42 protein-coding genes, 2 tRNA genes and 1 pseudogene (1 of these 45 cut by a window edge) are annotated in these 47,861 nt (G+C 61.1%); 15 read left to right on the top strand and 30 right to left on the bottom strand.

What is annotated here, in order from left to right; translation table 11 throughout:
- Positions 1–222: 222 nt before the first annotated feature.
- Both ACIPZC_RS23260 and cbpA read right to left on the bottom strand, forming a co-directional pair.
- On the bottom strand, positions 223–528 hold the full coding sequence (locus tag ACIPZC_RS23260) for a chaperone modulator CbpM (RefSeq protein WP_012316438.1): 306 nt from the start codon (positions 526–528) through the stop codon (positions 223–225).
- Between the two features lie 2 nt (positions 529–530).
- A complete protein-coding gene (cbpA, locus tag ACIPZC_RS23255; RefSeq protein WP_241806211.1) occupies positions 531–1,484 on the bottom strand; it encodes a curved DNA-binding protein in 954 nt (317 codons plus the stop codon).
- A gap of 164 nt (positions 1,485–1,648) precedes the next feature.
- Here cbpA and ACIPZC_RS23250 point away from each other — a divergent pair, with 164 nt between their 5' ends.
- Positions 1,649–2,914, top strand: a complete 1,266-nt coding sequence (locus ACIPZC_RS23250) for an Hsp70 family protein (RefSeq protein ID WP_267819052.1) — start codon at positions 1,649–1,651, stop codon at positions 2,912–2,914.
- A gap of 118 nt (positions 2,915–3,032) precedes the next feature.
- Here ACIPZC_RS23250 and ACIPZC_RS23245 read toward each other — a convergent pair whose 3' ends face one another.
- The 3 genes from ACIPZC_RS23245 to ACIPZC_RS23235 form a co-directional block, all read right to left on the bottom strand.
- Positions 3,033–4,040 (bottom strand): AI-2E family transporter, encoded by a 1,008-nt coding sequence (locus ACIPZC_RS23245; RefSeq protein ID WP_400629783.1) that lies wholly within the window; start codon positions 4,038–4,040, stop codon positions 3,033–3,035.
- A 71-nt stretch (positions 4,041–4,111) separates the two neighbouring features.
- Positions 4,112–4,396, bottom strand: a complete 285-nt coding sequence (locus ACIPZC_RS23240; protein ID WP_267819054.1) for a PsiF family protein — start codon at positions 4,394–4,396, stop codon at positions 4,112–4,114.
- Positions 4,397–4,460: 64 nt separating this feature from the next.
- On the bottom strand, positions 4,461–5,249 hold the full coding sequence (locus ACIPZC_RS23235; protein ID WP_400629781.1) for an AraC family transcriptional regulator: 789 nt from the start codon (positions 5,247–5,249) through the stop codon (positions 4,461–4,463).
- A gap of 143 nt (positions 5,250–5,392) precedes the next feature.
- Between ACIPZC_RS23235 and ACIPZC_RS23230 the strand changes: the two genes are divergently transcribed.
- Positions 5,393–6,286 (top strand): DMT family transporter, encoded by an 894-nt coding sequence (locus ACIPZC_RS23230; RefSeq protein ID WP_400629779.1) that lies wholly within the window; start codon positions 5,393–5,395, stop codon positions 6,284–6,286.
- Here the strand turns inward: ACIPZC_RS23230 and ACIPZC_RS23225 are convergent.
- Positions 6,267–7,157 (bottom strand): alpha/beta fold hydrolase, encoded by an 891-nt coding sequence (locus tag ACIPZC_RS23225; RefSeq protein ID WP_400629777.1) that lies wholly within the window; start codon positions 7,155–7,157, stop codon positions 6,267–6,269. The genes ACIPZC_RS23230 and ACIPZC_RS23225 overlap by 20 nt on opposite strands.
- Before the next feature lie 125 nt (positions 7,158–7,282).
- On the opposite strand from ACIPZC_RS23225, the gene osmE reads away from it, so the two are divergent.
- Together osmE and ACIPZC_RS23215 are read left to right on the top strand one after the other, a co-directional pair.
- A complete protein-coding gene (gene osmE / locus ACIPZC_RS23220) occupies positions 7,283–7,624 on the top strand; it encodes an osmotically-inducible lipoprotein OsmE (RefSeq protein ID WP_241806218.1) in 342 nt (113 codons plus the stop codon).
- 48 nt (positions 7,625–7,672) lie between these two features.
- Complete coding sequence (locus ACIPZC_RS23215) at positions 7,673–8,203, top strand: bacterioferritin (protein ID WP_241806219.1); 531 nt, start codon at positions 7,673–7,675, stop codon at positions 8,201–8,203.
- Between the two features lie 32 nt (positions 8,204–8,235).
- Here ACIPZC_RS23215 and ACIPZC_RS23210 read toward each other — a convergent pair whose 3' ends face one another.
- A complete protein-coding gene (locus ACIPZC_RS23210; protein ID WP_400629774.1) occupies positions 8,236–10,302 on the bottom strand; it encodes an AsmA family protein in 2,067 nt (688 codons plus the stop codon).
- 341 nt (positions 10,303–10,643) lie between these two features.
- Between ACIPZC_RS23210 and ACIPZC_RS23205 the strand changes: the two genes are divergently transcribed.
- From ACIPZC_RS23205 to ACIPZC_RS23190, 4 genes are all read left to right on the top strand, one after another.
- Complete coding sequence (locus ACIPZC_RS23205; RefSeq protein WP_400629772.1) at positions 10,644–11,186, top strand: phage infection protein; 543 nt, start codon at positions 10,644–10,646, stop codon at positions 11,184–11,186.
- Between the two features lie 187 nt (positions 11,187–11,373).
- Positions 11,374–13,068: a hypothetical protein gene (locus ACIPZC_RS23200; RefSeq protein ID WP_400629770.1), complete on the top strand. Its 1,695-nt coding sequence runs from the start codon at positions 11,374–11,376 to the stop codon at positions 13,066–13,068.
- Between the two features lie 70 nt (positions 13,069–13,138).
- A complete protein-coding gene (locus tag ACIPZC_RS23195; protein ID WP_241806223.1) occupies positions 13,139–13,771 on the top strand; it encodes a TetR family transcriptional regulator in 633 nt (210 codons plus the stop codon).
- A gap of 50 nt (positions 13,772–13,821) precedes the next feature.
- Positions 13,822–14,919: an AGE family epimerase/isomerase gene (locus tag ACIPZC_RS23190; protein ID WP_400629767.1), complete on the top strand. Its 1,098-nt coding sequence runs from the start codon at positions 13,822–13,824 to the stop codon at positions 14,917–14,919.
- A gap of 100 nt (positions 14,920–15,019) precedes the next feature.
- Here the strand turns inward: ACIPZC_RS23190 and ACIPZC_RS23185 are convergent, their stop codons facing one another.
- The 6 genes from ACIPZC_RS23185 to ACIPZC_RS23160 form a co-directional block, all read right to left on the bottom strand.
- A complete protein-coding gene (locus tag ACIPZC_RS23185; RefSeq protein WP_267819074.1) occupies positions 15,020–15,787 on the bottom strand; it encodes an SDR family oxidoreductase in 768 nt (255 codons plus the stop codon).
- A gap of 608 nt (positions 15,788–16,395) precedes the next feature.
- Positions 16,396–17,112: an ABC transporter ATP-binding protein gene (locus tag ACIPZC_RS23180; protein ID WP_400629765.1), complete on the bottom strand. Its 717-nt coding sequence runs from the start codon at positions 17,110–17,112 to the stop codon at positions 16,396–16,398.
- Positions 17,109–17,984 (bottom strand): ABC transporter ATP-binding protein, encoded by an 876-nt coding sequence (locus ACIPZC_RS23175; protein ID WP_400629763.1) that lies wholly within the window; start codon positions 17,982–17,984, stop codon positions 17,109–17,111. The genes ACIPZC_RS23180 and ACIPZC_RS23175 overlap by 4 nt, the downstream gene beginning before the upstream one ends.
- Positions 17,981–19,282: a high-affinity branched-chain amino acid ABC transporter permease LivM gene (gene livM, locus ACIPZC_RS23170; protein WP_241806228.1), complete on the bottom strand. Its 1,302-nt coding sequence runs from the start codon at positions 19,280–19,282 to the stop codon at positions 17,981–17,983. Before livM ends, ACIPZC_RS23175 begins: the two co-directional genes overlap by 4 nt.
- A 2-nt stretch (positions 19,283–19,284) precedes the next feature.
- Positions 19,285–20,199 (bottom strand): ABC transporter permease subunit, encoded by a 915-nt coding sequence (locus ACIPZC_RS23165; RefSeq protein ID WP_012316457.1) that lies wholly within the window; start codon positions 20,197–20,199, stop codon positions 19,285–19,287.
- 154 nt (positions 20,200–20,353) lie between these two features.
- Positions 20,354–21,490 (bottom strand): branched-chain amino acid ABC transporter substrate-binding protein, encoded by a 1,137-nt coding sequence (locus ACIPZC_RS23160; protein WP_400629760.1) that lies wholly within the window; start codon positions 21,488–21,490, stop codon positions 20,354–20,356.
- A gap of 492 nt (positions 21,491–21,982) precedes the next feature.
- Here ACIPZC_RS23160 and pncB point away from each other — a divergent pair, with 492 nt between their 5' ends.
- Positions 21,983–23,188, top strand: coding sequence for a nicotinate phosphoribosyltransferase (gene pncB, locus ACIPZC_RS23155; protein WP_400629758.1), 1,206 nt, complete (start codon positions 21,983–21,985; stop codon positions 23,186–23,188).
- A 3-nt stretch (positions 23,189–23,191) separates the two neighbouring features.
- Positions 23,192–24,019 (top strand): ammonia-dependent NAD(+) synthetase, encoded by an 828-nt coding sequence (nadE, locus tag ACIPZC_RS23150; RefSeq protein WP_400629756.1) that lies wholly within the window; start codon positions 23,192–23,194, stop codon positions 24,017–24,019.
- A gap of 108 nt (positions 24,020–24,127) precedes the next feature.
- On the opposite strand, the gene azu is transcribed toward nadE, so the two are convergent.
- The gene (azu, locus tag ACIPZC_RS23145; protein WP_267824107.1) at positions 24,128–24,577 is read right to left on the bottom strand and encodes an azurin; all 450 of its coding nucleotides are present in this window, start codon (positions 24,575–24,577) and stop codon (positions 24,128–24,130) included.
- A gap of 348 nt (positions 24,578–24,925) precedes the next feature.
- On the opposite strand from azu, the gene ACIPZC_RS23140 reads away from it, so the two are divergent.
- Positions 24,926–25,513 carry a TIGR00730 family Rossman fold protein gene (locus tag ACIPZC_RS23140; protein ID WP_400629753.1) on the top strand — a complete coding sequence of 196 codons (588 nt, stop codon included), beginning with the start codon at positions 24,926–24,928 and terminating at the stop codon, positions 25,511–25,513.
- Positions 25,514–25,671: 158 nt separating this feature from the next.
- On the opposite strand, the gene ACIPZC_RS23135 is transcribed toward ACIPZC_RS23140, so the two are convergent.
- The 9 genes from ACIPZC_RS23135 to ACIPZC_RS23095 form a co-directional block, all read right to left on the bottom strand.
- A complete protein-coding gene (locus ACIPZC_RS23135; protein WP_400629751.1) occupies positions 25,672–27,975 on the bottom strand; it encodes a YgiQ family radical SAM protein in 2,304 nt (767 codons plus the stop codon).
- Between the two features lie 122 nt (positions 27,976–28,097).
- Entirely contained in the window at positions 28,098–29,495 is a 1,398-nt protein-coding gene (gene dnaB / locus ACIPZC_RS23130) for a replicative DNA helicase (protein ID WP_241806235.1), read from the bottom strand.
- 113 nt (positions 29,496–29,608) lie between these two features.
- Positions 29,609–30,055, bottom strand: a complete 447-nt coding sequence (rplI, locus tag ACIPZC_RS23125) for a 50S ribosomal protein L9 (protein ID WP_012316464.1) — start codon at positions 30,053–30,055, stop codon at positions 29,609–29,611.
- 20 nt (positions 30,056–30,075) lie between these two features.
- Positions 30,076–30,939: a hypothetical protein gene (locus ACIPZC_RS23120; RefSeq protein ID WP_241806236.1), complete on the bottom strand. Its 864-nt coding sequence runs from the start codon at positions 30,937–30,939 to the stop codon at positions 30,076–30,078.
- Between the two features lie 33 nt (positions 30,940–30,972).
- Positions 30,973–31,203: a 30S ribosomal protein S18 gene (gene rpsR, locus ACIPZC_RS23115; RefSeq protein ID WP_003249563.1), complete on the bottom strand. Its 231-nt coding sequence runs from the start codon at positions 31,201–31,203 to the stop codon at positions 30,973–30,975.
- A gap of 28 nt (positions 31,204–31,231) precedes the next feature.
- Positions 31,232–31,657 carry a 30S ribosomal protein S6 gene (gene rpsF, locus ACIPZC_RS23110; protein WP_003249557.1) on the bottom strand — a complete coding sequence of 142 codons (426 nt, stop codon included), beginning with the start codon at positions 31,655–31,657 and terminating at the stop codon, positions 31,232–31,234.
- Positions 31,658–32,011: 354 nt separating this feature from the next.
- Positions 32,012–32,758 (bottom strand): 23S rRNA (guanosine(2251)-2'-O)-methyltransferase RlmB, encoded by a 747-nt coding sequence (gene rlmB / locus ACIPZC_RS23105; protein WP_012316466.1) that lies wholly within the window; start codon positions 32,756–32,758, stop codon positions 32,012–32,014.
- Positions 32,755–35,343, bottom strand: coding sequence for a ribonuclease R (rnr, locus tag ACIPZC_RS23100; protein ID WP_241806237.1), 2,589 nt, complete (start codon positions 35,341–35,343; stop codon positions 32,755–32,757). The genes rlmB and rnr overlap by 4 nt, the downstream gene beginning before the upstream one ends.
- The gene (locus tag ACIPZC_RS23095; protein WP_400629747.1) at positions 35,343–35,594 is read right to left on the bottom strand and encodes a hypothetical protein; all 252 of its coding nucleotides are present in this window, start codon (positions 35,592–35,594) and stop codon (positions 35,343–35,345) included. The genes rnr and ACIPZC_RS23095 overlap by 1 nt, the downstream gene beginning before the upstream one ends.
- A gap of 20 nt (positions 35,595–35,614) precedes the next feature.
- On the opposite strand from ACIPZC_RS23095, the gene ACIPZC_RS23090 reads away from it, so the two are divergent.
- The 4 genes from ACIPZC_RS23090 (at position 35,615) to ACIPZC_RS23075 (ending at position 38,636) form a co-directional block, all read left to right on the top strand.
- Positions 35,615–35,701, top strand: a tRNA-Leu gene (locus tag ACIPZC_RS23090).
- A gap of 86 nt (positions 35,702–35,787) precedes the next feature.
- A tRNA-Leu gene (locus tag ACIPZC_RS23085) sits at positions 35,788–35,874 on the top strand.
- A gap of 183 nt (positions 35,875–36,057) precedes the next feature.
- Positions 36,058–37,071 (top strand): extracellular solute-binding protein, encoded by a 1,014-nt coding sequence (locus tag ACIPZC_RS23080; RefSeq protein WP_241806238.1) that lies wholly within the window; start codon positions 36,058–36,060, stop codon positions 37,069–37,071.
- Positions 37,071–38,636 carry an ABC transporter permease gene (locus tag ACIPZC_RS23075; protein ID WP_400629744.1) on the top strand — a complete coding sequence of 522 codons (1,566 nt, stop codon included), beginning with the start codon at positions 37,071–37,073 and terminating at the stop codon, positions 38,634–38,636. The genes ACIPZC_RS23080 and ACIPZC_RS23075 overlap by 1 nt, the downstream gene beginning before the upstream one ends.
- A 1,634-nt stretch (positions 38,637–40,270) precedes the next feature.
- Here ACIPZC_RS23075 and ACIPZC_RS23070 read toward each other — a convergent pair.
- The 7 genes and pseudogenes from ACIPZC_RS23070 to hflX all read right to left on the bottom strand — a co-directional run.
- Complete coding sequence (locus tag ACIPZC_RS23070) at positions 40,271–40,975, bottom strand: methyl-accepting chemotaxis protein (protein WP_400629786.1); 705 nt, start codon at positions 40,973–40,975, stop codon at positions 40,271–40,273.
- Between the two features lie 201 nt (positions 40,976–41,176).
- Positions 41,177–41,305 (bottom strand): annotated as a pseudogene (locus ACIPZC_RS23065) (hypothetical protein); the annotation flags it as partial.
- Between the two features lie 1,088 nt (positions 41,306–42,393).
- Positions 42,394–43,686: an adenylosuccinate synthase gene (locus ACIPZC_RS23060; protein ID WP_241806242.1), complete on the bottom strand. Its 1,293-nt coding sequence runs from the start codon at positions 43,684–43,686 to the stop codon at positions 42,394–42,396.
- 56 nt (positions 43,687–43,742) lie between these two features.
- Positions 43,743–44,930, bottom strand: a complete 1,188-nt coding sequence (locus ACIPZC_RS23055; protein WP_400629742.1) for an ATP phosphoribosyltransferase regulatory subunit — start codon at positions 44,928–44,930, stop codon at positions 43,743–43,745.
- 290 nt (positions 44,931–45,220) lie between these two features.
- Positions 45,221–46,090, bottom strand: coding sequence for a protease modulator HflC (gene hflC, locus ACIPZC_RS23050; protein ID WP_241806244.1), 870 nt, complete (start codon positions 46,088–46,090; stop codon positions 45,221–45,223).
- On the bottom strand, positions 46,090–47,271 hold the full coding sequence (gene hflK / locus ACIPZC_RS23045) for an FtsH protease activity modulator HflK (RefSeq protein WP_267819101.1): 1,182 nt from the start codon (positions 47,269–47,271) through the stop codon (positions 46,090–46,092). Before hflK ends, hflC begins: the two co-directional genes overlap by 1 nt.
- Positions 47,272–47,367: 96 nt before the next feature.
- Positions 47,368–47,861 carry the final stretch of a ribosome rescue GTPase HflX gene (gene hflX / locus ACIPZC_RS23040; protein ID WP_267819103.1) on the bottom strand. Its footprint extends 808 nt past the window's final position, so only the last 494 of its 1,302 coding nucleotides appear in the window; the start codon falls outside the window, past its right edge — the gene reads right to left on this strand; the stop codon is at positions 47,368–47,370.

The raw sequence follows: 47,861 nt of genomic DNA, 5'->3' as shown, positions 1-47,861 counted from the left end.
AAGCTGTAATCGCTGTGAGCTTGAATTGCTCGGTGTACTTACCCATAGATCCCCCAAGGGTTGGATTGGTGTCCAACTTCTTGGGGGCAGTCCACCGATCGCGCCGGCTTTAGAAATTGAGCAAGGCAGTTCTTCCCCCAGCTGGGGCCTCAGTTGTGGAGCCGCCCTGCGCCATCCCTTGTGGGAGCCGGCTTGCCGGCGATGGGGCCGGTGCAGTCGACATCACATTTGGGTAAACCTGCCCAGCCGCTGCTTGAGCATGCTGTTCTCACTGCGCAACTGCTGCACCTCTTGCAACAGTTCCAGCGCCAGTGCCACCCCTTCCCACTCCAGCTCCAGCTCCTGGTGCAGCTTCGCCGCACGCCTGGCCAGCAGCGGCGCCTGATCATCGAACAACCACTCCTCCGGCGTTCGCCCCGAAGGTTCAACGATGCCGTGCTCGACGATCTCGACCACGTAGTCGGCCGTGATATCGGCCTCCTGGCAAAGCGTGCGCATGTCCAGTTGAACGATCAGGGTGCTGCTCATGATCACTTACTCCACTGTGTCCTCGGGTTGAACGCCGCTTTCTCGGAAAGCTGGGTCCACAATTGGCGGGCAGAGGCGTCGGATGCCGGCGGCATGACCACCTTGAGCTGGGCGTAGAGGTTGCCGCGCTCGCCCTGCTTGTTCGCCAGGCCTTTGCCAGGCACACGCAGGCGCTGGCCGCTCTGGCTGTCGGGACGGATGGTCAGGTTGATCTTGCCGTCCAGGGTCGGCACCGCCACCTTGGTGCCCAAAGCGGCCTCCCACGGTGCCAATGGCACGGTGATGATCAGGTCCTGGCCTTCGACATCGAACAGGGGGTGCGGTGCCATGCGGATGGTCAGGAACAGGTCGCCGTTGGCGCCGCCACCGCTGCCAGGTGCCCCCTGGCCTTTGAGGCGGATGCGCTCGCCGTCGCTCACGCCAGCCGGGATCTTCACGTTCAAGGTCTTGGTGGTGAACCCGGTTCGCTGGCCGGCAGCGTTGGTCTGCGGCACCTGGAAGCTGATCTGCTTGGATTCCTTGCTCAGGGTTTCCTCAAGGAAGATCGCCAGTTCCAGTTCCACGTCCTGCCCTCGCCTGCCGGCACTGCGTTGTTGCCGAGCGCCGCCAAACGGGTTGCCGCCCCGCGCACCGAAGATCGAGCTGAAGAAGTCGGAGAAATCACCGCCCTCGAAACCACCACCCGCACCGCCACGGTTCTCCCAGCCCGGCGGGGCCTGGAATGGCCGGCCGTGCTGGCCGCCGTACTTGCGGATCTCGTCGAACTCGGCGCGTTTCTGGGCGTCGCCAAGCACCTCGTAGGCCTCGTTGGCCTCTTTGAATTTCTCCTCGGCGTCGCGCTCCTTGCTGACGTCAGGGTGATACTTGCGCGCCAGCTTGCGGTACGCGGCCTTGATCGCCTTCTCGTCCGCCGTGGGCTCTACGCCGAGTATCTTGTAGTAGTCTTTGAAGTCCATCTATGGATCACCAATGTGAATTTTCATGTTGCATCTGAAGATAAGGGTCAAGCATAGCCTTTCAAGGTTCGCTTGGCTTTGCTTCAAGGCAGACGACCGGTCTTGATTCTCTGGCCAAGTGGCATAAACTGCGCGGCCGTTTTGCCTCCGGAAGCCCTTTTCCCATGTCTGACGTATCCCCGGCCCGTGCCCTGGGCATCGACTTCGGCACCTCCAACTCTACCGTCGGCTGGCACCGCCCCGGGGTCGAATCGCTGATAGCCCTGGAAGACGGCAAGATCACCCTGCCCTCGGTGGTTTTCTTCAATATCGAAGAGCGCCGCCCGGTGTATGGCCGGCTGGCACTGCACGAGTACCTCGAAGGCTACGAAGGCCGCCTGATGCGCTCGCTCAAGAGCCTGCTGGGCTCCAAGCTGATCAAGCACGACACCAGCGTGCTGGGCAGCGCCTTGCCGTTCAAGGACCTGCTGGGCATGTTCATCGGCGAGCTGAAAACCCGCGCCGAAACCGCTGCCGGCCGCAGCTTCGATCAGGTGGTACTGGGCCGTCCGGTGTTCTTCGTAGACGAAGATCAGGCCGCCGATCAGGAGGCCGAAGACACCCTGGCCGACGTGGCCCGCAAGATTGGCTTCAAGGACGTGTCGTTCCAGTATGAACCGATTGCCGCCGCGTTCGACTACGAGTCAGGTATCAGCCGTGAAGAGCTGGTATTGATCGTGGATATCGGCGGGGGCACCTCGGACTTTACCCTGATCCGCCTGTCACCTGAACGTCACCAGGTAGCCGAGCGTCAAAGCGACATCCTCGCCACCGGCGGCGTGCACATCGGGGGTACCGACTTCGACAAGCAGTTGAGCCTGCAGGGCGTGATGCCGCTGTTCGGTTACGGCAGCCGGATGAAGAGCGGTGCGCTGATGCCGACCAGCTATCACCTCAACCTGGCCACCTGGCACACCATCAACGCCCTGTACTCGCAAAAGTCGCAACTGGCACTGGGCAGCATGCGCTATGACATCGAGGACACGCTGGGCATTGACCGTCTGTTCAAGCTGATCGAGCAGCGGGCCGGGCACTGGCTGGCGATGGAGGTGGAGGCCAGCAAGATTGAGCTGACCGACCACGAAAGCCGCCGTATCGACCTCGGCCGCGTCGAGCGCGAATTGGGCGTGGACCTGACCCGTACGGTGTTCGAAGGCGCGATCGAAGGGCTGCTGGAGCGGGTGCGTGGCAGCGTCACGGAGTTGCTGACCAAAGCCGGTGTAAGCGAAGGCCAGGTGGACACGGTGTTCTTCACCGGTGGTTCCAGCGGCATTCCGGCGCTGCGCAACAGCGTGGCGGCAATGCTGCCCAATGCGCGGCATGTGGAGGGCAACATCTTCGGCAGCATCGGCAGCGGCCTGGCGATCGAAGCACGCAAACGTTACGGCTGAGCTGCAAGCCGCAAGCTACAAGCTACAAGCTACAAGCTACAAGCCGATTGGCGATGGAACGCCCACCGCGGTCGGCTTTAGCTTGCAGCTTGCAGCTTGCAGCTTGAAGCTTGCCGCTTCAAACCAGCTCCGCCCGCTTCAGCTCACTCTTGAGGTACGCATAGTAGACCGGCCCCGCTACCACGCCCGGCAGGCCGAACGCCGCCTCGAACACCAGCATCGCCAGCAACAGCTCCCAGGCCTTGGCACTGATCTGCCCGCCCACGATCCGCGCGTTGAGGAAGTACTCGACCTTGTGGATAACGATCAGATACCCCAGCGCGGCCGCCGCCACCCAGATCGACAGCGACATGCCAACGATGGTGATCAGCGTGTTGGACATCAGGTTGCCGATTACCGGCAACAGCCCAAGCAGGAAGGTCAGCACGATCAGCGTCTTGGTCAGCGGCAGGTGCACACCGAACAGCGGCAGCACCACAGCGAGGAAAATGCCGGTGAACACGGTGTTGAGCAGCGAGATCTTGATCTGCGCGAAGACAATGTTGCGAAACGCCTGCACCAACAGGCTCAGGCGCTCGAACAAGGCGGCAGCCAGCGGCTTGCGCCGGGAAATGTCGGGGATGCGCTGCAACGCAATGATCGCGCCGAGAATCATGCCGATCAGCAGCGTCACGAACATGTGCGCCATGCCCTTGCCTACCAGCTGCAGGTCGCTGAGGTGGCTCTTGATCCAGTCACCGATGGCCACCTTGAATTCCGCGGCGCTGGCCGGCAGGTAGCCCTCGATGAACGGCGGCAACTGGCCACGGGCACGCTCGAACAGGGCCATGAACTTGTCCAGCGAGGCGCCGGGGTTTTCTGCCTCGTGCAGCAGGAAGCTGAACGCGCCGGCGATCAGCAAGGTCAGGGTGCTGACCACCAGGGTACCCAGCAGCGCCACCGCCAGCCAGCGCGCGCGTTGCCCGGCAATGATCGGCTGCAGGCGTGGTGTGAGCATGTTCACCAGCTCGAATACCAGCAACCCGGCCAGCAAGCTAGGTAACAATTTCAGAGGGAGCGCCAGCAGCAGGCCGGCAAATACGATGAACCAGCTGGCCAGGGTGACCTGGCGGGGGGTGAAGGTCATACAGCCTCAACGGCAGACAACGGAAAAGAACCGCAGTCTGCCAGCCTTCGTCCTACAGGCATAGGCGCAGGTCATTTCTTCTTCAGGCAGTCGCTCATGTAGGCCTTGCGCTCATCGCCCTTCAAGGCCTGGGCGCTGGCGTCAGCGTTGCAGAGCTTCATCTTTTCCTGCTGGGTGGGCGGTACGCTTTTCTTCAGGCAGTTGCTCATGAAGGCTTTGCGCTCATCGCCCTTGAGCGCCTTGGCAGAAGCATCGGCATTGCACGAGGTCATCTTTTCCTGTTGAGCGGTGGCGGCGAATCCCTGCGCACTGAACATAACGGCCAACGCCAGCAATGGCATGTGCAGCATCTTCATGGAGTGGTCTCCTTCTCTCCCGCGCCCGATGCACGGTGTCGCAGATGAGTGTAGACAACAAATTTTACACACCCGTGCGCGCTTGCCGCCGGTACTGCTCTGGCGTGCAATGGGCCTGGCGCTGGAACATGGCGATGAATGCTGAGGCGCTGCTGTAGCCGAGGTCGAAGGCGATGGCCTGTATCGGCAAACCGGCCTCCAGCGCCTCGATGGCCCGCAAAAACCTCAGGCGCAGGCGCCACTCACCAAAGCTGATGCCCAGCTCGCGCAGAAATTGCCGCGCCAGGGTGCGTTCGCTGACATGCACCTGCGCCGCCCAGTCCGCCAGCGGGCGGTTGTCACCAGGTTCGGCGACGAGGGCATCGAGCACCTGGCGCATGCCCTCGCTATGAGCGAAGGGCAGGTAGCAGGTCTGGGTGGGTGCCTGCAGCAACTGGTCGACCAGCACCTGCACCAGGCGCTGGTCGCGTTCGTCCTGCGCCACCTTGACATCACGGCGGGCGAAGTCGCCGAGGATGGCCTTGAGGATATCGCTGATCACCAGGCTGCACGGCTGCTGCGGTAGCCCGGCGCACAGGCTGCGGTCCAGATAGACCGAGCGGTACACGATGGCCTGCGGGTTGTAGCAACCATGCTCGGTATCCGGCGGCACCCACACAGCGTAATGCGGGGGTGACAGAAAACGCTGGCCGTCGACGTCCAGGTGCATCACGCCATGGGCGGTGTAGTTGAGCTGGCCCCAGGTGTGGCGGTGCGGCGCGCTGTGCGTATCGGCGCCGAATTCGTCGTGGCGCAGGTACACCGGCGCAGGAAGCAGGTCGAACTGGGGGATGTCGAGGTATTTGCGGCGCATGCTGTCTGCTTCAAGGGGCAGGTTGTCTGGATAAGAGTATAGGCTTGCTGACAGACATCCGATAATACCGGGCCACCCTACAACCTCTGTGCAAGCGGGCACGCTGCCACAGGGGCTAGTGAGCATCCGAGAGCCGCTGCGTCATGAATTACCTGTACCCCCTTACCGCCATCCTCATCTGGGCCGGCAACACCGTGGTCACCAAGCTGTCCGCAGGTGCCATTCACCCTGCCGAGATCGGCTTCTACCGCTGGCTGCTCGCAGGGCTGCTGTTCACCCCATTCCTGCTACCGGCCGTGTGGCGCAACCGCGCCGCCATCCGTCCGCACCTGGCCAGAATCTTCGTCCTTGGCGTACTCGGCATGGCCCTTTACCAAAGCCTGGCCTATTTCGCGGCCAGCATCACCAGCGCCACCAACATGGGCATCATTCTCTCGCTGATGCCCTTGATGTCGCTGGCCCTGTCCATCGCGTGGCTCGGCCAGCGGCTGAGCTACGGTGCGCTGACCGGCGCTGTGGTGTCGTTCATCGGCGTGCTGGAAGTGGTCTCCGCCGGCCAGCCCGGCATCTTGCTGGAGCAAGGCCTGAACCGTGGCGACCTGCTGATGCTGGTGGCCACCCTGGCCTACGCGCTATACAGCTTCCTGCTGAAGAAATGGCAGCTGCGCCTGCCACCCTTGCAGTTGCTGTATCTGCAGGTGCTGGTAGCAATCATGGTCTTGCTGCCGTTGTTCCTGGTTTCTGAAAAGACCGGCCTGAACGTGCATAACGTGGGCTTGGTGCTGTACGCCTGTGTGTTGGCCTCTATGATCGCGCCGCTGGTGTGGATGCAGGCCGTGCAACGCCTGGGGCCAAGCCGCACCACGTTGTTCTTCAACCTGCTGCCACTGGTGACCGCGCTGATCGCAGCCGCAGTGCTCGACGAGCAACTGGCCAGCTACCACCTGATCGGCGGCCTGCTGACCCTGGCCGGGGTGATCCTCGCCGAACGCTGGAGCACCCCCGTGCGCCGCCGGGCTACAGCCCCGCAGCCTTGAGGCGAGCGGCGTGCTCGGTGAACAGGCGCACCGGCTCGGCGCCTTTGCCCACGGCGCCGAGCGACTGGTTGACGATGTCCAGGTGGTCCAGCGGGTAGTCATCACCGATCACCTGCCCCAGGTGCGAACTGAAGCGCCCGACCATGCCGTCACACTGGCCCTTTTCCTTGACGAAGCTGCGGGCGAACAGGCGGCAGAAGCGGTTGCTGCCGTCAAAGCGGTTACGCCCTTGGTCGGTGAAACCTGGTTGCAATGTGCCTGACCACGAATAGTAACGGACGCCGTTGACCTCTGCCGCCCCCTCGCCGCCCCAGGTGTCGGGCAGGCCCTGTGGATAAGCCTGGTTGAACAGCGCTACGCCGGCACTGGTCAACGACTGGTGCGAGGCATGCACGTCGATTGGCAATGGGGCGCGCCGCCATCCGGTTTCCAGCCACCCCAGCAGCACCGCCAGGCCGTGCAGAACCGACCTGAGGATGCGCCCTCGAGCAGAATCGCCCGGCGCTGTACGCGCCAGGTGGTCGGCCAGTTCCGAGCCATGGTTGGGCCCGGCCACCGAGGTCACCGATGCCACACGTTCTGGCCGCTTGGCAGCGGCATATCGCGCGCTCAGGGCGCCTTGGCTATGGCCGATGAGGTTGACCTTGTCAGCGCCGGTGCGCTGGCAGATGTCTTCGATGATCGCCAGCAACTGCTCACCGCGCACTTCGCTGGAGTGCAAGGGCGATACCTGCACGGGAAACACCTGCGCCCCGCCCTTGCGCAAGGCCGGCACGATGCCGAACCAATAGGGATACAGCAACGCCCTGACAAAGCCGAGCATGCCCGGCACCAGCACCAACGGGTATCGCGTAGCCAATTCCTGCTGCATGGGCCCAGCCCCTTTGCGTGGACGACCCGCCAACACTACAGCGGCCTGAATGAGCATCGCAATCGAACTCCTGACGCGCCGCGCGGTTCCAAACCAGAACAGACCCTGGAGCAAGGAGCGGGACCATGTACAAACAGACCCTGGCAATCCTTCTGGCAAGCGCGACCCTGGCCGCCTGTGGCAGCCGCCCGGAAAACCCTGTGGACTACGTCACCTTCCGCGACGAGCCACTGGTCAAGCAAGTTGAAAACGGCATGACCATGCAGAAAGTCATCGCCATCGGTGGCAGCCCATCAAATGCCATCGACCTGCCGCATGGAGGCACCTGCAACGACTACATCCTCAACCGCGATGGCCATCAGCAGCCTTACTACGTGCGTTTCGATGCCACCGGCCATGTCGATGCCAAGGGCTTCAAGACCTGCAAACAACGAGAAGAGGACAGCGAAGCCGTACACGGCGCCTGAGCCTGCGTAATACCTTGACCACTCTTCCTGATTTGTCTGGAGATAACCATGAGCAACGTTGAACTGACCGATGTGCAAACCCTGCGCAAGCGTGCCCGTGAGCACGTCGAGCAAGGTGCGGTGACCGAGGGTTACCACGCCGACCGCCAGGAAATCCTGCGCCTGCTCAATGAGTCGCTGGCCACCGAGCTTGTCTGCGTATTGCGCTACAAGCGCCATTACTTCATGGCCAGCGGGATCAAGGCGAGCGTGGCTGCCGAGGAGTTTCTCGAGCATGCCAACCAAGAGGCCGAGCACGCCGACAAACTGGCCGAGCGCATCGTGCAGCTAGGTGGCGAGCCGGACTTCAACCCGGACAACCTGACCAAGAACTCCCATGCTCAATACGTAGCGGGCAACACCTTGAAGGAGATGGTGCTGGAGGACCTGGTGGCCGAACGCATCGCGATCGACAGCTACCGCGAGATCATTCAGTACATTGGTGACAAGGACCCGACCACGCGTCGGATCTTCGAGGACATCCTGGCTCAGGAAGAAGAACACGCCGACGACATGTCGGATATTCTCGAAGGCTTGTAATCACCAGGGGCCGCTTTGCGGCCCCTGTTCACTCACCTCTTGCCCTTCACCTCAGCCGGCGCCTTGCCGGCTTTCATCTGCTGCAACAACGGCGTGCACTGGTTGGGCTCATCGCCACTGCTCGGTGCTACCAGCGCCAACAACCCCGCCGCCGGCCCTGCCACCACACCCAACGCCACCATGCCTGCCCCGCGCAAGGCCAGCGGCACCGCCTGCACGCCAGCACCGGGCTTGGCAAACGGCCCGCGAACATACAGCGGCGAGCGCAGGGAGAACAGCCGCAAGCCTTTCGACTCCGGAGTAATCTTCAAATCCAGCTGCTCGCTGGCGAAGTTGGCGGTGCCATTGACATAGATGATCGCGTTCTCGGTATCGAATATGAACAGGCGCGTACTCGCCAGCCCGTCCTTGATACCTACATCGGCCGCTGCGCAATTGATCTGAACATCCTCATCGCCAAATAGCTTGCCGATCACATAGTTGCCCACGTTCAACCCGGCGATCTCCATCAGGCTGCGGCTGATCGCGCCATCGTTGATCAGCAAGCGCAGGTCACCATTGGCCGTACCCAGCAGCGCCGCCACCGAGTTACCGCGGCCAGTGATATCGGCATCGCCGTTGAGCTCACCAAAACTGGTCTGCATCGGCGCAAAGGTGGGGAACAGCTGCTTGAGCTTGAAGCCGCGTGCGGTCAGACGGGCGCGCCCCTGCAGCGGCACGCTGCGGCCATCCAGGCGAATACTGGATGCCAGGTTGCCACCGGCCACGCCAAAGCGCAGGGGATCCAGGCGCAGCAGACCGTCATCGAGGATCACATGGGCGGAGAGATCATTGAATGGCAACTGTTCACTGTGAACGATGCGCTTGCCGGCAAACTCGACGTCGGCGTCCATGGTGCGCCAGCGGTCGGTGCGGAACTCCTCCACCGGCAGCACCTTGCCAGCAGGCTGCTTGCTGGCGCCCCCGCGGGCCTTCTGCTCGGCGTTGGAGTCGGCACCGATCAGTGGTGCCAGGTCTTTGAACAACAGCTGATTGGACACCAGCTTGCCGGAGAGTTTCGGCCGTGGCTGGCTTGCGGTGAACGCCAGGTCGCCGTGGATATCACTGTCACCTATCTTGCCGTTGAACCCTTGGTAGTTGAAGGTCGCGCCCGTGGCCGCATGCAGGTTGGCCGTGAGGTGGCCATCGGTCGAGTAGGCCGGGGTATCTGGCAGGGTCACCCCCGTCAGCGGATAAAGGTTGCCCAGGCTTGCACCGGACAGGCGCAAGCGAAGGTCCAGCGCACCCAGGTTGCGCGGGTCGGTCAGGGTGCCAGCGAGTACGACATGGGTATCGGCAACCCGCACATCGGCCTGCAGCGGGAACGGCTGGCTGGCGTCCTGCAGCGCCAGCAGGCCACCGATCTTGCCCGTGCCGGAAACCGGCTGACCTTTGTAGCGGCCCTGGACCTTGAGCCCGAAGGCGTAATCCTGCGCACCGCCGGCCTTTTGCGCGCTGGCTTTGCCAACGATCTCGCTGAACGGGATCGGTTTACCCAGCGGGTCGATTTGCACCTTCATGCTGGTTTTCAGGGTCTGGTCGTCCAGGCTTACATTGCCTTGGTCAAAACCGATGGCGCCGATGTCCAACTGCCACTTGGAGGGCTGCGCATTCTCATCCTTGGGGCCTAAGTCGAAGGTCCAGTTGGCGCGGCCATCGGCCAGCCGAGCAAGGCTGGCGGTGGGTTTGACCAGGTCGATACGCGGGATGACGATCTGCTGGAATATCAGTGGCAGCGGCGCCAGACGAAACTCCACACGCTCCAGGCCGACCATCTTTGGCTCCTTCAGCCAATCGGGATTGCCCAGGGTCAGGTCCTCGGCAGTGAAGTGCGGCCACGGTACCCAGGCACGCCACCCGCCTTCTTCCGGCTCAGTACGCCAATGCACCGCCAGGTTGCCATTGATCGCGAACGGCCTGTGCAACGCTTCGGAGACTTTCTCATTGAGCAGCGGCTTGACGCGGTTCCAGTCGAAGGTGGCGATCACCACCACCAGTATCGCCAGCAGGGTCAGCAGGCTGGTAAGGGTCCAGACGAGGATTCTGGCGGGACGCGTCATTGCGTGATTCTCCTGACGGCTTGGCGCATAACGGCGCAACGATGGCACTCACTGTCTCGGACTGATGAAAGCCCGCAGGGTTTTATCGGTGAAGCTCATGATAGCGAAGTTTTTCTTGGCTCATTGTTCAGGTTTTGCCCATAGAGCAGGTGCGCCGTGACGTGAAAGCAACAGTGGCAATGAGCCACACATCGACTTGAAGGCCGCGTGCCAGAGCCATCTTGGACGGCTATCAATGGCATCGATTGTTACCATTATCCGTATGAACTTCTCTCTGGCGTTACCGGGCGTAGCATTGGCTCCGTACCCACTTTCCAGCCCCTCTGAGGAGCACTCAAATCATGAAACGCCAACTACTGACCCTGACCTTGTCCATTCTTGCTGCCAACGCTTTTGCCGTGCCTGCAGCCGACCAGCACCTGACCGCCGAATCGCGCTCCAGCGCTGTGGAAGTCGCCCAGCCCTTGAAAACCGTTGCCGAAGGTGGCTCGGATCGCCTGATCGAACGCAGTGATCGTGTGGCCGAAGGTGGTTCTGACCGTTTGATCGAACGCAATGATCGTGTTGCCGAGGGTGGTTCTGACCGCCTGATCGAGCGCAATGATCGTGTTGCCGAGGGTGGTTCTGACCGCCTGATCGAACGCAATGATCGTGTTGCCGAGGGTGGTTCCGACCGTCTGATCGAGCGCAATGATCGTGTTGCCGAGGGTGGTTCTGACCGTCTGATCGAACGCAATGATCGTGTTGCCGAAGGTGGTTCTGACCGTCTGATCGAACGCAATGATCGTGTTGCCGAAGGTGGTTCTGACCGTCTGATCGAACGCAGTGGCCATGTTGCCGAAGGTGGCTCGGACCGCCTGGTCGAAATCAGCCGCGTGAGCTGACGCCATGGCCGAAAAGAACAACTGGCAGTACAGCGCTTGCGCCCCTCCCGGCCCGGTCACTTGACCGGGCTTTGTTTTACGGGGGTATTGCATGCCCGCCTGTTGCACCAGTACCTATCATTTCTGCCAGTTTCAGCCCCCCATCGCCATTGTTAAGTTGAGACAAATGAGGCGATGGAGCGTTGGCATGACAAATCCCACAACTGATCTGATAGCACTCAGGCCGGACTGGCTGGACGAAGAACTTCTGGCCCGCATCGCCAGGCCCATCACGACCGGTGAAGATGCCAAGCAAGCCTTGATCGATGTATTGGCGCACCCCAGCATGCGGGGTGATACCTTGCTGTGCGACCTGCCCAGATTGCTCCAGCTCCACGCAGTCTGTGCCATCCATGATGGCGCCCTGGCATCGATGATTTCCATTCATTACAACCTGTGCATGGGGACCATCAAATCCCTGGGCGATGACAGTGACTATGTGCGTGAACATTACAGCCGCTTGAACGATGGCACGGCAATCGGTGTGTACCTGGCAACTGAACTGGGGTACGGAAGCAATCTTTTTTCATTGGAAACCGAAGCGCACTACCACCCTGAACGACAGCGCTTCATGCTTAACTCTCCCAGTGCCCAGTCCTACAAGTTCATGCCGAACAGTACGCACAGTTCGCTACCCAAAATAGCGGTCGTCATGGCACGGCTGATGGTCAAGGATCAGTTCGTCGGCATCCTGCCATTCCTGGTTCCACTGCAGGCAGATGGCGCCGCCTGCACCGGCATTCGAATCACGGCGCTGGGCCACAAGCCGGGGTTGCACCTGGACAATGCCATGACCTCGTTCGATAACGTCGAACTCCCGTACGAGGCACTGCTGCAGCGAGGGATTATCGAACTCGACCGCGACGGCAGCCTGCGGTTGACGAACACGCGCAGCCAGCGCTTCCTCAGCTCGGTCGAACGCGTTCAGTCCGGCAAGCTGTGTATGGCCAGTTGCTCCCTTGCAGTAGCGATGGCGGGCCTGCAGATCAATTACGCTTACGCTCAGAAACGCCAGAGCTTCAGCCCAGCGGGGCCGGTCAACCTGCTCAGCTATCCCACCTATCGCCACCCCATGGCCATCGACGTTGCGACCACCCTGGTCCACGCAGCCTGGCTGGAACACATCGTCGCGGGGCTGGGCAGTGATGCAATCAAGCCTTTGCCCCCCGAAGTGCTTAACGAGGTGGCGATTCTCAAGGCGGTTTCGACCTGGGGCAGCCAGGACATCCTGACGCGGTGCCGTGAACGGTGCGGAGCCCAAGGGATGTTCTCGGCGAACAAGATCATCGGCTACTTGCTGACCAACAACGGCGCGATCACAGCCGAAGGCGAAAACATGGTCATCATGCTCAAAGCCGCTTCCTACTCACTGAAACAGGCAGCCCCTGCCAGCACGCAGGCCAGCACTGGCAAACAACGCCAGCGCCTGCTCAAACACCTGGATGCGTGCATCGAAGCCCTGCGTTCGGGCATTGCCAGAACACCGAACCGGCACATGCAGACCGAAGATTTGCTGTTGCTGGCCAGGCTGCTGGGGGTGCGCATGCCCTGCGTGAGATACCTGGCCAATGCCCGAAACGACGCGTTGGATGAAGTGATCCTCGATGTCTACTTACTGAACCAATTAGAGCACCACGCAGTGGCCCTGCTGCGTACCCAGGCGGCCTCGGCCAGGCAAGTGCGGAGCTGGGCCAAACGCAAACAGGCCTTGTTGGTGAAGTATGCGCCCTCCATTCTCAAGCGCCTGGCAAACATGGACATGAAGATGCTGGAGGTCCCCATCAGCGGCGATAACTACATTGAGCATTACGCGGCGCGCCACCTCAACGAGCAAGCGGCTTGAAACTGCTTTTTTTTGACTTTTGGCCATGAGCCAATAAAGTGCAGGTTTCTCATGTGATCAATGACCTGACATGCTGCCGCGCGCCGAACAGAAGCTACAGACTCGCCAGGCCCTGCTCGACGCGGCCTGCCAGCTCATGGAAAGCGGCCGTGGCTTCGGCAGCATCAGCCTGCGCGAAGTGGCCAAGGCCGCCGGCATCGTGCCCACCGGGTTCTATCGGCACTTCCCCGACATGGACGCCCTCGGCCTGGCGCTGGTGGCCGAGGTCGATGATACCTTCCGCCAGACCATCCGCCTGGTGCGGCACAATGAATTCGAACTGGGCGGCATCACCGACGCCTCGGTACGCATCTTCCTCGACGTGGTGGCCGCCAACCGGGCACAGTTCCTGTTCCTGGCTCGCGAGCAGTACGGCGGCTCGCAGGCGGTGCGCCAGGCCATCGGCCGCTTGCGCCAAGGTATCAGCAACGACCTGTCCACCGACCTTGCGCGCATGAAACGCTGGCAGCACCTGAACGAGGCAGCGCTGGCGGTGATTGCCGACCTGGTGGTGAAGACCGTGTTTGCCACCCTGCCGGAACTGATCGACAACCCGGAGCAAGGTTATCCACAGGCCCTGAGCGCACGGGACAAGATAACCCAGCAGTTACGCTTCATCTTCGTCGGTGCACGGCATTGGCAGGGTCTGGGTAATCCGGGCTGAAGCGCACTTCTGCTACCATGGCGCACTGCCCGATTGTGACGAGCGCATTCATGTCCGACCTCCGCCCCACTCCAGCCGAACTGGCCGGCTTCAAACAGCACTTCGCCGAAGGCATCGTACCGCTGTGGCTCGGCCCGGGCTGGAATGCCGAAATGGCCCTGCCCTACGAGGCCCTGGATGCCGCGCACCACCCGCTGCCGGTGCAGCGGTACCGGGCAATGGCCTGCGCGCGTCAGTTGTACCTGTTCAGCAGCCGCATCGAACAACCGGGCGCGGCCGAGCGGGCTGCAGCGCTGTTCCGCTCCCTGCAGCGGCATTTCCACGACGCTGAACATGGCGGCTGGTTCTACAGCATCGATGCCCAAGGCAAGCCGCTGGACCGGCGCAAGGACCTCTACACCCATGCATTCATCGTGTTTGCCTGCGCTCATTACTGGGGCAAAGTCCGCGAAGGCCTGGTGGAGTCGGCCCTCAATGCTGCCCTTGAGATCGTCAACGAGCGGTTTGCCCGCAATGACGGCCTCTATGAAGCGAGCCTGGGTGAAGACTGGAGCGACCTTGGCAGCGGCCCCCTGCAAAACCCACAGATGCACTTGGCCGAAGCCTTCCTGCAAGTGCTCTGCGTACGTGAAGACCCGGGTGTTCAACAAGCACTGCTGCATCTGTGCCAAGCCCTGCAGACGCACTTCATCGAGCCGCACTATGGCCTGATGCTGGAAAAACCCCGCGGTGCTGTGGATAACTGGTTCGAGCCGGGGCATCAGTTCGAGTGGTTCTACCTGCTGCATACCTCGGCACTGCTGCGCGGCACGCCGCTGCATGCATCGATCGACCGCGCATTCGGTTACGCCGAGCAGTGCGGAGTGAAGGATGCCGCAGTGCTGGCAATGCTCGCGGTGGATGGCAAGGTGATCGATGCGACCCAGCGGATCTGGGCGCAGGCTGAATATCTGCGCGCGCTGGTATTACGGCCAGGCAGTGAAGCGAAGCTGGCCGAGCAGTTGCAGGCAATGCAGCAACGCTTCCTGCACGATGGCGGCTGGTATGAATGCCGCGATGGTGATGGTGCGGTCAGCCGGCATGACATGCCTTCGACTACGCCCTACCACCTGGCGACTTGCCTGGAAGGCCTGCAGCGCCTTGACTGACGCCACGTCCGGCAAGCCGGTTGCCACACAGCGAGCGGCGACCGCAACGCCTGTGGCAACCGGCTTGCCGGCGGTTGGGCGACAAAGCGCCCCTAGGGCGTCAGCCTTTCACCGAACGATCGATCGATAACCCAGCCCAGTCCTGGCTCACCGGCATCAGCTCCAGGCTGTTGATGTTGATGTGCGCCGGCTGGTTGAGGATCCAGAAGATGGTTTCGGCGATATCCTGCGGCTGAATCGGCTCGGCACCGGCGTAGGTGGCATCGTACTTGGCCTGGTCACCGCCGTGGCGCACCAGCGAGAACTCGCTCTCGCACAACCCCGGCTCGATATTGCTGACACGCACGCCCGTGCCGCGCAGGTCGCAGCGCAGGCTCAGCGAAAACTGGCCAACGAACGCCTTGGTGCCGCCATACACGTTGCTGCCCGGGTACGGATAGTTACCCGCCACCGATCCGACGTTGAGAATCGACGCCCCACGGCCATAGGCGATCAGACGCGGCAGCAGCAGGCGGGTGGTGAACATCAAGCCTTTGATGTTGGTGTCGACCATGGTCTCCCAGTCATCCAGGCTGCAGTTCTGCGCAGCATCGACGCCAAGCGCCAGGCCTGCGTTGTTGATCAGGCCACGCAGCTTGTCGAAGCCGGCCGGCAAATTGGCGATGGCCTGCTCCATGGCCTTGCGGTCACGTACATCGAGCACCAGGCCATGCACTTCGGTTTTGGCTGACAGCTCGGCGCACAGGGCATCCAGGCGCTCCTTGCGCCGGCCGGTAAGGATCAGCTTCCAGCCGGCATCGGCGAAACGGCGCGCGCAGGCTTCGCCAAAACCGGAAGTCGCGCCAGTGATGAATACGGTGGACGTCATGCTCTGTTCCTCGCTGTGGATTATTTTCGGCAAGCTTTGCAGCATGCCCGCGACGGGCGTCGTCAGCAAGCCATAGAAGCCCTTGGTCATTTTTTGTACATTACCCGAAAACCCGCATGGTAGAGGGGCCTGCGCCATCTATGCGCATGTTATCCACAAGGCTTTCCCCACGGATTGGGGGCAACTTGACCCTTAGGCGGAACCCTTTCAGCCAACTATGGTCATCCTTGCGCAGCCCTATGATGGCGCGACGCTTTCAAACATGCCGCTTGCAGCAGTCTGTCCAAGGGTTTCGCACAGAGTTGTCCACAGGTCGCGCGTATTATTTTGGGTTTGAATTGGCACCTGTGAAAACGCGCCTGAAAGCGCTCAATGCGGCAGCTGGTCAACATTTAACCAGCACCGTGCAAGCCTTGATTTCAATGGGTTTCAGCGAGATGCCACCATGTTTTCCACAGGCGGTTCCACATTATCCGTGGACAACAATGAGCCTGTGGAAACAATGGCTTGCGCAGGGATTGTGGCGTGGATCAAGAAAGATATGCGACAAGTTGTCCACATTCTCTATTTGACCAATATCGGGGCTGCAAAGCAGCCCCGGGTCCAGCTTAGTGCCCGCCCAGATAGGCGCTACGGACTTCTTCGTTGACTAGCAACTCCTGCCCGGTGCCGGTCATGCGAATCTCGCCGTTGACCATGACATAGGCCCGGTCCGACAACTTCAACGCATGGTTGGCATTCTGCTCCACCAGGAAGATGGTCATCCCGGTCTGGGCCAGTTCGCGCAGGGTCGAAAAGATCTGCTTGACCACGATCGGCGCCAGCCCCAGCGAAGGCTCGTCGAGCAACAGCAGTTTGGGCCGGCTCATCAGCGCACGGGCAATGGCCAGCATCTGCTGCTCACCACCGGACATGGTCATCGCACGCTGGTTACGCCGCTCCTTCAACCGTGGGAACAGCTCGAACATGCGCTGCATGTCCTCACTGGCATATTTGTCACCGATAGGGATGGTACCCATCATCAGGTTTTCCTCGACGCTCATGTCGGGGAACACCCGGCGTCCTTCTGGCGACTGGGCGATGCCATTGGATGCGATGTAGTGCGACGACTTGCGGGTGATGTCGGTGCCGCGGTAGACAATCTGCCCGGAGGCCGCCCGCGGCTGGCCGAAGATGGACATCAGCAGGGTCGACTTGCCGGCACCGTTGGCGCCGATCAGGCTCACGGTCTCACCTTCGTCGATGTGCATCGAGACCTTTTTCAATGCCTGGATAGGCCCGTAGAACACGTCCAGATCCTTCAGTTCCAGAATGGGTGCACTCATACCAGTTCCTCTTCGTCGGCACCCAGGTAGGCGGCGATCACCGTCGGGTTGTGGCGGATATCCTGCGGCGCGCCTTCGGCGATTACGTTGCCATGGTCGAGCACGACGATATGGTCGGAAATGCTCATGACCATGCCCATGTCGTGTTCGATCAGCACCACGGTGATGTCGTGCTCGTCTCGCAACACGCGGATCATGCGGCTGAGTGCTTCGGTCTCCTGCGGGTTGAGGCCGGCTGCCGGTTCGTCCAGGCAGATGATCTTCGGCCGCGTGCACATGGCCCGGGCGATTTCCAGGCGGCGCTGCTGGCCGTACGACAGCTCCCCGGCCAGGCGGTTGGCACAGTCGACCAGGTCGACCACCTCCAGCCAGTAGAATGCGTGGTCCAGGGCATCGCTTTCGGCCTTGCGGTAGGCCTTGGTGTTGAGCACGCCGGCCAGCAGGTTGCGGTTGACCCACATGTGCTGGGCTACCAGCAGGTTTTCCACCACCGACATTTCCTTGAACAGACGAATGTTCTGGAAGGTCCGCGCCAGCCCCGCGCGGTTGACCAGGTGGGTGCCGCCGAACATCTTGTAGTACAGGCGCGAAACGAAACGCGCCGGCGAAACGAAGTCCGCCGCCTGGAAGCGCTCACCGAGCAACTGGATGACGTTGCTATGGCTGCCGCGTACGTTCAGCTCGATACGCCCGCCGCTGGCCTTGTAGAAACCGGTCAGGCAGTTGAACACCGTGGTCTTGCCGGCGCCGTTGGGGCCGATCAGGGCGAAGATCTGGTTACGCTTGACCTTCAGGCTGACATCGCTGAGCGCCTTGATGCCACCGAACTGCATCATCAGGTTGTCGACCGAGAGAATGATTTCGTCGCTCATGGCGCCACTCCTTTACGTGGGACCACGCCGGCGCGGCTGATACGGATCAGCCCTCGCGGTCGCCAGATCATCATCAGCACCATCAGCACACCGAACAGCAACACCCGGTATTCGGAGAAGCTTCGCAGCAGTTCCGGCGCTACGGTCAGCACGAACGCAGCGATCACCACGCCCACCGTCGAACCCATGCCGCCCAGTACGACAATGGCCAGAATCAGCGCCGATTCGAAGAACGTGAACGAGGACGGGTTGACGAAGCCTTGGTAGGTGGCGAAGAACACCCCGGCAAGGCCTGCAGTTGAGGCGCCCAGGGTGAAGGCCGAGAGCTTGACCAGCACATGGTTCAGGCCCATCGAGCGACAGGCGATTTCGTCTTCACGCAGCGCTTCCCAAGCGCGGCCAACCGGCATGCGGGTCAGCCGATGCTTGATGTAGAGCACCGCCAGTACGACCAGGAACAGCACGGCATAGATGAACACGAACTTCAGGTTAGCGTTGTAATCGAAGCCGAAGTACTCGTGGACCGGCACCCCGCCATCCTTGGCTCGGCGGCCGAACTCCAGGCCAAAGAAGGTCGGCGCCGGGGCTGGCATGCCGTTCGGGCCACCGGTGAACGACAGCCAGTTGTTCAGCACCAGGCGGATGATTTCGCCAAAGCCCAGGGTCACGATCGCCAGGTAGTCACCGTGCATGCGCAAAACAGGGAAGCCCAATATGCAACCCGCCAACGCTGCGGCGATGGCCGCCAGTGGCAGCACACTCCAGAACCCCAGCCCCAGGTACTGGTAGCCCAGCGCCAAGCCATAGGCGCCGATGGCGTAGAACGCCACGTAGCCCAGGTCGAGCAGGCCCGCCAGGCCCACCACGATGTTCAGGCCAAGGCCCAGCAGCACGTAGATCAGGCCGAGGATGACCACGGTCAGCAGGTACTTGTTGGCGAAGATGGGGAAGACGATGGCGATCACGATCAGCGCCGGAATGATGTAACGCAGACGCGACTTGTAGTTCGGTGCATTGACGTGCACCCCCGAGCCGCCGCTGTCGAAGCCTTGCAGCATGCGTTTGCCTGCGGCGGTCTGCAGGTAAAGGCTGAGCAGGAAGCGCCCGAGCATCACGCCACCGACCAGCCAGGCCACGCGACGGGGTTCGGCATTGAAGCTGTAGCCGTCGAGCACCACGCCGACGACCGGACCAAAGACAATGAGCGCGAGCAGGCCGGCGACGATGGTCTCCAGCAGGCTGCGTTTGAGATCGAAACCTTGGGTTTCGGCAACGGAGGCAGTTTTGGCAGTGGACATGTTCACACCTTAGCCACGAGCGGGCGACCCAACAGGCCTTGTGGGCGGAAGATAAGGATCAGCACCAGCAGCGAGAAGCTGAACACGTCCTTGTAGTCGGAGTTGATCAGGCCAGAGAACAACGACTCGGAGATCCCCAGGATGATGCCGCCCAACATGGCACCGGGTAGCGAGCCGATGCCGCCGAGCACCGCCGCGGTGAATGCCTTGATGCCGATGATGAAGCCGGCGTAGAAGTCGAAGGTGCCGTAGTTCATGGTGATCAGCACACCGGCAAGCGCAGCCATCACCGCGCCGATGACGAACACGTAGGAGATCACCCGGTCGGTGTTGATACCGAGGATCGAGGCCATCTTGCGGTCTTGCTGGGTGGCGCGGCACATGCGGCCGAGCTTGGTGTACTTGATCACATAGGTGAGCAGCCCCATGCCGACGAATGCGGCAATCAGGATGAAGATCTTGGTGTAGGTCAACTGCACGAAGCCGGTACCCACTTCGACGCGCCAGGCGCCTTCGAGCAGGGTGGGCACGCCTTGCTGGCGGGCGCCCTGGCTGATCTGCGCATAGTTCTGCAGGATCAGCGAGATGCCGATGGCACTGATCAGCGGTGCCAGGCGGGTGGAGTTGCGCAGGGGTTTGTAGGCGATGCGTTCAATGGTGAAGCCATACACACCCGTAACGACAATGGTGAACAACAAGGTGCCCAACATCAGCAGGGGGAACGACTCGATACCGAAATAAGCCAGCAATGCCAGGCTGATTGCCGCGAGGTACGCGGAAATCATATACACCTCGCCGTGCGCGAAGTTGATCATGCCGATGATGCCATAGACCATTGTGTAGCCGATGGCGATCAGGCCATAGACCGACCCTAGGGTCAGGCCGTTGACCAGTTGCTGCAGGAAAATACCATCCATAACGCAATCTCACCTGAGCGAGACTGCACGAGCGCCGACCACGGCAAGCCACGGATGAAGCGGCCCTCGCAGCGCAGAACCGTGCAGATCTCCGAATAAAGACAGGTACCGCAGGGGCATCGGCCCGGGCGCAGGCCCGGGCTGGTTGCCGTTGTTATTTTTGTTTATCCAGCTGGTGGTACTTGCCGTCCTTGTCCCACTGGTAGACCACGTAGTCAGAGACAGTCAGGTCGCCTTTGCTGTCCCACTTCTTCTCGCCCATGACGGTCTGCACCGGGTTGGCCTTGAGCCACTTGGCAGCGTCTTCGCCCTTGTTCGACTTGGCACCGTTGAAGGCAGCGGCCAAGGCTTGCAGCGAAGCGTAGGCGTAGAGGGTGTAGCCTTCAGGCTCGGTACCCGCTTTGCGGAACTCTTCCACCACCGCCTTGCTGTCTGGCAGCAGGCGCGGGTCGGCCCCGAAGGTCATGTACACGCCGTCGACGTACTGGGCGCCGCCGGCCGTCGCGACCAGTTCGTCGGTGACGATGCCGTCATCGGACATGAACTTGACGTCCTTCAGGCCTTGTTCACGCAGCTGACGCACCAGCGGACCGGCTTCGGGGTGCAGGCCACCGAAGTAGACCACGTCGGCACCGGTGGAACGGATCTTGGTCACCACGGCGCTGAAGTCTTTTTCGCCACGGGTCAGGCCTTCATACAGTACCGGCTTGACCCCGCGCTTCTCGAGCTGCGCCTTGGTTGCATCGGCCAAGCCCTGGCCGTAGGTGTCCTTGTCGTGCAGTACCGCCACTTTCTTGCCCTTGAGCACATCGACGATGTAGTCACCGGCAACGATGCCCTGCTGGTCATCACGGCCGCACATACGGAACATGGCGCTCAGCCCGCGCTCGGTGACCTGCGGGTTGGTGGAGCCAGGGGTGATGGCGATCACGCCTGCTTCGTCATACACCTCGGAAGCGGGAATGGTGTTGGAAGAGCAGAAGTGGCCCACCACACCGATTACCTTGTCCTGATCGACCAGGCGGTTGGCAACCGATACAGCCTGTTTCGGCTCACAGGCATCATCGCCTTTGACCAGGATGATTTTCTCGCCGTTGACGCCACCGGCAGCGTTGATCTTGTCAGCTGCCGCCTGGGCACCTTTCATGTACTGCTCGCCAAACGCTGCGTTAGCCCCGGTCATCGGCCCCGCGACACCGATCTTGACGTCGGCCTGAACATACGAAGAAACACCCAGTGCCGTAGCCACGGCCAGTACCAGGAAACCTTTCTTGTAAAACGTCTGCGACATGAGGTGGTGCTCCTTGAGTTTTTTTTGGTTGGCACTACAACTTCTCAGCCCTGAGCTCCGAGCAAGGGCCGTGCCATTGGTTTTGTCCTGTGGGAAAACACACTGAGCGGGCTGCGTCGAGGCGACCGACGGCCTTTTCTTTATTGACTGTGCAACCGTCTACCACGCGACAAGCGCCACCGTTCGCGCGAGCAAGGAGCAACCAGCGAGTGCCATCATTGCAACCCTGACAAGTGTTTACGTGCAACCGCCCTGTAACAGCAGACGTCACCGAAGTGCACACCGCTGGTGCGCGACTGCTACAGGCAGCACCGTTTCAAGGCTGGCGGGTGCACGAAAAAACACCCGTTTTGAGGGTGCTGGCCCCTCGCGGGCAAGTCGGCTGAAGCAGATCTTTGGCAGCTGGCGCGCCCGCATTGGGGCCGCACTGCCACAACAACCCTGAAAAGGCTGGCACAATGGCCGCCAGTCCTGCTTCCGGAGCCACCCTTGATGAGCGAGAGCGCATTCGCCGAGCGCATCGTGCATAACCTGCTCGATACCGACTTCTATAAGCTCACCATGATGCAGGCCGTGCTGCACAACTACCCCGACGCCGACGTGGAATGGGAGTTTCGCTGCCGCAATGGCGAGGACTTGCGTCCTTACCTGGGCGAGATCCGCAACCAGCTCGAACGGCTGAGCGAACTTACCCTCGATGATGGCCAGCTCGCCTTCCTGGAACGCATCAGCTTCCTCAAGCCCGATTTCCTGCGCTTCCTGCGCCTGTTCCGTTTCAACCTGCGCTATGTACGGATCGGCATAGAGAGCGACCAGCTTTACCTGCGCCTCAAAGGCCCCTGGCTGCATGTGATTCTCTTCGAGGTCCCGCTGCTGGCCATCATCAGCGAAGTGCGCAACCGCCACCTTCATCCGCGCATGCGCCTGGCCGAGGCCCGTGACCAGCTCTACCGCAAGTTCGACTGGCTGCAGGCGCACGCCAGCGACGACGAACTGGCCGAGCTGCAAGTGGCTGACTTCGGCACCCGCCGGCGCTTTTCCGGCCGCGTGCAGGAGGAAGTGGTGCGGGTACTTCGCGATGACTTCCCGGCCCGCTTCGTCGGTACCAGCAACGTCGACCTGGCATGGAAACTGGATATCAAGCCGCTGGGCACCATGGCCCACGAATGGATCATGGCCCACCAGCAGCTCGGCCCGCGGCTGATCGACAGCCAGATCGCCGCTCTGGACTGCTGGGTCCGAGAGTACCGCGGCCTGCTCGGCATCGCCCTGACCGACTGCATCACCATGGATGCCTTCCTCGGCGATTTCGACTTGTACTTCGCCAAACTCTTCGACGGCCTGCGCCATGACTCAGGTGAGCCGGTGGCCTGGGCGGAAAAGGCGATCGCCCATTACCAAAGGCTGGGTATCGACCCGATGACCAAAACCCTGGTGTTCTCCGACGGCCTCAACCTGACCCGCGCGCTGCAGATATTCCGTGCCCTGCGCGGGCGCATCAACGTCAGTTTCGGCATCGGCACCAACCTGACCTGCGACATCCCCGGCGTGGCGCCGATGAATATCGTGCTTAAAATGACCGACTGCAACGGCTCGCCGGTGGCGAAGATCTCTGACGAGGCCGCCAAGACCCAGTGCCGCGACGAGAACTTCGTCGCCTACATGCGTCACGTGTTCAAAATCCCCAGCAAGGAGTAACCCATGCAAGCCGTTCAGCAAGAGATTGCCCAGGCGCTAAATGTGCAGCCGCCGTTTGCAGACGCCGCTGCGCTCGAGGCCGAAGTCGCCCGGCGCGTGGCGTTCATCAAGGGTTGCCTGGCCAACGCCCGTCTCAAGACCCTGGTACTGGGCATCAGCGGGGGCGTCGATTCGCTGACTGCCGCCCTGCTCGCCCAACGCGCCATCAACGAGTTGCGCGCCGAAACCAGCGACCCGGCCTACCGCTTCATTGCCGTGCGCCTGCCCTACCAGGTACAGCATGACGAGCACGACGCCCAGGCGTGCCTGGAAGTGATCAACGCCGACGAGGTGCACACCGTTGATATCGCACCTGCCGTGCGTGCACTGGCTGCAGAAGTGCAGGCACTCAAAGACGGCTCGCCATCATTGGTGGACTTCGTCGTGGGCAACGTCAAGGCGCGCACGCGCATGGTTGCGCAATACACCATCGCAGGCGCCCGTGCAGGCCTTGTGATCGGCACCGACCACGCCGCCGAGGCGGTGATGGGCTTCTTTACCAAGTTTGGTGACGGTGCATGCGACCTGGCCCCGTTGAGCGGCCTGGTGAAGAACCAGGTGCGGGCCATCGCGCGCAGCTTCGGGGCGCCGGAGTCTTTGGTTGAGAAGGTGCCCACGGCGGACTTGGAAGACCTGGAGCCAGGCAAGCCTGACGAGGCCTCGCATGGCGTGACCTACCAGCAGATCGATGCCTTCTTGCATGGCCAGCCGGTTGAGCAGGAAGCGTTCGACATCATCGTCGCCACCTACCGCAAGACCCAGCACAAGCGCGAACTGCCGTTCGCCCCTTGAGGCCAATGGGGCCTGCTGCGCAGCCGCCTCTCCAGGGATGTGCGATCTTCTGTGGAGGCGGCCGCGTGTCGCGAATGGAGGGCAAAGCCCTCCTTTGCTTTCGAGCTGTTACTTGACGACGACCTTGCCCTTCATCATCGAGATGTGGCCCGGGAAGGTGCAGAAGAAGCTGTAATCGCCACCCGCTTCCAGCTTGGAAGTGTCGAACTTCACTTCGGTTTCTTTCTCTGGTGCGCCGATCATCGCGGTGTGGGCGATGATGTTGGCGTTGTCTTCCTTCAGGTAGCCTTTGTCGATGCCTTGGCTCATGCCTTCGGTGGCAATGGCCTGCATGTCGGCAGTCTTGCTGATCACCAGATTGTGGCCCATGACGTTTTTCGGCAGGTTGCCGGAATGGGTCAGTTTCACGGTGAACGCTTTGCAGCTCTTGTCGACGGTGAATTCCTTGGTGGTGTAGGACATCTGGTCAGTCGAGTCGACAGTCACCGAACACTCGGCGGCGAAGACGGAGGCGCTGGCGAGGGTCAGCAAGGATACCGCTACAGCTTTCGCAAACATCATGAATCTCCTTGGCAGGGTTTTATCAATTGCGAGACTGCCTGAAACCGTTCAGCCCCTTGCTGACGTGCATCAAGGGGCCGTCAAGTGGCCAGCCAGTAGAATTGTTCAATGGATTGTATACAACCAATCTAAGAGCACATCATGCCCTTTTAATAGACGATGGGACAACCTCTCATTTAGGAGCTACTGCAATGTCCCTCTCAAGTTTCATGAACAGCCTGCTCGCCGCCTACGCCCACGGCGCCAGTGGTGCGATCTGCGAGTTCTCCCGCCCGGAATGAAAGCTGCCTTGGAACCGCCATGCATTGGCCGTACCCTGTGCACGCCTGTGACTGGAGAAGAGCAATGCCTGTACGTTCCGTTTGTGTGTTCTGTGGCGCCAGCATCGGCGCCAACCCCGCTTACCGTGAAGCGGCGATCGCCCTCGGCCAGACGATCGCACGCCGGGGCCTGACGTTGGTCTATGGCGGTGGCGCTGTAGGTCTCATGGGCACTGTCGCCGACGCGGCCATGGCGGCGGGTGGCCAAGTGATCGGCATCATCCCCCAGAGCCTGATGAATGCCGAAATCGGCCACAAGGGCCTGACCCGCTTGGAGGTCGTTGACGGCATGCACGCGCGCAAGGCGCGCATGGCCGAACTGAGCGATGCATTCATCGCCCTGCCGGGGGGCCTGGGTACGCTGGAAGAGTTATTTGAAGTCTGGACCTGGGGCCAGCTTGGGTATCACGCAAAGCCGCTAGGTTTGCTTGATGTAAATGGCTTCTATGAGAAGTTGGGCGGGTTCCTCGACCATATCGTCGAAGAAGGATTCGTGCGGCCGCAGCATCGCGCGATGTTGCTGTTGGAGCAGCAGGCGGAGCGCCTGCTGGACGGGATGAATTCGTTTGTCTCACCGGTGCAGCCCAAATGGGTTGGCAAAAAACCGGATTGATCCGAAAAGGGCTGCGCTGCAGCCCATCGCCGGCAAGCCGGCTCCCACAGGTTTGGCGCTGCATTCAAGGTCTGCACTGCAAACTCAGCCTTCAAGGGCTGCACGGTAAGTGGGAGCCGGCTTGCCGGCGATGGGCCGCAAAGCGGCCCCTTTGAGCCTTAGCGCGGGATGACAGGCTGGCGCGGCTTCTTGTTGCCTTTGCCACCACCTTTTGCCGCTTCCTTACGCTCCTTGGCCGCCTGCTGATTACGGGCGAACGCTTCAGCCTTGGCCTTCTCACGCTTGTCCCACGGCTTGCTGCCATCACTGCCACGCGGCGGCAAACCTGTGTGCTGGGTGAGGATCTTCTGATCCTTGCCCACCTTGTGGCTGCCGGCCGGGGTCGAGTTCTTGCGCCGTGCACTCTGGTAAGTATCGGTCTGCGGCTGGTGCAGCGGGATCAACTGATGCTTGCCAGGGCCGATGAGATCGGCACGGCCCATACGCTCCAGCGCCTCACGCAGCATCGGCCAACCCTTCGGGTCGTGGTAACGCAGAAACGCCTTGTGCAACCGGCGCTGCTCGTCACTCTTGACGATCTCCACCCCTTCACTCTTGTAAGTGACCTTGCGCAGCGGATTCTTGCCCGAGTGGTACATGGCCGTGGCCGAAGCCATCGGCGAGGGGTAGAACGCCTGCACCTGGTCGGCACGGAAACCGTTGCCCTTGAGCCACAGGGCCAGGTTCATCATGTCTTCGTCGGTGGTGCCAGGGTGGGCGGCGATGAAGTACGGGATCAGGTACTGCTCCTTGCCCGCCTCTTTCGAGTACTTCTCGAACATACGCTTGAAGCGGTCATAGGAACCGATGCCCGGCTTCATCATCTTGTCCAGCGGGCCACGCTCGGTGTGCTCCGGGGCAATCTTCAGGTAACCGCCCACGTGGTGGGTGACCAGCTCCTTGACGTACTCCGGCGACTCCACTGCCAGGTCATAGCGCAGACCCGAGGCGATCAGGATCTTCTTCACACCTGGCAGGGCGCGTGCCTTGCGATACAGCTCGATCAGCGAGCTGTGGTCGGTGTTGAGATTCTCGCAGATGCCGGGGAACACGCACGACGGCTTGCGGCAGTGCTTCTCGATGTCCGGGCTTTTGCAGGCGATGCGGTACATGTTGGCCGTCGGCCCGCCGAGGTCAGAGACCACGCCGGTGAAGCCCGGCACCTTGTCACGCATTTCCTCGATTTCGTGCAGGATCGACTCGTGGGAGCGGTTCTGGATGATCCGGCCTTCGTGCTCGGTGATCGAGCAGAACGTGCAGCCGCCGAAGCAGCCACGCATGATGTTCACCGAGAAACGGATCATCTCGTAGGCCGGGATGCGCTCCTTGCCATAGGCCGGATGCGGAATACGGGCATAGGGCATGCCGAACACGTAGTCCATTTCCTCGGTGGTCATGGGAATGGGCGGCGGGTTGAACCACACATCCACTTCGCCGTGTTTCTGCACCAGGGCGCGAGCGTTGCCCGGGTTGGTTTCCAGATGCAGCACACGGTTGGCGTGGGCATAGAGCACCGGGTCGTTACGTACCTTCTCGAACGATGGCAGGCGGATCACCGACTTTTCCCGGGTCATGCGCGGGCTGTCGAGGATCTGCACGACTTTGGCTTCGTTCGGGTCTTCCTGGTCGCCCTTGGCCTGCTCGATGGCACAGGCCTGGGTGTCCTGGGTATTGACGTACGGGTTGATGATCTTGTCGACGCGGCCAGGGCGGTCGATGCGGGTCGAGTCGATCTCGTACCAGCCCTCGGGCGTGTCACGACGCACGAATGCGGTGCCGCGCACATCGGTGATGCTTTCGATGCTCTGGCCACTGGACAGGCGCTGGGCGACCTCGACGATCGCCCGCTCGGCGTTGCCGTACAGCAGGATGTCGGCGCTGGCGTCGATCAGGATCGAATGGCGGACCTTGTCCTGCCAGTAGTCATAGTGCGCGATGCGCCGCAGCGATGCCTCGATGCCCCCAAGCACGATCGGTACGTGCTTGTAGGCCTCCTTGCAGCGCTGGCTGTACACCAGGCTGGCGCGGTCAGGGCGCTTGCCCGCCATGCCGCCGGGGGTATAGGCATCGTCAGAGCGGATTTTCTTGTCTGCGGTGTACCGGTTGATCATCGAATCCATGTTGCCCGCCGCGACGCCGAAGAACAGGTTCGGCTCACCAAGCTTCATGAAGTCGTCTTTGGACTGCCAGTTCGGCTGGGCAATGATGCCCACGCGAAAGCCTTGTGCTTCCAGCAGGCGGCCGATGATGGCCATGCCGAATGACGGATGATCGACGTAGGCATCACCGGTCACGATGATGATGTCGCAGGAATCCCAGCCGAGCAGATCCATCTCCTCCCTGCTCATCGGCAGGAAAGGTGCTGGCCCGAAGCATTCGGCCCAGTACTTGGGATAGTCGTAGAGTGGTTTGGCTGCTTGCATGTCAGTGACCGGTTCTATTGAGCAGGAAAATCGCGGGCGCGAAATATAGCACAAATTTTGACCAAATCCGACGATAGCCGTCGGATTCATACGCTAGTGAACTGTGATACCCGCGTAGACTTCTATTCGTCGTCGTCGAAGTTGTACATGCCCGGTGCGAGGTTCTCGAAGCGGGTGTACTTGCCGATGAACGCCAGGCGAACGAAGCCGATGGGGCCGTTACGCTGCTTGCCGATAATGATTTCGGCGACGCCCTTGTGCTCGGTCTCCGGGTGGTACACCTCATCCCGGTACACGAACATGATCACGTCGGCGTCCTGCTCGATCGCACCGGATTCACGCAAGTCGGAGTTGACCGGGCGCTTGTTCGGGCGTTGTTCCAAAGAGCGGTTGAGCTGCGAAAGGGCGATGACCGGGCAGTTGAATTCCTTCGCCAGGGCCTTTAGCGAGCGGGAGATCTCGGAGATTTCGTTGGTACGGTTGTCACCGGCCGAACCCGGGATCTGCATCAGCTGCAAGTAGTCGACCATGATCATGGCGATCTCGCCGTGCTCACGCGCCAGGCGGCGGGTACGGGCCCGCATCTCCGAAGGGCTGATACCGGCGGTATCGTCGATGAACAGCTTGCGGTCGTTGAGCAGGTTGACCGCCGACGTCAGGCGCGGCCAGTCGTCATCGTCCAACTGACCGGACCGCACCTTGGTCTGGTCGATGCGGCCCAGGGACGAGAGCATACGCATGATCAGCGATTCACCTGGCATCTCGAGGGAGAACACCAACACCGCCTTGTCGGTACGCAACACGGCGTTTTCAACCAGGTTCATGGCGAAGGTGGTCTTACCCATCGAAGGACGGCCGGCCACGATGACCAGGTCGGCAGGCTGCAGGCCGCTGGTTTTCTCGTCCAGGTCGGTGAAACCTGTGGAAACACCGGTGATATCGCTGTCGGAGTTGAACAGCGTGTCGATCCGGTCGATAGCCAGGGTCAACAGTTCGTTTACCCCAACCGGGCCGCCGGTTTTGGGCCGCGCCTCGGCGATCTGGAAGATCTGCCGTTCGGCATCGTCGAGGATTTCGGCGGCATTGCGCCCTTGCGGGTTGAAGGCGTTGTCGGCGATGTCGGTACTGATGCTGATCAGCTGGCGCAACGTTGCCCGCTCGCGAATGATCGCGGCGTAGGCCTTGATGTTGGCAACCGACGGGGTGTTCTTGGCAAGCTCTGCCAGGTACGCCAGGCCGCCAACCTGGGTCGACAAACCTTCCTTGTCCAGTTGCTCATGCAGGGTAACGACGTCGAACGGCTGGTTGGCGTCGGCCAGCTTGTGCACGGCACGGAAGATCAGGCGGTGGTCATGCCGATAGAAATCGCCATCCGACACCTGATCCAGCACCCGCTCCCAGGCGTTGTTGTCCAGCATCAGGCCACCGAGCACGGCCTGTTCGGCCTCGATGGAATGCGGCGGCACCTTGAGGGCAGCGGTTTGCAGGTCTAGCTGTTCGGGATTGGTGATCTCGTTCATGGCCACGAAAAAATTCTGGAGGATGAAAAAGACAAAGGGCACGGCCTGTTCAGAAACAGGACGTGCCCGATGTTAACCGGGCAGCCCGCAAGGAGCTACCCAGTCAGCGCAGCTTAGGCTGCTACGACGACCACACGTACAGTGGCTTCAACGTCGCTGTGCAGGTGCACGGCTACGTCGTATTCGCCAACCTGACGGATGGTGCCGTTCGGCAGACGAACTTCAGCTTTGGCCACTTCAACGCCGGAGGCGGTCAGGGCGTCAGCGATGTCGTGGGTGCCGATCGAACCGAACAGCTTGCCTTCGTCGCCAGCGGTGGCAGTGATGGTCACTTCCAGCTCGGCCAGTTGGGCAGCGCGGCTTTCAGCCGACGATTTACGGTCAGCAGCTGCTTTTTCCAGCTCGGCGCGACGCTCTTCGAACGCAGCCAGGTTGGCGGCGTTGGCAACGGTGGCCTTGCCGAATGGCAGCAGGAAGTTACGGCCGTAACCAGCCTTAACCTTAACTTTGTCGCCCAGGTTGCCCAGGTTAGCGACTTTTTCCAGCAGGATCAGTTCCATTTGGTAAAACCTCTTAACTTTTAACCTTCACCGTTCGCGGAGTCATTTCCCTCAGGGGACTTGCGACCGCGAAAATCAATCAGGCTGTCGACAATGGCCAAAACCACGAGCAACGGATAAATCAGCTGCATTATCAGCGGCAGCGTTACATACATGCCGACCAGCCAGAAACCGGCCAGTCGACCCTGTGCCACCAGCCCATGCATCAAGGCGATGCCGGCCAGGACGAGCACCAGGCTGGACGCGGAAGCCAGGACGATGAACTGCGGGCCGATGAACGGACCCAACACCATCGCGGCAACCAGAGCCAGCATGACTGCCCGCGGCAACTTCAGGGCGCGAAACTCGCGACCGAAGCCTCCAGGGTTGTACAACGCTGCTTGCCAATAACGCGCCAGCATCAAAGCCAGCACACTGAACAACTGCAACATCACCGCTGTGGAAGCGACCAGCACAGGGCCGATCAGCTCACCGGGAATGACTGGCTTGCCTTCGACTTGCGGCAGCGCTTCGGAAAGCGCCTTGGCCAACACCTCGAAGGTTTCGCGCAGTACCGCGTCCAGGATGAGGCTGTAAACCAACCCCAACACAACACTGGACAACAACACCCGGCTCCAGGAATGCCCGGCACGCAACAAGGCGGCCAGCCCCAGTGTTCCCACCAGCACCAGCAAGGTGCTTGGATCACCGAAGGCCCATATGGCCACCGCCGGCAAAAGGCCGAAAGCGATGACCGTTGAAGCGTCCTTGAACCCGCGCCGCAGCAGCACAAGGCTCCCGGCAGCGGCACTCAACCAGAACAGCAGCGGTAATACCGCACTCACGACCACCACCAAGGTGGCCTGCACACGACCGCGCATGATGAAATCAGCCAACGCTCGCATGCTTATCCCTTACTACTTGTCGACGACCCGGTCTCAGCGGCCGTGGCTGTCGGTGTAGGGCAGCAGGGCCAGGAAGCGGGCGCGCTTGATAGCGGTAGCCAGCTGACGCTGATAACGAGCTTTGGTACCGGTGATACGGCTTGGAACGATTTTGCCGGTTTCGGATACGTAAGCTTTCAGGGTGTTGAGATCTTTGAAGTCGATCTCTTTCACGTCTTCAGCAGTGAAGCGGCAGAATTTACGACGACGGAAGAAACGTGCCATGTAATAGGCTCCTCAAAAGGTCCGTGGATTACTCGTCAGCGTTATCGCTGGAGTCGCTGTCATTGCTGTCGTCGCCTTCGGCGGAGTCAGCATGCTCAGGACGCTCACGACGCTCACGGCGCTCGCTGCGGTTCTCTTCGGCCTTCAGCATCTCGGACTGACCGGTTACGGCTTCGTCGCGACGGATGACCAGGTTACGGATCACGGCATCGTTGTAGCGGAAGTTGTCTTCCAGCTCGGCCAGGGCCTTGCCGGTGCACTCAACGTTCAGCATCACGTAGTGAGCCTTGTGAACATTGTTGATTGCGTAGGCCAGTTGACGACGGCCCCAATCTTCCAGGCGGTGGATCTTGCCACCATCTTCTTCGATCAGCTTGGTGTAACGCTCAACCATGCCGCCGACTTGCTCGCTCTGGTCCGGGTGAACCAGGAAGATGATTTCGTAATGACGCATGAATGCTCCTTACGGGTTAGTAGTCTGCCAGCGTATCTGGTCAGACAAGGAGTGAATGACACTGTATGTCTTGCCATGGAGGGGAGGCACATGCGCACCTGCCAGCTCGGCAAGGGGCGCAATTGTAGAGAAGGCGGTGCGCACAAGCAAGGTGATTGGCGATTATTTGAACAGCCGGAAACACTTTAGACCTACACGCCCTTCATCGCCGGCCAGCCGGCTTCCACAGGGATCGCGCCAGCTATTAGACGTTGAGCACGACAGTTGCTGCCACCGGACCACCACAGGCATCGAACCTATGGCAGTACCCGTGGAGTGCCGGCTTGGCGGTGATGGCGCCTTACAGGCGCAAGATCAGCGTTTGGCCTGACGCTGGCGCACTGCCTCGAACAGGCAAACGCCCGTAGCCACCGAAACGTTCAGGCTGCTGACGCTGCCCGACATTGGCAACTTGACCAGAAAATCGCAGTGCTCACGGGTCAGGCGGCGCATGCCCTTGCCTTCGGCGCCCATGATCATCACCAGCGGGCCGGTCAGGTCCTGCTGATAGATCTCTTGCTCGGCCTCACCGGCCGTACCCACCACCCACAGGCCACGCTGCTGAAGTTTCTCCAGGGTGCGCGCCAGGTTGGTCACGGCCACCAGCGGAATCACTTCCGCTGCGCCGCAGGCCACTTTGCGCACCACCGGCGTCAGCGTCGCGGATTTGTCCTTGGGCACTACCACTGCCGTAGCCCCGGCAGCATCGGCGGTGCGCAGGCAGGCGCCAAGGTTGTGCGGATCGGTGACACCGTCCAGCACCAGGATCAGCGGTGGCGTTTCGGTGCGCTCGAGCAACTCCTCGAGCATCAACTCGCCCCACACCTGGCTTGGGCTGACCTCGGCAACCACGCCCTGGTGGACACCCTCGACCCAGGCATCCAGCTCACGGCGCTCGGCCTGGCCGACTTGCACACGGTTTTCTGCGGCCAATGCCAGCAACGCCTGGATGCGAGGCTCACTGCGCCCTTCCGACAGCCAGATCTGCTTGACCCGCTTCGGGTGGTGCTGCAGCAGCGCTTGCACGGCATGCACGCCGTAGATTTTTTCCAGCTGACTCATGACTTGTTCTTGCTCTTGCGCGGCGCACCGGACTTCGGTGGGCCTTTACGGTGCTTGGTGGGCTTGCCGGAGGGCTTGCCGCCTTTGTCCGACTTGCTGCCAGCGTGGCCGCCAGTGCGCGCGTCGGTCATCAGCGCCTTCTTCATTTCGCGGCTTTTGCGCACTTCGGCGTTACGCTGCACGGCGTCTTTCGGGAAATAAGCCTCGGCGGCCTCGCTCTTGCGGCTGCGCGGTTTCGGGGTAGCCCGGGCCTCCACCGCCGGCTGCTGCTCGGCTTTTTCTGCAGCGCCTGCAACCGGTGCAGCACCACGGTTCTTGCGGCCAATCGGCGCGGCGAGCTGCTGCTCGGACACTTCGAAGTCGATCTTGCGCTCATCAAGATCAACGCGCATGACCTTGACCTCGATGGTGTCGCCCAGACGGAAGCTGCGCCCGGTACGTTCACCCGACAAGCGGTGATGCACCGGGTCGAAGTGGTAGTAGTCACCCGGCAGCGCACTGACGTGCACCAGGCCTTCGACGTAGATATCGGTCAGTTCGACAAACAGCCCGAAACCGGTGACCGCGGTGATCACGCCAGGGAAGGTCTCGCCCACGCGGTCTTTCATGAATTCGCACTTGAGCCAGTTGACCACGTCACGGGTGGCTTCGTCGGCGCGGCGCTCGGTCATGGAGCACTGCTCGCCGAGCTGGTCGAGCGTGTTCACGTCGTACGGATAGATACGCGCCTTGGGAATGCTCATGGCGCCGGCACGCTTGACGTGCGGAGTATCGACCTTGGAACGGATGACGCTGCGGATGGCGCGGTGCACCAGCAGGTCCGGATAGCGACGGATCGGCGAGGTAAAGTGCGTGTACGCCTCGTAGTTCAAACCGAAGTGGCCGTTGTTGTCGGTGCTGTACACCGCCTGGCTCAGCGAACGCAGCATCACCGTCTGGATCAGGTGGAAATCCGGGCGCCCGGCGATGCTTGCAAGCAGTGCCTGGTAGTCCTTGGGCGAAGGGTCTTTGCCTTTGTGCAGGCTAAGGCCCAGCTCGCCCAGGAAGGCACGCAGCTTTTCAAGGCGCTCCGGTGGCGGGCCATCGTGCACGCGGTACAGCGCCGGCACGCCATGCTTGTTGAGGAACTCGGCCGTGGCGACGTTGGCCGCCAGCATGCATTCTTCGATCAGCTTGTGGGCATCGTTGCGCACGGTCGGGCGGATTTCCGCGATCTTGCGCTCCTCACCGAAGATGATGCGGGTTTCCTGAGTTTCGAAATCAATGGCGCCGCGGGCGTGACGGGCATCCAGCAGCACCTTGTACAGGTTGTACAGGTTCTTCAGGTCTGGCAGGACTTCCTTGTACTCCTCGCGCAGCGCCTTGCCCTCACGGGTGCGGGCATGCTCGAGCATGCTGCTGACCTTGTTGTAGGTCAGGCGGGCATGGGAGTGGATCACCCCTTCGTAGAACTGGTAGTCGACCATCTGGCCGGCCTTGTTCATGGTCATTTCGCAGACCATGGCCAGACGATCGACGTGCGGGTTCAGCGAGCACAATCCGTTGGACAGCTCCTCGGGAAGCATCGGTACAACGCGCTCAGGGAAGTACACCGAGTTGCCACGCTGCTGCGCCTCGACATCCAGGGCAGAGCCCAGACGCACGTAGCTGGACACGTCAGCGATGGCCACATAGAGGCGCCAGCCACCGGAGAACAGCCGCAGCTTGCCAAGCGGCTCACAATAAACAGCGTCGTCGAAGTCGCGGGCATCCTCGCCGTCGATGGTGACGAAGGGCAAGTGGCGCAGGTCGATGCGCTTTTCCTTGTCCTTCTCTTCGACTTCGGAGCGGAACTTGCGCGCCTCTTTGATCACATCCTGGGGCCAGACGTGCGGGATGTCATAGCTGCGCAGGGCGACATCGATTTCCATGCCCGGCGCCATGTAGTTGCCGATCACTTCGACCACATCGCCTTGGGGCTGGAACCGCGGGGTTGGCCAGTGGGTGATCTTGATTTCGACGAACTGGCCGATCTTGGCACCACCGTTACGGCCCGCGGTCACCAGCACTTCCTGCTGGATCTTGGGGTTGTCCGGCGTCACATAGCCGATACCGCCCTCTTCGAAATAGCGGCCGACCACGCTTTCGTGGCCGCGGGAAATGACCTCTACCAGCACACCTTCACGCCGGCCACGACGGTCGAGCCCCGAGACACGCGCCAAGGCACGGTCGCCATCGAATACCAGGCGCATTTGCGACGGGCTGAGGAACAGGTCGTCGCTGCCATCGTCAGGGATGAGGAAACCGAAACCGTCGCGGTGGCCGGAGATCCGGCCGCAGATCAGGTCCAGTTTGTCGACCGGGGCGTAGGTGCCGCGCCGGGTATAGATAAGTTGGCCGTCACGCTCCATGGCGCGCAGGCGGCGGCGCAGGGCTTCGATCTGGTCTTCTTCGTAAAGACCGAACTCGGCCGCCAGCTCCTCGCGCGCGGCCGGTTCGCCACGGTCGGCAAGGCGCTGCAGGATCAGCTCACGGCTGGGGATAGGGTTGTCGTATTTTTCCGCTTCGCGAGCGGCCTCGGGATCGAGGGATTGCCAATCGGCCATCAGAAGGGGTTCACCTTGGGGTATATAGATATGAATTCTGGCATAGGCCTATTGAAACCGGAAATGTCGGGCTTGGACAGCCCCAGCAGCATGTCCGCAGTGCGGCAATAGGCGTGTGGAATCAACAGGTTGAATTTTTGAATTTTTTTTTGATCAGGGGCTTTACAGCCCTTGGGAGCGTCCGTATAGTGCGCACCACAACGACGGACAACCCCGAAGTTGTAGTAGAGATGAACGGCGCTGTAAAGCATCTTTTTTATCTCGAATGTGTGCCCAGGTGGCGGAATTGGTAGACGCGCTGGTTTCAGGTATCAGTGACCGCAAGGTCGTGGAAGTTCGAGTCTTCTCCTGGGCACCAAGTATTTCAAGTAACAGATGACCAAGGATCTGTTACTACTGTGTGAAGCGAACGATAGTCGCCTTCATCAGATGATGTAAAGCTTTGCCCAGGTGGCGGAATTGGTAGACGCGCTGGTTTCAGGTATCAGTGACTTAACGGTCGTGGAAGTTCGAGTCTTCTCCTGGGCACCATACAAAAACCCACTAGCTTGCTAGTGGGTTTTTTCTTGCCTGCGATTTTGTTTCAGCCCTCCCCTGCATGGCGAACCATCCGACGATGGGCTGACCATGAATTTCTCGTCACACGGCCACTTGAGAAACGATTTCGTTTACCATTGTTTCCAAATATGTAGCCGTAAGCGAGGAAGTACCCGCATGACGATCCGTCCGCAACCGCTGATGCGCACCTTGGCCGCCGCTGTTCTTAGCCTGGTGGTGGGCGCCCCGGCCGCCATGGCAGACGAGCCGGTCACACTGACCATGTACAACGGTCAGCACAAGGAAATCGGCGAAGCTATCGCCAAGGCCTATGAGGCCAAGACCGGCATCCATATCAATATTCGCAAAGGCAGCAGCAACCAGCTCGCCAGCCAGATCATCGAAGAAGGCGACCGCTCGCCGGCCGACATCATCTACACCGAAGAATCGCCGCCGCTGAACAACCTGGGCGAGCTGGGTTTGCTGGCGAAGATCGATGACGCCACGCTGAACATGCTGCCCAAAGAATACGTTGCCGCCAACGGTTCCTGGATGGGCGTGACCGCGCGTACCCGCGTGGTGGTGTTCAACCCGAAGAAGATCGACGAGAAAGACCTGCCGACCACGGTAATGGATTTCGCCAACCCCGAGTGGGACGGCAAGGTCGGTTTCGTACCGACCAGCGGTGCCTTCCAGGAACAGGCTGTTGCCATCCTCAAGATGCACGGCCGTGAAGCCACCGAAGAATGGCTTACCGGCCTGAAAGCCTTCGGCAAGACCTACACCAACAATATGGTCGCCCTGAAAGCCGTGGAAAAAGGCGAAGTCGCCGCCGTGCTGGTGAACAACTACTACTGGTACGCCCTGGAGCGTGAGCGCGGCAAACTGGACTCCAAGCTGTACTACCTGGCCGACGGTGACGCCGGCAACCTGGTGACTATCTCCGGCGCCGCTGCGGTCAAGGCCAGCAAGCACCCGAAGGAAGCTCAGGCGCTGCTCAACTGGATGGCCAGCGAAGAAGGTCAGCGCGTGATCACTCAGACCACTGCTGAATACCCGCTGCACAAAGGCATGGTGTCCGACCGTGGACTGAAGCCGTTCGAAGACCTGCGCCCGCCGAAAATCTCGCCGGCCGACCTGGGCAATGCCGAGGAAGCGCTGGAGCTTGAACGTGAGGTCGGCCTGCTCTGATGACCGCCGCCCTGTCCGATCCGGTGCCGGTACGCTTCGTACCGCGCCGCAAGCGCCCCTCCATCTGGGTGGTGCTGCCTGTACTGTTTCTGGTTGCAATGAGCTTGCTGCCATTGCTGTACGTCGCGATGAAAACCTGGGAAGCCGGCTGGCGTGAAGCCCTGCACCTGCTCTGGCGCCCGTTCGTCTGGGGCCTGATGCGCAACACCCTGATGCTGATGGTCGGGGTGACGGTGGCGTGCATGGTGGTTGGCCTGGCGCTGGCGTGGCTGCTCGAACGCAGCAATCTGCCAGGCCGTCGCCTGTGGGGCGTAGTGCTGTGCCTGCCATTCGCCGTACCATCGTTCGTCAGCAGCTTTACCTGGGTGTCGCTGAGCTCGGACTTCGAGGGGCTGGGCGGGGCCATTCTGGTCATGGCCCTGTCCAAGTACCCACTTATATTCCTGCCGGTGGCTGCCACGCTGCGCAACCTCGACACTTCGCTTGAAGAGTCGGCGCGCACGCTGGGCTGCAGCCGCTGGGGCGTGTTCACCAAGGTCACCCTGCCGCTGCTGTGGCCGTCGATGCTCGGCGGCGCATTGCTGATTGCCCTGCACATGCTGGTGGAGTTCGGCGCCTTGTCGATCCTGGGCCTGCAGACCTTCACCACGGCGATCTATCAACAGTTCGAACTGGAGTTCAGCAACGCAAACGCCGCCATGCTCTCGGCAGTGCTGCTGGCGCTGTGCCTGGCGATGCTCTGGCTGGAGCTGAAAGTGCGTGGCAAGGCGCGCCACGTGCGCATCGGCCAAGGTGTGGCACGCCGTGCGCAGCCGATGCGCCTGGGCGGATGGATGCCACTGGCGCAGCTGTTCTGCGTGGCGCTGGCGATACTGGGTAGCGGGATTCCGCTGGCCATGCTCGGCTACTGGTTAAGCGTGGGTTCGTCGGCGGCGTTCCCGGTCGCGGCGATCAGCAAGGCGCTGCTCACCTCGCTGTCAGTATCGCTGGGGGGCGCAGGTTTCTGTGTGCTGCTGGCGCTGCCGGTGAGTTTCCTGGTGGTGCGCTACAAAGGCCGCCTGGCGATCTGGGCTGAGCGTCTGCCCTACCTGCTGCACGCCCTGCCCGGCCTGGTGATTGCACTGACGCTGGTGGTGTTCGCCCTGCACTACGTGCCGGCGCTGTACCAGACCACTGCGCTTTTGCTGCTGGCTTATGCGTTGCTGTTCCTGCCACTGGCCCAAGCGCCGGTGCGCACCGCCCTGAACAAAGCCTCACCGACACTCGAAGAGGCGGCCCGCACCTTGGGTGCAAGCAGCTTCGCGGCGTTTTGCCGGGTGACCTTGCCGATCATCTTCCCAGCCTTGGCGGCCGCCTTCGCACTGGTATTCCTCGATGCCATGAAGGAACTGACGGCCACCCTGCTGCTCAGCCCCACTGGCATGACCACCCTGGCCACCGAGGTCTGGGCGCATACTGCCAACGTCGAGTTCGCGGCGGCGGCGCCTTATGCAGCGTTGTTGATCTTGGTTTCGGGATTGCCGGTATATCTGCTCACGACGCGGATGTATTTGAACAAGGCGTGAGAACCTGTCCAGGCTGCCAAGCAGCCTGGATTTTCGAACGACACACAGGAGCTTACCTCCAGTACTCTATCCAAACAAAAAACAGAACGATCAATGCAATCAGAAGAATTTGTATATTCCACAAGCCCACTAACAGCCTCTGCAGATCGATGGGAACTTTACTAACGTCATCGCTAGCCAATAGATTCTTTCGGATGCTGAAATATTTCAGAGATAGCATTGCAGAAATCGACCCTAACCGCATGACTTTCCCGAGCAACCCAGCATGAGAATAAATTTCTCTATTCACAGCCACCATTCGACTATTTGATAAGATTGATTCGATACGATCCAAATATCGATACACTAAAAAAAACCACACACCAAACATCAAAAACGGAGAAATGAGCACAGCCACACCGAGCACCGCCAGGTGCAAGTTACTCATCGCACTGCCTCATACAAAACCTCCCCTCCTCTTCTCCAGCGACATTTGCAATATTACGCATGCGGAACTTGCCATTCCATCGGCGGGAATACCTACAGCAACAAATATTGCCTCCATACGCCCCGACATATCCACCAATCGCCCACTCTCAAGCCCGCAACTAGCGAACTCCTCTCGACGCACTCAGCCTTTCTACCAAGCGATTTGGGAAAACAGCCTGAGCACTTGAGGCTACATCATTGGTTCACGTTAAAACTCTTATTATCCAATTGAAGGCAAAGAACAAGATCGTCGACAATACGAGCCCCAGCCACGATGGTAGTAGGATTTTTTTAATAGGCTCTGGGAAGCTCTCTACATCCGAAACGTCTGCCACACCTTTTCGAATGAACAACCCCGGAATCATAAGCATGTTTGCCGCCAGGCAGGTCCGCATCACCTTCCCAACAAGTCCGGCCGATGAAAAGTTATCCTTATTACTCTGAATATAACTGCATTTAGACAGGGCCGCTTCAATATCCTTTACATAACGACAAGCCAAATAAACCATCATGCACACGCTGCCCCCCATACAAGCTATTAGGATAGACGCGATCACTGTCATTGCTACGGAACTCACTCTCGTACACTCTCATAAATCACCTCCCCCAGACCGCCCATCCACTCACCACCGTAATCCCCTCCATACTTCCCACCCACGGCCGCCCCAATTACGACGCATGTTACCCCTCCAAATCCTGCTAAGGGAATTCCACCCCCCCACACAGAGCTTAGCAACGCGCCTCCCACGAGCCCACCACCGGCACTACCAGAAATCCTACCGGCCAGGGCGCTGGTCTCGACATATCTGGCTTAATGAGCCACCACCCAAGTGGGACTCTATGCAACTGATCAACCTCCACTAGCGTCTTTTTGACGGACTCCGGGTGTTTGCTCCGCAGGCTTGAGGAACTGCGCGGTCGCGGTGGGAGCCGGCTTGCCGGCGATGGGCTGCGCAGCAGCCCCCATAGCCGAGCTGTGATAGCCCGAGCGCGCTCGACGGGGCCAGCGAGCATTTGGGGCCGCTTTGCGGCCCATCGCCGGCAAGCCGGCTCCCACTTGGATTGCGGCAACTTTTAGAAGTTGAGCCAGACAGTTGCTCCCAGGGGGCGCACAGCCTTTCGAATTTTAAGCAAGACAGCTTCTCCTCAAGCCTTGATTCGCATGATCAGGCGCGGAATTGCCCCAGGCTCGCCCGCAACTGCGCCGCCAAGTCATCCAGCACCTTGCTGCTCGCTGTGGTTTGCATCACCACTTCTGCCGAACGCTCTGCCTGAGCATGGATATTCTCAACCCGCCCACGCACCGCCTGCGCCCCATGCGCTTGCTGCTCAGCGGCCCGCGTGGCCAGCCCGATTGCGGCATGCACCTGCTCCACTGCCGCCTGCACCGACTGCTGCCGGCGCTCGTTCTCGCGCAGCACCGACAGGCCTTCACTGGCCTTCAGACCTGCCTGGCCGATGGTTGCCACCGCCTCCTTGGCGCCCTTCTGCAGCGCTGCGATATGGGCCTGAATATCACCGGTCGAGCTTTGCGTCTTGCTCGCCAGTGCTCGCACCTCGTCGGCCACCACGGCGAAGCCGCGCCCGGTTTCGCCGGCACGCGCGGCCTCGATGGCGGCGTTGAGCGCCAAAAGGTTGGTCTGTTCGGCGATGCCGTGAATCACGGTCAGCACCACCTCGATTTGCTCGCTCTGCCTGGCCAGCCGTTCGATCACCTGCGAGCCGGTTTCGACTTGGCCTGCCAGGTTCTCGATCATGCCGGCCAATTGGGTTGACGCGCGGCTGTTCTCATCGGTCGCTTGCCGGATGTCGACCACCTGCTGCAGCGCCGCCTGCATGGCGTGGCTTTCAGCCTGGGCCTCATCGGCCATGCTCGACAGGTCGCGCAGGCTGGCGGCCACTTCGTCGCGTTGCAGTGCGGCGGCAGCATCGGCGCCAGCATTGCGCTGGGTCATGCTGTCAATCTCGACCCCCGTACGCTGTGCCACCTCGCCCGCCTCGCGGACAATCGGCTGCAACTTGTCGACGAAGCGGTTGACCGCTGAGGCCATGTCACCAATCTCGTCGCGACTGTCGAGGTTGACGCGCTTGGTCAGGTCACCTTCACCTGCAGCCAAATCGTTGAGTGCGGTGATCAGCAGGCGCAGCTTACTGAGCACCCGACGGCCTAGCACCAAGGCCACTACCAGCAAAACACCCATCCCTACCACCACAAGACCCAGCCCGATGCGCCAACGCAGCTCTGCGGCAGCGTGGCGCACGGTTTGTGCGGTATTGGCCTGCATCGCCGTGGCACTGCCCTGTGCGGTTTCCAGGCGCTCGCGCAGGGCCTTGCCGCTGTCGGCTGCGGCGGCACCGAGGCTGTCGCCCACCAGCTGCTCTGCACTCGTGATCAAGGCAGCGAAGCGCTGGTCCAGGGCGTTGAGCTCCTGATCGACACCGGCAGTGGATACCCCCATCAGTACCTTGCCGATTTCCGCGCCGTTGGGGCTGATCGAGGCTTCGACGAAGTACACCGAAGGGTCGCGGCGAGCGGCATCCAGTACCTTGTCCAAGGCCCGCTCACCCTGGCCCTTTTCCATCAAGGCCTGGTTGATCGGGTTCTGTCGATTCAGGTAGCGGGTCAGGTGCTGACCCTGGGCGTCGTCATAAATCACGAACAGGACGTTGGGGTTGCGCTGGGCCCGACGCGCGAAGTCTGAAAGCACCGGCACATCGTTGTCCCAGATAGCCCGCGGGGCGACCGATGCCAGCAGTTGGGCCATGTCGTTGGCCGAGTCCTTGAGGTTTTTTTCCAGTGTAGCGCGCAGTTGCTGCTGCTCAGTTTGCAGCCGCTCGGACAGCCCGGCACTCAGGCGCTGTCGCGTACTGCTGGAGAGGCTGTCGAGGCCGGCGCGTACGTCCTGCCCAGCTTGCTCAAGCTCGCTGGCAAGCTTACGGCTATCGCTGCCCAGGCGCTCGCCCAAGTCGGCCTCAAGGGCAGTGACAGTGCTTCGGGTCAGCGCAACGGCGACCATCACCTGCACCAAAAGGGCGATACCAAGGGCAACAAACACAGGCCGCAAGAGGCGGCTTCGTAACAGTGAGAGGATGGCAGACACGGTAAAACCCTCGTGCTTTCTGGCGCCATTATTTTGATGGCATCTACAGAAACTTCTTACAGCAAGGGTTGTGCCGGGCACAGCAGGGATAAACGCCAAGGTTGAGCAGCGGTGCTATTAGCACCAAGCCGATGCAAAAACGCCGCGCTCTCTTTCAAGAGCGCGGCGTCAGATCAGCCTGTGGCAGATCAGGCGAACGGATGACGCAGCACGATGGTCTCGTTGCGGTCCGGGCCGGTGGAGATGATATCGATCGGCGCGCCAACCAGCTCCTCGATGCGCTTGATGTAAGCGCGAGCAGCTTCTGGCAGGGCTTCCAGGGACTTGGCGCCCACGGTCGACTCGCTCCAGCCTGGCATCGTTTCGTACACCGGCTCCAGGCCGATGTAGCTGTCGGCGTCGGACGGGGCATCGTTAACGGCGCCGTTTGCGTCCTTGTAGCCAACACAGATGTTGATGGTTTCCATGCCGTCCAGTACGTCCAGCTTGGTCAGGCAGATACCCGAGATGCTGTTGACGTCGATGGCGCGACGCAGGATGACGGCATCGAACCAGCCGCAACGACGGGCACGGCCAGTGGTCGAGCCAAACTCGTGACCACGCTTGGCCAGGCCGGCACCGGTTTCGTCGAACAGTTCGGTCGGGAACGGACCGGAACCCACGCGCGTGGTGTAGGCCTTGGTGATACCCAGGATGTAGTCCAGGTACATCGGGCCAACGCCGGAACCGGTGGAGATACCGCCAGCAGTGGTGTTGGAGCTGGTGACGTACGGGTAGGTACCGTGGTCGATGTCCAGCAGCGAACCCTGGGCGCCTTCGAACATGATGTCCTTGCCGGCACGACGCAGGTTGTGCAGCTCGGCGGTCACGTCGAGCATCATCGGCTTGAGCAGCTCGGCGTATTCCATGCACTCGTCCAGCGTCTGCTGGAAGTCGATGGCCGGCTCTTTGTAGTAATTGACCAGCTGGAAGTTGTGGTAGTCCAGCAGCTCACCGAGCTTGGCGGCAAAACGCTCACGGTGGAACAGGTCGCCGACGCGCAGGCCGCGACGGGCGACCTTGTCTTCGTAGGCTGGGCCGATACCGCGGCCGGTGGTGCCGATCTTGGCTTCGCCACGGGCTTTCTCGCGGGCCTGGTCCAAGGCTACGTGGTACGACAGGATCAGCGGAGCAGCCGGGCTGATGCGCAGGCGCTCACGCACCGGTACGCCCTTCTCTTCCAGCTTGGTGATTTCACGCATCAGGGCATCGGGCGCAACGACCACGCCGTTGCCGATCAGGCACTGCACGCCTTCGCGCAGGATGCCGGACGGGATCAGGTGCAGAACGGTTTTTTCACCGTTGATCACCAGCGTGTGGCCAGCATTGTGGCCACCCTGGTAGCGCACTACGGCGGCAGCATGTTCGGTCAGCAGATCGACGATCTTGCCTTTGCCCTCATCACCCCACTGGGTGCCCAGGACGACGACATTCTTACCCATTACATTGGTCCTCATTCACGCAAACTTGGTTGCCGGCCTACTGCCGACGCAGAAACTCAATGGGTCAGCGGCAGAACCTGCCAGCGCCCGTCTTGCTGAATCAATTGCCGATCACAATCCGCCTCGAGAGCAGCACTCAACGGCTGGCCAGGCAGAGCCTGAACCACACGCTGGCCCTCGTTGCGCAACTGGCAGACCTGCTGCCAGAGGGCCGCGTCACCACTGTCGGGCATCCAGATGCCGCCAGTTGGCAATACGACCTCCGCTCGCCCCAGTGTGACCAGGGTCTTCAAATCCGTGGAGAAACCCGTGGCCGGGCGGGCCCGGCCGAAATCTGCGCCGATGTCGTCGTAGCGCCCGCCCTGGGCGATCGATTGACCTTCGCCAGGCACGAACACGGCGAACACCACACCGGTGTGGTAGTTGTAGCCACGCAGCTCGCCAAGATCGAAATACAGCGGCAGGTCCGGGTAGCGCGACGCCAGGCGATCAGCTATCGCCAGCAGGTCATCCAGCGCCGCCAGCACGCTGGCTGGGGCGCGGCCCAGGCGCACACGGGCTTCGGCCAGCACTTCGCGGCCACCGCACAGCTCGACCAGCGCGCGCAGCATGTTGCTCAGGTCTTTCGGCAAGTCGGCAGTCAGTGCCTGCACTTCATCGACCGACTTGCGCTGCAGGGCATCGAACAGCTGCTGTTCGACTGCACCGGACAACCCGGCGGCGCGCGCCAGGCCACGGTAGATGCCGACATGGCCGAGATCCATGTGCACATCCGCGACGTCGGTCAGTTGCAGCGTGGCGAGCATCAGGCTGATGACTTCGACATCACTGGTAGGGCTGGCGTCGCCGTACAACTCGGCACCCAGCTGGATCGGGCTGCGCGAGGTGGACAGGGCACGCGGCTGGGCGTGCAGCACACTGCCGGCATAGCACAGCCGGCTCGGGCCTTCGCGGCGCAGGGTGTGGGCGTCGATGCGCGCCACCTGCGGGGTAAAGTCGGCACGGAAGCCCATCAGGCGACCGGACTGCGGGTCGACCACCTTGAAGGTGCGCTGATCCAGGTCCTGGCCGGCGCCGGTAAGCAGCGACTCCAGGTACTCGATATGCGGGGTGACGACCAGTTCGTAGCCCCAACTCTGGAACAGGTCCAACACCTGACGACGCGCGATCTCGATACGCGCAGCCTCAGGTGGCAGTACTTCCTCGATGCCATCTGGCAGTAGCCAGCGGTCTACCGTTGCCATTACGCCATTTCCCCTCTGGTCCGGGCGGCTTGCCTGCAGGCGAGCCGTCAGTAAAGCAGGCATTGGCGCACAGCAGCAGGCAGCACTGATCCCAGCGCCGCCACCGTACCCAATACCCTCGAATTGCCTTGCGAACTGACCAAACCGTCAACTGGCGCTTTGCCAATCAACCTTGCAGACGCAAAAAAGCCGGGAAATTTCCCGGCTGCCTCATCATACACCCCTTTTTAATCAGGATGCACCCCGCCTGGTGTTTTAGCTGCCAGGCGGGGCACTTCCCGATCAGAGCATCAGGGCTTGCTCTTGTCCAGGAAGCGGAAGAACTCGTTCTTCGGATCCAGGACCAGCACATCGCTCTTGCTGGAGAAGCTGTCGCGGTATGCCTGAAGGCTACGGTAGAACGCATAGAAATCGGCGTCCTGGGTGTAGGCCTTGGCATAGATGGCGGCCGACTGGGCATCACCATCACCACGGGTTTCTTCCGCCTCACGATAGGCTTCGGCCAGCAGCACGCGGCGCTGACGGTCGGCATCGGCACGGATACCCTCTGCCAGCTCGTTACCCTTGGCACGATGCTCGCGGGCTTCCCGCTCACGCTCGGTGCTCATACGGTCGAACACGCTGCGGTTGACTTCCTTCGGCAGGTCGATGGCCTTGACGCGCACATCGACCACCTCGATACCCAGCTCCTTGCTGGCCATGCGGTTCAGCGATGCGGTGATATCAGCCATCAGCGCATCGCGCTCACCGGACACCACTTCGTGCAGGGTACGTTTACCGAACTGGTCACGCAGGCCGCTTTCCAGACGACGAGACAGACGCTCATCGGCGATCTGCTTGAGACCGGAAGTCGCGGTATAGAAACGCTCGGCATCCTGAACACGCCACTTGGCGTAGGCGTCGACCATCACCGCTTTCTTCTCCAGGGTCAGGAACCGCTGGGTCGGGGCGTCGAGGGTCATCAGGCGGGCGTCGAACCTGCGCACCTGGTTCACATAAGGAATCTTCACATGCAAGCCAGGCTGGACATCCGCCTGGACCACACGGCCGAATTGCAGCAGTACCGCACGTTCGGTCTGGGCCACGATGTAGAAGCTGTTCCAGGCCACGACAGCCAGCACCACAGCTGCGATCAGGGCGATCAGCGATTTATTGCTCATCAGCGGCTCTCCCTAGTGCGCATCTGCTGCTGTTGCTGTTGCAGGTCCTGCGCCGCACGTGCGGCCGCATCATTGGCCGATGGCGACACACTGGTAGCCGGCGCGGACTTGTTGCGACCGCTTTCGACCATCTTGTCCAGCGGCAGATAGAGCAGGTTGTTCTGCCCATCCTTGGTTGCCACCATGACTTTGCTGGTGTTGCTGTAGACCTCTTGCATGGTCTCCAGATACAGACGCTGACGGGTTACGTCAGGGGCCTTGCGGTACTCGGCGAGCAGCTTGGTAAAGCGGTCAGCCTCACCCTTGGCGCGGGCGATGACTTCGTCGCGGTAACCGTTGGCGTCCTCGATGATGCGTTGCGCCTGACCACGGGCTTCCGGCACCACGCCATTGGCGTAGGATTCGGCCTGGTTACGGGCACGCTGTTCGTCTTCACGGGCACGGATCACGTCGTCGAAGGCTTCCTGCACTTCACGCGGGGCCGCCGCGCTCTGGACGTTGACCTGGGTGACAGTGATACCGGTACGGTAGTTGTCGAGGAAGCGCTGCAGACGTTCGCGGATATCCACGGCCATCTGCTCACGACCCTCGGTCAACACCTGGTCCATCGAGGTGGAGCCCACCACGTGGCGCAGGGCGCTTTCGGTGGCATGCTGCAGGCTCACCTCGGGCTGGTCGACGTTGAGCACGAAGTCCTGCAGGTTGGTGATCTTGTACTGGACGGTCAGTGGCACCTCGACGATGTTCTCGTCTTCGGTGAGCATCTGGCCCTGCTTGGTGTAGGCACGCTCACGCGTGACGTTTTCCATGTACTTGCGATCGATCGGCGGGAAGTAGATGTTCAGGCCGGGACCGACCGTTTCATAGTACTTGCCGAAGCGCAGCACAACGGCCTGCTCCTGCTCGTCGACCACATACACGGCGCTGTACAGCCAGATGGCAGCCAGTACCGCCAGGCCGATGCCCAGCAGGCCGTAGCCGCCACCCTTGCCGACATTGCGGTCACCGCCGCCACGTTTCTTGCCGCTGCCGAACATGCCATTAAGGCTGTCCTGCAGTTTGCGGAAGGCCTCGTCCAGATCCGGCGGGCCTTTTTTATCGCCACCGCCGCCACCACCACCGCGGCGACCGCCCCAGGGATCCTGATTGTTCGAGTTGCCACCCGGCTCGTTCCAAGCCATAGCGCTCTCCATCTGATAAAGCAAAGACGCGCCCACGGCGCGCCGTCCAATGCTACAGAATGCCTGCCACTGCTGCCCGACGACCTCGACGGGCATTTATTGCAAAGTGTGTTGCTCGACAAACACTTGCGGCTCCATGCCTTCGCGGCTGACCAGGCGATTCAACTCGACCCTGGGCAATCGCACACTCAGCAGGCTGCGCCCTTCTTCGTCATGCTCTTCACTCTGCACCGCACCCAAGGCAAAGAATTGCGCGCGCAAGCGGGCAAAACGCTGCTCCAGGCACAGGGTACCGACAAAAAGATCATCCCCCAGCAATTCGGCAATGGCCTGACCTACAAGGTCCAGGCCACGACCATCTCGAGCCGATACCCAGACCCGCTCCGGCTTGCCATCGGCATTGCGCTGGATCTGCGGCTCGACATCTTCAAGCAGGTCGAGTTTGTTATAGACCTCGAGTATCGGCAAGCCTTCGGCACCGATCTCGCCCAATACTGCCAGCACCTGCTCGATCTGCTCCATGCGCTCGGGCTCATGGGCATCGATCACATGCAGCAGCAGGTCGGAGTTGCTCGACTCTTCGAGCGTAG

The sequence above is a fragment of the Pseudomonas sp. NPDC089743 genome (assembly GCF_044748785.1).
Taxonomy (GTDB): domain Bacteria; phylum Pseudomonadota; class Gammaproteobacteria; order Pseudomonadales; family Pseudomonadaceae; genus Aquipseudomonas; species Aquipseudomonas putida_X.
Note: the sequence above shows the minus strand (reverse complement) of the source record. Positions and strands in the feature narration are given on the sequence as shown.

Coding starts and splice junctions, on each gene's coding strand:
- ACIPZC_RS23075 (WP_400629744.1), top strand. CDS start 37,071: ATGACCGCCGCCCTGTCCGATCCGGTGCCGGTACGCTTCGTACCGCGC.
- ACIPZC_RS23215 (WP_241806219.1), top strand. CDS start 7,673: ATGAGCAACGTTGAACTGACCGATGTGCAAACCCTGCGCAAGCGTGCC.
- ACIPZC_RS23225 (WP_400629777.1), bottom strand. CDS start 7,157: ATGCAGCAGGAATTGGCTACGCGATACCCGTTGGTGCTGGTGCCGGGC.
- ACIPZC_RS23240 (WP_267819054.1), bottom strand. CDS start 4,396: ATGAAGATGCTGCACATGCCATTGCTGGCGTTGGCCGTTATGTTCAGT.
- ACIPZC_RS23095 (WP_400629747.1), bottom strand. CDS start 35,594: ATGCTTTACAGCGCCGTTCATCTCTACTACAACTTCGGGGTTGTCCGT.
- ACIPZC_RS23135 (WP_400629751.1), bottom strand. CDS start 27,975: ATGCAAGCAGCCAAACCACTCTACGACTATCCCAAGTACTGGGCCGAA.
- ACIPZC_RS23070 (WP_400629786.1), bottom strand. CDS start 40,975: ATGGCCGATGAGGCCCAGGCTGAAAGCCACGCCATGCAGGCGGCGCTG.
- ACIPZC_RS23160 (WP_400629760.1), bottom strand. CDS start 21,490: ATGTCGCAGACGTTTTACAAGAAAGGTTTCCTGGTACTGGCCGTGGCT.
- ACIPZC_RS23185 (WP_267819074.1), bottom strand. CDS start 15,787: ATGACGTCCACCGTATTCATCACTGGCGCGACTTCCGGTTTTGGCGAA.
- ACIPZC_RS23165 (WP_012316457.1), bottom strand. CDS start 20,199: ATGGATGGTATTTTCCTGCAGCAACTGGTCAACGGCCTGACCCTAGGG.
- ACIPZC_RS23120 (WP_241806236.1), bottom strand. CDS start 30,939: ATGCGAGCGTTGGCTGATTTCATCATGCGCGGTCGTGTGCAGGCCACC.
- rplI (WP_012316464.1), bottom strand. CDS start 30,055: ATGGAACTGATCCTGCTGGAAAAAGTCGCTAACCTGGGCAACCTGGGC.
- nadE (WP_400629756.1), top strand. CDS start 23,192: ATGCAAGCCGTTCAGCAAGAGATTGCCCAGGCGCTAAATGTGCAGCCG.
- dnaB (WP_241806235.1), bottom strand. CDS start 29,495: ATGAACGAGATCACCAATCCCGAACAGCTAGACCTGCAAACCGCTGCC.
- rnr (WP_241806237.1), bottom strand. CDS start 35,343: ATGGCCGATTGGCAATCCCTCGATCCCGAGGCCGCTCGCGAAGCGGAA.
- rlmB (WP_012316466.1), bottom strand. CDS start 32,758: ATGAGTCAGCTGGAAAAAATCTACGGCGTGCATGCCGTGCAAGCGCTG.
- rpsF (WP_003249557.1), bottom strand. CDS start 31,657: ATGCGTCATTACGAAATCATCTTCCTGGTTCACCCGGACCAGAGCGAG.
- ACIPZC_RS23195 (WP_241806223.1), top strand. CDS start 13,139: ATGCTGCCGCGCGCCGAACAGAAGCTACAGACTCGCCAGGCCCTGCTC.
- ACIPZC_RS23250 (WP_267819052.1), top strand. CDS start 1,649: ATGTCTGACGTATCCCCGGCCCGTGCCCTGGGCATCGACTTCGGCACC.
- ACIPZC_RS23210 (WP_400629774.1), bottom strand. CDS start 10,302: ATGACGCGTCCCGCCAGAATCCTCGTCTGGACCCTTACCAGCCTGCTG.
- ACIPZC_RS23230 (WP_400629779.1), top strand. CDS start 5,393: ATGAATTACCTGTACCCCCTTACCGCCATCCTCATCTGGGCCGGCAAC.
- pncB (WP_400629758.1), top strand. CDS start 21,983: ATGAGCGAGAGCGCATTCGCCGAGCGCATCGTGCATAACCTGCTCGAT.
- ACIPZC_RS23060 (WP_241806242.1), bottom strand. CDS start 43,686: ATGGGTAAGAATGTCGTCGTCCTGGGCACCCAGTGGGGTGATGAGGGC.
- ACIPZC_RS23140 (WP_400629753.1), top strand. CDS start 24,926: ATGCCTGTACGTTCCGTTTGTGTGTTCTGTGGCGCCAGCATCGGCGCC.
- livM (WP_241806228.1), bottom strand. CDS start 19,282: ATGTCCACTGCCAAAACTGCCTCCGTTGCCGAAACCCAAGGTTTCGAT.
- hflC (WP_241806244.1), bottom strand. CDS start 46,090: ATGAGCAATAAATCGCTGATCGCCCTGATCGCAGCTGTGGTGCTGGCT.
- azu (WP_267824107.1), bottom strand. CDS start 24,577: ATGTTTGCGAAAGCTGTAGCGGTATCCTTGCTGACCCTCGCCAGCGCC.
- cbpA (WP_241806211.1), bottom strand. CDS start 1,484: ATGGACTTCAAAGACTACTACAAGATACTCGGCGTAGAGCCCACGGCG.
- osmE (WP_241806218.1), top strand. CDS start 7,283: ATGTACAAACAGACCCTGGCAATCCTTCTGGCAAGCGCGACCCTGGCC.
- ACIPZC_RS23200 (WP_400629770.1), top strand. CDS start 11,374: ATGACAAATCCCACAACTGATCTGATAGCACTCAGGCCGGACTGGCTG.
- ACIPZC_RS23190 (WP_400629767.1), top strand. CDS start 13,822: ATGTCCGACCTCCGCCCCACTCCAGCCGAACTGGCCGGCTTCAAACAG.
- ACIPZC_RS23245 (WP_400629783.1), bottom strand. CDS start 4,040: ATGACCTTCACCCCCCGCCAGGTCACCCTGGCCAGCTGGTTCATCGTA.
- ACIPZC_RS23175 (WP_400629763.1), bottom strand. CDS start 17,984: ATGAGCGACGAAATCATTCTCTCGGTCGACAACCTGATGATGCAGTTC.
- ACIPZC_RS23055 (WP_400629742.1), bottom strand. CDS start 44,930: ATGGCAACGGTAGACCGCTGGCTACTGCCAGATGGCATCGAGGAAGTA.
- hflK (WP_267819101.1), bottom strand. CDS start 47,271: ATGGCTTGGAACGAGCCGGGTGGCAACTCGAACAATCAGGATCCCTGG.
- rpsR (WP_003249563.1), bottom strand. CDS start 31,203: ATGGCACGTTTCTTCCGTCGTCGTAAATTCTGCCGCTTCACTGCTGAA.
- ACIPZC_RS23080 (WP_241806238.1), top strand. CDS start 36,058: ATGACGATCCGTCCGCAACCGCTGATGCGCACCTTGGCCGCCGCTGTT.
- ACIPZC_RS23205 (WP_400629772.1), top strand. CDS start 10,644: ATGAAACGCCAACTACTGACCCTGACCTTGTCCATTCTTGCTGCCAAC.
- ACIPZC_RS23260 (WP_012316438.1), bottom strand. CDS start 528: ATGAGCAGCACCCTGATCGTTCAACTGGACATGCGCACGCTTTGCCAG.
- ACIPZC_RS23180 (WP_400629765.1), bottom strand. CDS start 17,112: ATGAGTGCACCCATTCTGGAACTGAAGGATCTGGACGTGTTCTACGGG.
- ACIPZC_RS23235 (WP_400629781.1), bottom strand. CDS start 5,249: ATGCGCCGCAAATACCTCGACATCCCCCAGTTCGACCTGCTTCCTGCG.